The organism is Agrobacterium sp. 5Ca39, assembly GCF_055382365.1.
In genome coordinates this window covers 286,912-343,469 of record NZ_AP026437.1, presented here as the reverse complement: position 1 = coordinate 343,469, position 56,558 = coordinate 286,912, and the positions used below count along the sequence as shown (strand labels likewise).

Annotated in this window: 50 protein-coding genes and 2 pseudogenes (2 of these 52 only partly in view); 22 read left to right on the top strand and 30 right to left on the bottom strand. The window is 59.6% G+C overall.

Annotation, left to right across the window (positions count from 1 at the left end):
• Positions 1 to 440 carry the 5' portion of an aspartate kinase gene (locus ACZ47E_RS15370; protein WP_006698035.1) on the bottom strand. Its footprint begins 838 nt before the window's first position, so 440 of the gene's 1,278 nt are visible here — the first part of the coding sequence; it begins with the start codon at positions 438 to 440; its stop codon lies off the left edge, out of view.
• Between the two features lie 390 nt (positions 441 to 830).
• Here ACZ47E_RS15370 and ACZ47E_RS15365 point away from each other — a divergent pair, with 390 nt between their 5' ends.
• Positions 831 to 2,678, top strand: coding sequence for a DEAD/DEAH box helicase (locus tag ACZ47E_RS15365; protein WP_004437989.1), 1,848 nt, complete (start codon positions 831 to 833; stop codon positions 2,676 to 2,678).
• Between the two features lie 292 nt (positions 2,679 to 2,970).
• On the opposite strand, the gene ACZ47E_RS15360 is transcribed toward ACZ47E_RS15365, so the two are convergent.
• Both ACZ47E_RS15360 and nspC read right to left on the bottom strand, forming a co-directional pair.
• Entirely contained in the window at positions 2,971 to 4,209 is a 1,239-nt protein-coding gene (locus ACZ47E_RS15360) for a saccharopine dehydrogenase family protein (RefSeq protein WP_004437987.1), read from the bottom strand.
• Between the two features lie 59 nt (positions 4,210 to 4,268).
• Positions 4,269 to 5,366: a carboxynorspermidine decarboxylase gene (gene nspC, locus ACZ47E_RS15355; RefSeq protein ID WP_278067671.1), complete on the bottom strand. Its 1,098-nt coding sequence runs from the start codon at positions 5,364 to 5,366 to the stop codon at positions 4,269 to 4,271.
• A 277-nt stretch (positions 5,367 to 5,643) separates the two neighbouring features.
• On the opposite strand from nspC, the gene ACZ47E_RS15350 reads away from it, so the two are divergent.
• The 3 genes from ACZ47E_RS15350 to galE all read left to right on the top strand — a co-directional run bounded on the left by ACZ47E_RS15350 (position 5,644) and on the right by galE (position 7,585).
• The gene (locus ACZ47E_RS15350; protein WP_004437983.1) at positions 5,644 to 5,988 is read left to right on the top strand and encodes an ElaB/YgaM/YqjD family protein; all 345 of its coding nucleotides are present in this window, start codon (positions 5,644 to 5,646) and stop codon (positions 5,986 to 5,988) included.
• A 4-nt stretch (positions 5,989 to 5,992) separates the two neighbouring features.
• The gene (locus ACZ47E_RS15345) at positions 5,993 to 6,430 is read left to right on the top strand and encodes a hypothetical protein (RefSeq protein ID WP_004437980.1); all 438 of its coding nucleotides are present in this window, start codon (positions 5,993 to 5,995) and stop codon (positions 6,428 to 6,430) included.
• A gap of 171 nt (positions 6,431 to 6,601) precedes the next feature.
• Complete coding sequence (gene galE / locus ACZ47E_RS15340; RefSeq protein WP_004437978.1) at positions 6,602 to 7,585, top strand: UDP-glucose 4-epimerase GalE; 984 nt, start codon at positions 6,602 to 6,604, stop codon at positions 7,583 to 7,585.
• A 97-nt stretch (positions 7,586 to 7,682) separates the two neighbouring features.
• Here galE and ACZ47E_RS15335 read toward each other — a convergent pair whose 3' ends face one another.
• Positions 7,683 to 8,258, bottom strand: a complete 576-nt coding sequence (locus ACZ47E_RS15335) for a PRC-barrel domain-containing protein (protein WP_004437975.1) — start codon at positions 8,256 to 8,258, stop codon at positions 7,683 to 7,685.
• Between the two features lie 232 nt (positions 8,259 to 8,490).
• On the opposite strand from ACZ47E_RS15335, the gene ACZ47E_RS15330 reads away from it, so the two are divergent.
• Complete coding sequence (locus tag ACZ47E_RS15330; RefSeq protein WP_137069806.1) at positions 8,491 to 10,215, top strand: sensor histidine kinase; 1,725 nt, start codon at positions 8,491 to 8,493, stop codon at positions 10,213 to 10,215.
• A gap of 257 nt (positions 10,216 to 10,472) precedes the next feature.
• Here the strand turns inward: ACZ47E_RS15330 and ACZ47E_RS15325 are convergent, their stop codons facing one another.
• Together ACZ47E_RS15325 and ACZ47E_RS15320 are read right to left on the bottom strand one after the other, a co-directional pair.
• Complete coding sequence (locus tag ACZ47E_RS15325) at positions 10,473 to 11,462, bottom strand: sensor histidine kinase (protein WP_034500236.1); 990 nt, start codon at positions 11,460 to 11,462, stop codon at positions 10,473 to 10,475.
• A gap of 96 nt (positions 11,463 to 11,558) precedes the next feature.
• The gene (locus ACZ47E_RS15320) at positions 11,559 to 12,353 is read right to left on the bottom strand and encodes a response regulator (protein WP_004437964.1); all 795 of its coding nucleotides are present in this window, start codon (positions 12,351 to 12,353) and stop codon (positions 11,559 to 11,561) included.
• 138 nt (positions 12,354 to 12,491) lie between these two features.
• Here ACZ47E_RS15320 and ACZ47E_RS15315 point away from each other — a divergent pair, with 138 nt between their 5' ends.
• Both ACZ47E_RS15315 and ACZ47E_RS15310 read left to right on the top strand, forming a co-directional pair.
• Positions 12,492 to 12,698 carry a NepR family anti-sigma factor gene (locus ACZ47E_RS15315; protein WP_004437962.1) on the top strand — a complete coding sequence of 69 codons (207 nt, stop codon included), beginning with the start codon at positions 12,492 to 12,494 and terminating at the stop codon, positions 12,696 to 12,698.
• A complete protein-coding gene (locus tag ACZ47E_RS15310) occupies positions 12,698 to 13,264 on the top strand; it encodes a sigma-70 family RNA polymerase sigma factor (protein ID WP_004437960.1) in 567 nt (188 codons plus the stop codon). Before ACZ47E_RS15315 ends, ACZ47E_RS15310 begins: the two co-directional genes overlap by 1 nt.
• 64 nt (positions 13,265 to 13,328) lie before the next feature.
• On the opposite strand, the gene ACZ47E_RS15305 is transcribed toward ACZ47E_RS15310, so the two are convergent.
• A complete protein-coding gene (locus ACZ47E_RS15305) occupies positions 13,329 to 13,799 on the bottom strand; it encodes an Lrp/AsnC family transcriptional regulator (RefSeq protein WP_278067672.1) in 471 nt (156 codons plus the stop codon).
• A 175-nt stretch (positions 13,800 to 13,974) separates the two neighbouring features.
• On the opposite strand from ACZ47E_RS15305, the gene putA reads away from it, so the two are divergent.
• Positions 13,975 to 17,649, top strand: a complete 3,675-nt coding sequence (putA, locus tag ACZ47E_RS15300; protein WP_278067673.1) for a trifunctional transcriptional regulator/proline dehydrogenase/L-glutamate gamma-semialdehyde dehydrogenase — start codon at positions 13,975 to 13,977, stop codon at positions 17,647 to 17,649.
• A 43-nt stretch (positions 17,650 to 17,692) separates the two neighbouring features.
• On the opposite strand, the gene ACZ47E_RS15295 is transcribed toward putA, so the two are convergent.
• From ACZ47E_RS15295 to amaB, 4 genes are all read right to left on the bottom strand, one after another.
• Positions 17,693 to 18,520 (bottom strand): ABC transporter ATP-binding protein, encoded by an 828-nt coding sequence (locus ACZ47E_RS15295; protein WP_464017007.1) that lies wholly within the window; start codon positions 18,518 to 18,520, stop codon positions 17,693 to 17,695.
• A gap of 8 nt (positions 18,521 to 18,528) precedes the next feature.
• A complete protein-coding gene (locus ACZ47E_RS15290) occupies positions 18,529 to 19,308 on the bottom strand; it encodes an ABC transporter permease subunit (protein WP_004437949.1) in 780 nt (259 codons plus the stop codon).
• A gap of 16 nt (positions 19,309 to 19,324) precedes the next feature.
• The gene (locus tag ACZ47E_RS15285) at positions 19,325 to 20,278 is read right to left on the bottom strand and encodes an aliphatic sulfonate ABC transporter substrate-binding protein (RefSeq protein WP_035210700.1); all 954 of its coding nucleotides are present in this window, start codon (positions 20,276 to 20,278) and stop codon (positions 19,325 to 19,327) included.
• Positions 20,279 to 20,532: 254 nt separating this feature from the next.
• Entirely contained in the window at positions 20,533 to 22,062 is a 1,530-nt protein-coding gene (amaB, locus tag ACZ47E_RS15280) for an L-piperidine-6-carboxylate dehydrogenase (RefSeq protein ID WP_278067675.1), read from the bottom strand.
• Positions 22,063 to 22,275: 213 nt separating this feature from the next.
• Here amaB and ACZ47E_RS15275 point away from each other — a divergent pair, with 213 nt between their 5' ends.
• Positions 22,276 to 23,178 (top strand): LysR family transcriptional regulator, encoded by a 903-nt coding sequence (locus tag ACZ47E_RS15275; RefSeq protein WP_006698048.1) that lies wholly within the window; start codon positions 22,276 to 22,278, stop codon positions 23,176 to 23,178.
• Between the two features lie 9 nt (positions 23,179 to 23,187).
• On the opposite strand, the pseudogene ACZ47E_RS15270 reads toward ACZ47E_RS15275, so the two are convergent.
• Positions 23,188 to 24,074, bottom strand: a pseudogene (locus ACZ47E_RS15270) (DMT family transporter).
• A gap of 386 nt (positions 24,075 to 24,460) precedes the next feature.
• Here ACZ47E_RS15270 and ACZ47E_RS15265 point away from each other — a divergent pair.
• Positions 24,461 to 25,792 (top strand): UDP-glucose dehydrogenase family protein, encoded by a 1,332-nt coding sequence (locus ACZ47E_RS15265; RefSeq protein WP_278067677.1) that lies wholly within the window; start codon positions 24,461 to 24,463, stop codon positions 25,790 to 25,792.
• A gap of 83 nt (positions 25,793 to 25,875) precedes the next feature.
• Positions 25,876 to 26,898 carry an NAD-dependent epimerase gene (locus ACZ47E_RS15260; protein ID WP_278067678.1) on the top strand — a complete coding sequence of 341 codons (1,023 nt, stop codon included), beginning with the start codon at positions 25,876 to 25,878 and terminating at the stop codon, positions 26,896 to 26,898.
• Here ACZ47E_RS15260 and ACZ47E_RS15255 read toward each other — a convergent pair whose 3' ends face one another.
• The 3 genes from ACZ47E_RS15255 to ACZ47E_RS15245 are packed head-to-tail and all read right to left on the bottom strand — an operon-like array spanning position 26,899 to position 30,648.
• Positions 26,899 to 27,945: a glutathione synthase gene (locus tag ACZ47E_RS15255; protein WP_004437928.1), complete on the bottom strand. Its 1,047-nt coding sequence runs from the start codon at positions 27,943 to 27,945 to the stop codon at positions 26,899 to 26,901.
• A 10-nt stretch (positions 27,946 to 27,955) separates the two neighbouring features.
• Entirely contained in the window at positions 27,956 to 29,833 is a 1,878-nt protein-coding gene (locus tag ACZ47E_RS15250) for a flavohemoglobin expression-modulating QEGLA motif protein (protein WP_072495045.1), read from the bottom strand.
• Positions 29,830 to 30,648 carry an N-formylglutamate amidohydrolase gene (locus ACZ47E_RS15245; RefSeq protein ID WP_022563483.1) on the bottom strand — a complete coding sequence of 273 codons (819 nt, stop codon included), beginning with the start codon at positions 30,646 to 30,648 and terminating at the stop codon, positions 29,830 to 29,832. Before ACZ47E_RS15245 ends, ACZ47E_RS15250 begins: the two co-directional genes overlap by 4 nt.
• 289 nt (positions 30,649 to 30,937) lie before the next feature.
• Here ACZ47E_RS15245 and ACZ47E_RS15240 point away from each other — a divergent pair, with 289 nt between their 5' ends.
• From ACZ47E_RS15240 to ACZ47E_RS15215, 6 genes and pseudogenes are all read left to right on the top strand, one after another.
• Positions 30,938 to 31,159, top strand: coding sequence for a hypothetical protein (locus ACZ47E_RS15240; RefSeq protein ID WP_004437916.1), 222 nt, complete (start codon positions 30,938 to 30,940; stop codon positions 31,157 to 31,159).
• Positions 31,160 to 31,176: 17 nt separating this feature from the next.
• Complete coding sequence (locus tag ACZ47E_RS15235; protein ID WP_004437914.1) at positions 31,177 to 31,737, top strand: DJ-1/PfpI/YhbO family deglycase/protease; 561 nt, start codon at positions 31,177 to 31,179, stop codon at positions 31,735 to 31,737.
• Positions 31,738 to 31,795: 58 nt separating this feature from the next.
• Positions 31,796 to 32,231 (top strand): annotated as a pseudogene (locus ACZ47E_RS15230) (PPC domain-containing DNA-binding protein).
• 53 nt (positions 32,232 to 32,284) lie between these two features.
• Positions 32,285 to 33,145, top strand: a complete 861-nt coding sequence (locus ACZ47E_RS15225) for a TIGR02587 family membrane protein (RefSeq protein WP_278067679.1) — start codon at positions 32,285 to 32,287, stop codon at positions 33,143 to 33,145.
• Between the two features lie 7 nt (positions 33,146 to 33,152).
• Positions 33,153 to 33,563: a TIGR02588 family protein gene (locus ACZ47E_RS15220; RefSeq protein ID WP_006698055.1), complete on the top strand. Its 411-nt coding sequence runs from the start codon at positions 33,153 to 33,155 to the stop codon at positions 33,561 to 33,563.
• Positions 33,564 to 33,582: 19 nt separating this feature from the next.
• Positions 33,583 to 34,809, top strand: a complete 1,227-nt coding sequence (locus ACZ47E_RS15215; protein ID WP_464017006.1) for an NAD(P)/FAD-dependent oxidoreductase — start codon at positions 33,583 to 33,585, stop codon at positions 34,807 to 34,809.
• Between the two features lie 6 nt (positions 34,810 to 34,815).
• Here the strand turns inward: ACZ47E_RS15215 and ACZ47E_RS15210 are convergent, their stop codons facing one another.
• Entirely contained in the window at positions 34,816 to 35,301 is a 486-nt protein-coding gene (locus ACZ47E_RS15210; protein ID WP_004437902.1) for an MgtC/SapB family protein, read from the bottom strand.
• 174 nt (positions 35,302 to 35,475) lie between these two features.
• Between ACZ47E_RS15210 and ACZ47E_RS15205 the strand changes: the two genes are divergently transcribed.
• Complete coding sequence (locus ACZ47E_RS15205; RefSeq protein WP_004437899.1) at positions 35,476 to 35,976, top strand: YciE/YciF ferroxidase family protein; 501 nt, start codon at positions 35,476 to 35,478, stop codon at positions 35,974 to 35,976.
• Positions 35,977 to 36,051: 75 nt separating this feature from the next.
• On the opposite strand, the gene ACZ47E_RS15200 is transcribed toward ACZ47E_RS15205, so the two are convergent.
• From ACZ47E_RS15200 to ACZ47E_RS15150, 11 genes are all read right to left on the bottom strand, one after another.
• Positions 36,052 to 38,388, bottom strand: coding sequence for a glucose/quinate/shikimate family membrane-bound PQQ-dependent dehydrogenase (locus ACZ47E_RS15200; protein ID WP_044459434.1), 2,337 nt, complete (start codon positions 38,386 to 38,388; stop codon positions 36,052 to 36,054).
• A 93-nt stretch (positions 38,389 to 38,481) separates the two neighbouring features.
• Complete coding sequence (locus tag ACZ47E_RS15195) at positions 38,482 to 38,823, bottom strand: hypothetical protein (protein WP_022563475.1); 342 nt, start codon at positions 38,821 to 38,823, stop codon at positions 38,482 to 38,484.
• A gap of 124 nt (positions 38,824 to 38,947) precedes the next feature.
• Entirely contained in the window at positions 38,948 to 39,733 is a 786-nt protein-coding gene (locus tag ACZ47E_RS15190; RefSeq protein WP_004437889.1) for a 3-hydroxybutyrate dehydrogenase, read from the bottom strand.
• 4 nt (positions 39,734 to 39,737) lie between these two features.
• Positions 39,738 to 41,693, bottom strand: a complete 1,956-nt coding sequence (locus ACZ47E_RS15185; protein ID WP_278067681.1) for an acetoacetate--CoA ligase — start codon at positions 41,691 to 41,693, stop codon at positions 39,738 to 39,740.
• The gene (mmsB, locus tag ACZ47E_RS15180; protein WP_113380740.1) at positions 41,690 to 42,574 is read right to left on the bottom strand and encodes a 3-hydroxyisobutyrate dehydrogenase; all 885 of its coding nucleotides are present in this window, start codon (positions 42,572 to 42,574) and stop codon (positions 41,690 to 41,692) included. The genes ACZ47E_RS15185 and mmsB overlap by 4 nt, the downstream gene beginning before the upstream one ends.
• Positions 42,575 to 42,587: 13 nt before the next feature.
• Positions 42,588 to 44,183, bottom strand: coding sequence for a GMC family oxidoreductase (locus ACZ47E_RS15175; protein ID WP_006698061.1), 1,596 nt, complete (start codon positions 44,181 to 44,183; stop codon positions 42,588 to 42,590).
• Between the two features lie 72 nt (positions 44,184 to 44,255).
• Positions 44,256 to 45,263: a branched-chain amino acid ABC transporter permease gene (locus ACZ47E_RS15170; RefSeq protein WP_006698062.1), complete on the bottom strand. Its 1,008-nt coding sequence runs from the start codon at positions 45,261 to 45,263 to the stop codon at positions 44,256 to 44,258.
• A 1-nt stretch (position 45,264) separates the two neighbouring features.
• The gene (locus ACZ47E_RS15165) at positions 45,265 to 46,152 is read right to left on the bottom strand and encodes a branched-chain amino acid ABC transporter permease (protein WP_004437878.1); all 888 of its coding nucleotides are present in this window, start codon (positions 46,150 to 46,152) and stop codon (positions 45,265 to 45,267) included.
• Positions 46,153 to 46,154: 2 nt separating this feature from the next.
• Positions 46,155 to 46,856, bottom strand: a complete 702-nt coding sequence (locus ACZ47E_RS15160; protein WP_464017005.1) for an ABC transporter ATP-binding protein — start codon at positions 46,854 to 46,856, stop codon at positions 46,155 to 46,157.
• Position 46,857: 1 nt separating this feature from the next.
• Entirely contained in the window at positions 46,858 to 47,643 is a 786-nt protein-coding gene (locus ACZ47E_RS15155) for an ABC transporter ATP-binding protein (RefSeq protein ID WP_004437874.1), read from the bottom strand.
• A gap of 29 nt (positions 47,644 to 47,672) precedes the next feature.
• Positions 47,673 to 48,881, bottom strand: a complete 1,209-nt coding sequence (locus tag ACZ47E_RS15150; RefSeq protein ID WP_006698064.1) for an ABC transporter substrate-binding protein — start codon at positions 48,879 to 48,881, stop codon at positions 47,673 to 47,675.
• A gap of 212 nt (positions 48,882 to 49,093) precedes the next feature.
• On the opposite strand from ACZ47E_RS15150, the gene ACZ47E_RS15145 reads away from it, so the two are divergent.
• Both ACZ47E_RS15145 and ACZ47E_RS15140 read left to right on the top strand, forming a co-directional pair.
• Positions 49,094 to 50,011: a LysR family transcriptional regulator gene (locus tag ACZ47E_RS15145; RefSeq protein ID WP_006698065.1), complete on the top strand. Its 918-nt coding sequence runs from the start codon at positions 49,094 to 49,096 to the stop codon at positions 50,009 to 50,011.
• A gap of 133 nt (positions 50,012 to 50,144) precedes the next feature.
• Entirely contained in the window at positions 50,145 to 51,167 is a 1,023-nt protein-coding gene (locus ACZ47E_RS15140) for an LLM class flavin-dependent oxidoreductase (RefSeq protein ID WP_044459600.1), read from the top strand.
• Positions 51,168 to 51,354: 187 nt separating this feature from the next.
• Here the strand turns inward: ACZ47E_RS15140 and ACZ47E_RS15135 are convergent, their stop codons facing one another.
• Entirely contained in the window at positions 51,355 to 52,473 is a 1,119-nt protein-coding gene (locus ACZ47E_RS15135) for a mandelate racemase/muconate lactonizing enzyme family protein (protein ID WP_037090642.1), read from the bottom strand.
• Positions 52,474 to 52,753: 280 nt separating this feature from the next.
• On the opposite strand from ACZ47E_RS15135, the gene ACZ47E_RS15130 reads away from it, so the two are divergent.
• The gene (locus ACZ47E_RS15130; RefSeq protein ID WP_184288940.1) at positions 52,754 to 53,428 is read left to right on the top strand and encodes a GntR family transcriptional regulator; all 675 of its coding nucleotides are present in this window, start codon (positions 52,754 to 52,756) and stop codon (positions 53,426 to 53,428) included.
• Between the two features lie 104 nt (positions 53,429 to 53,532).
• Positions 53,533 to 55,002, top strand: coding sequence for a mannitol dehydrogenase family protein (locus ACZ47E_RS15125; protein WP_278067682.1), 1,470 nt, complete (start codon positions 53,533 to 53,535; stop codon positions 55,000 to 55,002).
• Between the two features lie 51 nt (positions 55,003 to 55,053).
• Here ACZ47E_RS15125 and ACZ47E_RS15120 read toward each other — a convergent pair whose 3' ends face one another.
• Together ACZ47E_RS15120 and ACZ47E_RS15115 are read right to left on the bottom strand one after the other, a co-directional pair.
• Positions 55,054 to 55,899 carry an ATP-binding cassette domain-containing protein gene (locus tag ACZ47E_RS15120; protein ID WP_004437861.1) on the bottom strand — a complete coding sequence of 282 codons (846 nt, stop codon included), beginning with the start codon at positions 55,897 to 55,899 and terminating at the stop codon, positions 55,054 to 55,056.
• Positions 55,896 to 56,558, bottom strand: partial view of an ABC transporter ATP-binding protein gene (locus ACZ47E_RS15115; protein ID WP_278067683.1) — the 3' portion only. It continues 177 nt past the right edge of the window; the window shows 663 of its 840 coding nt (coding positions 178-840); the start codon falls outside the window, past its right edge; it ends in the stop codon at positions 55,896 to 55,898. Before ACZ47E_RS15115 ends, ACZ47E_RS15120 begins: the two co-directional genes overlap by 4 nt.

Sequence of the window (56,558 nt, the reverse complement as noted above, 5' to 3'; positions counted from 1 at the left end):
ATGCCCTGGAAGCCGGCAACAACGGCAACCTGGCCCTCGCCCATGCGTTTCACGATATCCGAGCCGTCAATCTCGAGAATGCGGGCGGCGCCATGCGCATTATCGGTGCGGATCGGGATCTGCCAGCCCTGCCAGGAGCGCGCATTGATGCCCATGGATTGCAGCGTGATCGCCAGAAGACCTGACGTCACCTGCTCGCCGGATGCGACAACCGCGTCATATTCGCGCGCATCATAAAAGGAGGCGGCATTGCTCCCCGTAATCTTTGCTGCGTTCTGCACCCAGTCAACCAATTCGTTGGTTTTACCGGACATGGCGGAAACGACCACGGCCACTTCATGGCCGGCATCCACTTCGCGTTTCACATGCCGGGCGACATTGTGAATGCGTTCGAGGTTCGCGACGGACGTGCCGCCGAATTTCATGACAATGCGAGCCATAGCCTTGACCAGTACCATCCCATTTTCCCGCCGGCTCTTTCACAAGACGGACGGACAAGAACAAACCCAGTCGGCTCTTCCTGACAAAGAGCCTCAAGTTGCGGGTCTCTTAGCGAAAAGGCGGGGGCCACGCAATGCCGTTTATGAACCATGCGGTACGCCTTTTTCGGGAGCCTGAACATGCAACAATGGCGCACTGACGCGCCGGCGGGATAAAGCACCCGCAAAAGAGCGTACCGCGGTGCACTGTACAAATCGGCCCATTCGCAGTATGAGCGCGGCAATGCAACCGGCCAGATGGCCGAAATGGCCTGTATCGGCTGCCCCGGAGACTTTAGGATCTATTGGTTTCGGGCGGATGCGGGCAGCTTCATATCCGAAAGACGGTAGATGACAGACACCCAGGGTATCGCCCCGGCGATCGCGCAGGCGTTGGAAAAACGCGGCTATAAAGATTTGACCCCCGTGCAGCAGGCCATGCTTGCGCCGGAACTTGCCGACAAGGACGCGCTGGTTTCCGCGCAGACCGGTTCCGGCAAGACCGTTGCCTTCGGCATCGCGCTTGCGACCACGCTGCTGCGTGACAACACCCGTTTCGGCCAGGCCGCCGCACCCCTGGCGCTTGCCATCGCCCCCACACGCGAACTGGCCATGCAGGTCAAGCGCGAGCTGGAATGGCTTTACGAATTTGCCGGTGTCTCCATCGCCTCCTGCGTCGGCGGCATGGATATCCGCAATGAGCGCCGGGCGCTGGAGCGCGGTGCTCATATCGTCGTCGGCACGCCCGGCCGTCTCTGCGACCACATCAAGCGCAATGCACTCGATCTCTCATCGATCCGCGCTGTCGTGCTCGACGAAGCCGACGAAATGCTCGACCTCGGCTTCCGTGAAGATCTTGAATTCATTCTGGAGGAATCGCCCGAAGATCGCCGCACGCTGATGTTCTCGGCCACCGTGCCGCGCAGCATCGCCAAGCTGGCCGAAAGCTACCAGAAGAACGCCGTGCGCATCGCCACCGCTTCCGAACAGAAGCAGCATGTGGATATCGAATATCGCGCGCTTCTGGTTTCGCCTTCCGATCGCGAGAACGCCATCATCAATGCGCTGCGCTTTTACGAAGCCCGCAACGCCATCGTGTTCTGCTCCACCCGCGCCGCGGTGAACCACCTGACGGCCCGCCTGAACAATCGTGGCTTCTCCGTCGTGGCTCTCTCCGGCGAACTGACGCAGAACGAGCGTACACATGCCCTGCAGGCCATGCGTGACGGCCGCGCCCGCGTTTGCGTGGCGACAGACGTTGCCGCCCGCGGCATCGACCTGCCCGGCCTCGAACTCGTCATCCATGCCGACCTGCCGACCAATTCCGAAACACTTCTGCACCGCTCGGGCCGCACCGGCCGCGCCGGTCAGAAGGGCGTCAGCGCCATCGTGGTGCCGGTCAGCCAGCGCCGCAAGGCCGAGCGCCTGCTCGAAGGCGCCAAGGTCAGCGCCGCATGGGTACACCCACCCTCCGTTGAAGAGATCGTCGAGCGCGACGGCGCCCGGCTTCTGGCCGATCCTACGCTGAGCGAAGCAGTGGCGGATGACGAACGCGATTTCGTGACCAAGCTGCTGGAACAGCATGGCGCGGAAAAAGTCGCCGCTGCCTTCGTGCGCCTTTATCATGCAGGACGTTCGGCACCGGAGGACATTTTTGAAGTCGCGCTTGATAACACCCGCAAGCCGCGCCGCGACAGTTTCGAAACGGTCGAAAACAACGCTCCGCGCCGTGACAGGTCCGATTTCTCCGACAGTGCCTGGTTCTCCCTGTCTGTCGGTCGCAAGCAGAGTGCGGAACCGCGCTGGCTTATCCCGATGCTCTGCCGTTTCGGCAAGATCACCCGCCAGGATATCGGCGCGATCCGCATGCAACAGACCGAAACCTTCGTGGAACTGGCAGCCGACGCCGTCGACCGCTTCACCTCCGCCATCGGCAAGGACATGACGCTCGAAAAGGGCATTCGCCTGAAGGCGCTTGAGGGCAAACCCGAGATGACCGGCGGCTTCCGCGAAGACACGCGGCCGGCCAAGGCCCAGCGGAAGTTCAGCAAGTCCGACAACGCGAGCGCCCCCCGCGATGATCGCAAGGGCGAAGACAAGCCCTGGAAAAAGAAAAAGCCCTTTGGCGACAAGCCGAAATATGAGGGCAAGAAGGACAAGCCATTCGAAAAGCGTGGGCCAAAGCCGACAAAGGGCTGAGGACGCCCTTCGTTTTTAGCTCTTGCAAGAAAATGGGTCCCTTTTTGTGGGACCCAAGCCGGTCGACGACCTCCTCCGTCATGCCGGACCTGATCCGGCATCCAGCCACGACGCGTCTGCGTCGTGAGAAGACCCTTTTGCGATCAAAGACTTGATCGCGCTAGACCCCGGATCAAGTCCGGGGTGACGGAGTGGGGATGCGAAAATTTTGCAATCGATTCAGGTCGACAGATTCAGCAAAAAGCCCCGCTTTCGCGGGGCTTTCTATTTAACGCAATCACAACACCGACAATCAGAATTCGAGCGCGCGATCGCCGTTTTCGTCCTTGATGCGGTTCGGAAGACCGATCTTGTTCAGAAGGTTCAGGAACGGCTTCGGTGGCAGTTCTTCAACGTTTGCCATCTGCTTCACATCCCATTCGCCCGTCGCTATCAACATGGCGGCAGCAACCGGCGGAACGCCGGCTGTGTAGGAAATGCCCTGCGAGCCGACTTCTTCATAGGCTTCCTTATGGTCAGCCACATTGTAGATGAAAACTTCGCGTTCCTTGCCGTCCTTGATACCCTTGACGATATCACCAATGCAGGTTTTGCCGACATAATCGGGCGCCAGCGAAGACGGATCGGGCAGCACGGCCTTGACCACCTTCAGCGGCACGACTTCCAGACCTTCAGCCGTCTTGACCGGCTTTTCGGAGAGCAGCCCGAGGTTCTTCAGCACGGTGAAGACATTGATATAGTGATCGCCGAACCCCATCCAGAAGCGGACATCAGCGCCGTCCATGTTCTTGGACAGCGAATGCACTTCGTCATGGCCGGTCATATAGGCCTTCTGCTTGCCGACGACAGGCAGATCGAATTCCTGGCCGACTTCGAACATCTGGTTGGTCTGCCACTGGCCATTCTGCCAGGAATAAACGACCCCGGTGAACTCACGGAAGTTGATTTCCGGATCGAAGTTAGTGGAGAACCAGCGGCCATGGCTGCCGGCATTGATGTCGACGATATCGACCGAGGTGACCTTGTCGAAATACTCATCCTTGGCAAGACGCGCATAGGCGTTGACGACGCCCGGGTCAAAACCGACACCGAGAATGGCAGTAATGCCCTTCTCCTTGCATTCTTCAGCACGCTTCCACTCGTAGTTTCCATACCACGGCGGCGTCTCGCAAATCTTGGTGGGATCCTCGTGGATCGCCGTATCCATATAGGCAACACCCGTGTCCATGCAGGCACGAAGAACGGACATGTTGACGAAAGCCGAACCGACGTTGATGACGATCTGTACGCCGGTCTTGTTGATCAAGGCTTTCGTCGCCTCGATATCCATCGCGTCAAGCGCATGGGCCTCAAGTTTCACATCTGTCTTGAGGCTCTTCTTTTCGCGTACGGACTCGACAATCTTGCGGCACTTTTCCAAAGTCCGTGACGCAATATGAATGTCTCCCAATACATCGCTGTTCTGGGCGCATTTATGCGCCACGACCTGTGCTACGCCACCGGCGCCGATGATCAGAACGTTCTTCTTCATTTCAGGTGATGCCTCCTTTTCCCCGCAGGGATGAGCTTCGTTGGATGTTGAAACAGGGTTTAAGACAGGCTTTGCTCGAAATCGGCAAAGTCGAATTCACGGACGGCGCGAACCGAGCCGTCGAGTTCCTTGATGGCGATCGTCGGCATCTTCACGCCGTTGAACCAGTTTTTCTTGACCATGGTGTAACCGGCTGCGTCCTGGAAGGAGATGCGGTCACCCACTTTCAGCTCCTTGTCGAAGCGGAAATCGCCGAAAATATCGCCAGCGAGGCAGGACTTGCCGCAAACCATATAGGGATGTTCGCCCTCGTTCGGCGATACCTTGGCGCTCTCACGATAGATCAGAAGATCGAGCATGTGCGCTTCGATGGAGCTGTCGACGATAGCGAGGTTCTTGCCGTTGAACAGCGTGTCGAGAACCGTCACTTCGAGCGTCGTGCTCTTCGTGATCGAGGCTTCGCCCGGCTCGAGATACACCTGCACACCGTATTTTTCTGAGAAGGCACGCAGACGGTCGCAGAACTGGTCGAGCGGGTAATCGTCGCCAGTGAAATGAATGCCGCCGCCGAGGCTGACCCATTCGGCACGCGACAGCAGCGATCCGAATTTTTCCTCGATCTGCGTCAGCATGCGGTCGAACAGGGCAAAATCGCTGTTTTCGCAGTTATTGTGGATCATGAAACCGGAAATGCGATCCATGACCTTGTCGACCTTGGCAACATCCCATTCGCCAAGGCGGCTGAACGGACGTGCGGGATCGGCGAGATCGAAGCTCGAGGAGCTGACCTGCGGATTGAGGCGCAGACCGCGCGTGATGCCGGACGCCTTGTCGGCAAAGCGCTCCAGCTGGCCGACGGAATTGAAGATAATCTTGTCGGCATTCGCAATCACCTCGTCGATCTCGTAATCGGCATAGGCAACGGAGTAGGCGTGGGTTTCACCGCCGAATTTCTCGCGGCCAAGACGGACTTCATAAAGCGAGGAGGAAGTGGTGCCATCCATATATTGCGACATGAAGTCGAACACCGACCAGGTGGCGAAGCATTTCAACGCCAACAGCGCCTTGGCACCGGATTTTTCCCGCACATAGGCAATCTTCTCCATGTTGCGAAGAAGTTTTGTCTTGTCGATGAGGTAATATGGCGTCTGCAGCATCTCGTTTCACATATTGATTGAAGTCAAGGTCGGTCTTGGATGATGGGCCTTATATGATGCTTGTTACAGGAAAACAAATGTCCGGGGGCTAATTCCTTAAAAATGAGGCGCGTCGAGCGGGACGAAGAAAACACATGACGTTGCGGAACCAAGTCGGTGTCGCTGCGTTTCAATCACGGACAGGCGGGTAATTTCTACCGCCGTAATGAAAGTCAAGCGGCGTCAGTCATGGACATGTCGCCATCTCCATCAACGATGTTCAAGAAGGACTTCACTCATGGCAAGCGTGCGTAGCAGCGTTAATGACAAGATCCAGCAATCCCTCGAAAGCGGTGATGCAGCCGATGTGGCCGCGCAGCTCGCCCAGCTTCGCGAAGATCTGGCAAATCTTGCCAAGAGCGTGAAGGCGCTTGGCGTCGGTGCTTCGCATGAACTGAAAGCTCAGGCCGCCCGTGTTGCGGACGATGCCATCTCCGCATCGAGCGACATGGCGGATACCGTGCGCAACGAGATTTCAACGCTGAATGACAATCTGACGGACCAGGTCCAGCGAAACCCGCTCCAGTCGCTCGGCATCGCGGTCGGCGTCGGTTTCGTTCTTGCCCTCCTGACACGTCGATAAGCTCATGCTTGAGGCATTGCTGGTCTATCTGGGGGAGACCCAGCGTGAAGGGCGTGTCGTCACGAGACGACTGCGCTCTGTCATCATATTATCGGTGCTGGCGGGAATATTTTTCCTGATAGCCTTCGTGGCGGCCGTTGTAGCCGGATCGATTTACCTCGCCCGGCACGTCGGCGCAGGCCCTGCAGCGCTGGTCGTCGCCGGATCCGCGTTTCTGCTTGGAGTCATCATGCTTGTGGCGCTCGCCATCCTGAAGCGTCCAAGGGTCTATGCAACAAGGCCGGTCACGCCACTCGCCGCCGCAGCGCCGCTGACGGCGGCGCCGCTTGCTCTTCAGTCGTTGCTTTCACTCGCGATACAGGCGCGCCCCTATGCGACACTTGCCGTCGCCGTCGCAGCCGGGTTTCTCGCCACGAGAGCAGGTACAAAAAAGACCAAGTAACTTCTTGGCTCGCCAGCGACACCAACCGCGCATCCGGCCCATGGATGCGCGGTTTTTTTTATGTTACCCGCGAAGGATAGACTGGTTGATGGCGCACTGCGTCACGCCGCCCTTATTTAAACAAAGTAACATACAGTCTCGGCGCATCCGTAATTTTTTGAAAGGCAATTGATGAAGAAGAAAGTCCTTGTCGTCGGTGGTGCCGGCTATATCGGTTCGCACACGTGCCTTCTCCTCTCTGAAAGAGGGTATGAACCCGTCGTTTTTGACAATCTCTCCAACGGGCATGAGGAATTCGTCCGCTGGGGGCCTTTCGAACAGGGCGATATTCGCGACCGGGCGCGGCTGGACGAAGTCTTCGCCAAACACCGGCCGGAGGCGGTTCTGCATTTCGCGGCACTGATCGAGGTCGGTGAATCGGTCAAGCAGCCCGTGGCTTTCTATGACAACAACGTCATCGGCTCGCTCAACCTGCTTTCGTCCGCCATCGATGCCGGTGTCAATGCCTTCGTATTCTCCTCCACCTGCGCCACCTATGGTCTGCCGGAACAGGTCCCGATCGACGAAACGCACCGGCAGGCGCCGATCAACCCCTATGGCCGCACCAAATGGGTGGTCGAGCAGGCGCTGAAGGATTACAGCGCCTATAAGGGGCTACGCTCGGTAATGCTGCGCTACTTCAATGCCGCAGGAGCTGATTTCGAAGGCCGCATCGGCGAATGGCACAAACCGGAAACCCATGCGATCCCGCTGGCCATCGAGGCCGCACTCGGCCGGCGTCAGGGTTTCAAGGTATTTGGCACGGATTACGACACGCGCGATGGAACCTGCGTGCGCGACTACATCCACATTCTCGATCTCGCCGACGCCCATGTGCGTGCAGTGGATTATCTGCTGGCGGGCGGGGAAACCGTGGAACTCAACCTCGGCACCGGCACGGGCACAACGGTCAAAGAATTGCTGGCAGCGATTTCGGAAGTCTCCGGTCGGCCCTTCCCCGTCGAATATACCGGGCGTCGGGATGGCGATTCGACAACACTGGTGGCAAATAACGAAAAGGCGAAAGAGGTTCTGGGCTGGGAACCGCGCTATTCTCTTTCCGATATCATCAAATCCGCCTGGGCATGGCATTCGTCGCGGAACGCGGGTGAATAAACCAGTCAGTTGATAAAAAGACACCGGCCGACGGCCGGTGTCTCCCGCGGGACGGCGGATGGCGCCTGTTCCCGCTCCTGCCTCCCAGGTATGGGATTTACGGCTTTGTCGCCGAAGTGGTGGTGCTGTCGGGTGCCGCCGGGGTTGCCGCGTTCTGCTCGCTGGTCTTCTGCTCCAGCGTCTTGAATTCCGGCGCTGCCTTCAGCGTTTCCGCGGTTTCGGTCGTCGTCAGGCGAATGGTGCCGTCCTGCGCGTTGCGCGTCATCGTCACCTTGTCCATGGGAACGGCCACGTCCTTGGCGCCGATACCCAGGAAGCCGCCAACACCGATCACCGCTGCAACCAGACCGCCGTCCTGTTCCATGATGAGGTTCGTCACATTGCCGATGCTCTCATCGGCCGCTGTGTAGACAGACTTGCCGATATAGTCATTGGCGCTGATTTGCGTTTCGCCCTGCTCCGTCAGATAGGCTCCGCCGGTGGTCGTGGCTGCGCTGTCATTGGCCGAGGGTGCTGCAGGAGCCATGGGCGTCGCTGGCGGCGTCGCCGGTTCAGTCTGTGCGCTCGGATTTGCCGGCGCGGGCTGCGTCGTGCCCTGAGCGATGGCAAGCGGCGCGAAAGCCGTCGTGCCCATGAGGGCGGCGGTGACGAGGATCGTAAGTTTCTTTGCCATTTCGTACCTTCCTTTCATCGTTCTCAACTGGCCGGCGGAAACATTTTTCCGCTCTTCGACCGGTTCGACTGGCAAACGGCATGGTTGTCCAAATAGTTCCGATTTTTTCAATCACGGCTTTGGGAGATGTCGTGAACCACAACAACCAAAGGTAAGAAATCAGCCATTGCCAATGGGGTATGGCGCGGTATTATCCATGTCGTAACAAAGGGATAAATGCCGGAGTTTTTATATGCCTCGACCCGGCAACAGACTGAAGAACATGATCTCGGCTTTGCGTCGGCGTAGCGCGAATTTTTTCCCGACCGCCTCCATCGGCACCTATCTGGTGGTGATGGCGACCGTCATCACTTTGCCGCTGATCCTTTTCGTCGGCTACTTGATGCTCCGCCTGGAAGCGGAAAAACGCGACGACCTGCAGCGCGAGACGATCGAGGATGTACGGGTCGTCAGTCGCAACATCGATCGCCGTCTGCAGGAAATCGCCACCTCGCTTAATCTGCTGTCGCAATTTCCCGAACTCGAAAGCGGCAATCTCGCCGCCTTTCAGGGACGCGTAGCAGACAGCCTGAAACGGGAGGGTCTTTATGCCATTCTTGCCACCAAGGATGGCCAGCAGCATCTCAACACCCGTGTGCCCTTCGGCAAGCCTCTCGGCAAGGTGCCGGTCGAGGCCGATCTCGCCAAAGCGATAGAATCCCGCCGTATAACGGTATCGAACATTTTTTTCGGCTCAACCAGCAAGGAATGGGTGTTCAACGTTACCATGCCGCTCGATCCGGAACTCGGGTCTGCCGGAGACGCCCTCATCCTGACGCAGAACGCCAGTGACCTGAGCCGGCTCATCTCCACCGAGAACCTGCCGCGAAACTGGGCGGTCGCTATCATCGACGGCACCAATCGTGTCGTTGTATCCACCGCTCCTGACGAGGCGGCGATTGGCAAACCGTTCGTCACCCCGGCCATACTCTCCGAAATGCAGGCCTTCAGCGGCAATTTTTTCGACGGCAAGGGCAATCTTTACGCCTATGCGCAATTGCCTGGCTGGCAGTGGAAAACCGTCATGTGGGGGCCGCTTGCCGCAAGTCAGGCTGCGCTGGTCGATACCTGGCGGCAGATGATGATCGGCAGCCTGGTACTCGTTTTGATTGCTATAGGCGGCGCCTATCTGGTGGGGCGGCAATTGCGCAGCTCGATCCGCGACCTGACCCTCATGGCCGAGCGCATTGGTGAAGGTGAGATCGTCGCGCCGGTGGACACCAAGATAAAAGAGGCCAATCAGGTGGCCATCGCGCTTTCAAACGCCTCCTTCGACAGAAGCCAGTCAGAAGAAAGGCTGCAATTGCTGCTGCATGAGCTGGTGCACCGCTCCAAGAACATTCTCACGCTTGTTCAGGCGATGATACGGCAACTGGGCCGCGAGAATAAAAGCATTCCGGAATTCCAGAAAGAGGTGGACCATCGCCTGCGCGGCCTCGGCATGTCGATCCGGGCCTTGGCGGAAGTTCAGTGGCAGGGCTTGCCAATCCGGAAACTGATCGAGACCCACCTCGATGTTTTTGGCACGGTGGCAGAGCGTTTTGTTCTGGCGGGAGACGATTTCATGCTCTCGCCCGAGGCCGCGCAGAATTTTGGCCTCGTCGTGCATGAGCTTACCACAAATTCCATAAAATACGGCGCTTTGTCCGCGCCCTCAGGCAAAATTACTGTCCGTTGGAAATCGGTTGAAAAAGACGGGCGGCAGATGCTTCATCTTGTATGGACCGAAACGGGTGGCCCCCCGGCGCAGGAGCCCAGCCGCAAGGGTTTCGGGACTACGGTCATCAAGAGGCATGCGGAAGGCGCTTTCGGAGGGAATGTGACAACGGAATATCGTGAAAGCGGTTTCGAATGGGCGCTGGAGGCGCCGATGCGTTACTTCACGCCCAAACGATCCGATCAGGCGGGCTCCCACTAACTAATCGGACCCGCAAAAGTGACGATAAATCGTGAACCGCAAAAAATATACATTTTGCTGGAACCGAATCTCGCCAGGTGTGTTTTTAATGCAGGCCAAGCAATTCCCCCGTCCCCGCCTGAAGCTTGGCCCAGTATAAACGGGTTTCGCCCCTGAAAACCCGTCATTGAAATAGCACGGCTCTCTCTGAGCCGTGCTTTTTTAATGTCTTCTGTAGTGAAAGGCGGCCGAGACGTCCGTCCGGCCGCGTGCGTCGCTTACATATCTGCGACGTCGCCCGAGGGGAATTTCAGCCGATAAACAATGCGCTCCGGAGTAAGCTCATATTCGGCACTTCCTCCCAGAGCGGAGGGAACCACCTTTTCCAGCACGACGCTGCCAAAACTGCCGCGCCTTGCCTCCACCGGTTCCTTCGACGGCGTCATCGGCTCGTTCCATTCGACTATATAGAACTCCCCCTCCTGCCGGCATTGCAGAGATATTGGCGGGTGATAGGCGAGATTGCCGCTGTGGCTGACAGTGTTGACAACAAGTTCGTGAAAGGCGAGCCCGATATAGAGCGCGCCGTTCGGATTGAGCAGCAGGTTTTCGCCCTCCATATGGATGAGGTTCGGATATTCAGGCACATAGAGATCGAATTGCTGGCGCAGCAGCTCGAATATACGTGCCCCCCGCCAATCGGAATCGGTGATGAGATCCTGGCTTTGGGCAAGCGCATGCAGGCGCCCCCGGAATTTGCGCAGGAAATCATCCTTGGTGAGACTGAAACGGGCCGTCTGGCCCGCAAGGCTCTGGATGATCGCCAGCAAATTCTTGGAACGGTGACTGACTTCGCGCAGCAACGAACGCAGAAGTTGCTCGCGTCGCCGTTCCGCCGTCACTTCCCGGATGGTGGTTTTCATCACCATCTGGTTCATCTGATTCAAAGTTGAGTGCACGTGGAACTGGAAGACTCGATCATTGCCCGCGCCCACTTCCAGCATGCCGCGACTGCCAGCCGCGCCCATGTCTTTCTTGAGCTCGGCCAACCGCCCGGACAAATCCTTTCCGAACAGATTTTCATCAGTTGGAGGGGATTCAGCCGGCAGCTTCCAGACATCCGGAAGATTGGCCACGAATATGTAGTCACGGTTGCGGTCCTGGAGCATGACTGTCTCACCCGAATCGAGCAAGGCAAGGACGAGCGAATCGTGAAGTTCGCTTTCGTCCCTCTCCGCGTTATGCCACGCCAGCCGATGCAAATTCATCTCCTTGCAGAAAGTCGCGGGGCAGCCCCACGACCGTAACCGCCAACGCCCGGGCACCAGAGAGGTTCCCGGTCAGCGTGCGGTTTCGGCAAAATCTCACGCCGCGACGCGCGAGCTTTCGTTGAAAAACAGGGCCTGGCTGATGAGCGCTTTCACCATGTCCGGGTTGAAGGGCTTCGTTACGAGGAATGTCGGCTCGGGCCGTTCACCCGTCAAAAGACGCTCCGGGAAAGCCGTGATGAAGATTACCGGGAGGGTGGTCATCTGAAGGATGTCCTTCATCGCATCGAGACCGGAGCTGCCGTCGGCGAGCTGGATGTCGGCCAGGATCATCTTCGGCTGGGTACGATGGAAGAGATCGAGCGCTTCCGTGTGCGTGCGGGCGATGCCCGTCACACGATGGCCGAGATCGGTGACCATCTGTTCGATATCCATGGCGATCAGCGGTTCATCCTCGATGATCATGATATCGGTCGCCACCTGCCGGGCGATTTCAGACGCTGCCTCGTCGATGAGCTTACCGACCTGGTCTTCGGATACCCGCAGAACCTCCGCCGTCTCCGAAGGCGAGAACTCCTCGACGGTTGTCAGGAGGAAAGCCTGGCGGGCAAGTGGCGGCACGGCGGACAAATTGGCGGAAGCGCGTTTTTCCCATCCAGACAGGTTTTCGTCGGCCTTAATATTGATCGTGACGGAACTAAAGATCGATACGAACAATTGATAGAGCGAAACACGATCGCTGCTTGTCTGCGGAAAGATGCTGATATCGGCGATCAGCGCTTCGAGTGTAGCCGCAACATAGGCATCGCCCGTTGATTGTGAGCCGCAAACGGCACGCGCGAACCTGCGCAGATATGGCAGGTGCGGTGCGATGCGTGTAGAAACTGACATGGAATTCTCCCCTTTCATGCGGTCTGCAACGCAAACCCAAGATAGCAACGTGCACATCGCAAAAAAAGTTCCGAACCACCGGAACTATTTTTTTCGCCGCGCATTCTTTGCCATGACAAAAAAGGAATACCGGACGTTATGAGCATATTTCAATCGGACCAAGATCAGCCGGATAATCCGGCCGCCCCCCAGGTCCCGCACTCAGGGCGGGCGGTGATTTCCCGTAAGCTCAGGGAGCTTTATGATGCCGTTCAGGACGAAGGCATCCCTGACAAATTCCTCGACCTTCTCGAAAAACTCGATGAAGCGGAAAGCAGAGCCAAAATCAAGGCTTTGGAGGAATGATGGCGAAAGAGCCGGAGCAGACAGAATACAACTTCAAGCGCGAGATGCTGGCAGCACTGCCCAACCTTCGCGCCTTCGCAATTTCGCTGATCCGTTCGAGGGACCGGGCCGACGACCTCGTGCAGGACACGATCATGAAAGCCTGGGCGAAACAGGACAGTTATCAACCCGGCACCAATATGCGCGCCTGGCTGGTAACGATCCTGCGCAACGAGTTTTATAGCCAGATCCGCAAATCCGGCCGCGAGGTGCAGGACACGGATGGTGTCTATACGTCCCGCATGTCGGTCCCGCCGGAACAGCATGGCTCGGTGGACCTTCAGGATTTCCGCGCAGCGCTCGCGAAATTGCCCGACGACCAGCGTGAAGCCATACTGCTGATCGGAGCTTCCGGCTTCGCCTATGAAGAGGCGGCGGAAATCTGCGGATGCCCTGTGGGCACGATCAAGAGCCGCGTCAGCCGTGCAAGGTTGCGCCTGCAGGAACTGCTGGGCATCGAGAATGAAAACGAGTTCGGTCCCGACGCGCAGATGACAGCCGTCACCGCCGCTGCAACGGCGCGCTGAGAGGACTGGACGCAGAAGGTAACGAACGGGCAGACGCGAGTCTGCCCGTTTTTTCGTCTTCTTTTTAGATGCCGGTTTCCTTGACGGACTGCATGACCACAAAGGTCGACGTGTTAGCGACAGACGGCAGGCTCGAGATTTTTTCGCCCAATACTCTTCTGTATTTGCGTATGTCGCCGGTGCGGACCTTCAGGAGATAATCGAAGGCGCCGGCGATCATGTGGCATTCTTCTACTTCCTTGATCTTGCGTACCGCAGTGTTGAACTCCTCCAGTGCCTTTTCCCGAGTATCGGACAGCTTGACCTCGGCAAAGGCGATATGGTCGACGCCGAGTTTCTGCGGATTGAGCATGGCGCGGAAGCCGAGAATATAGCCCTCATCCACCAGTCGCTTCAGCCGCGTCTGGCAGGGTGTCTTGGAAAGACCTACCTTTTTCGACAGCTGCAGCACGGACATGCGCCCATCCTCGCTGAGCGCCTCGAGAATCTTGAGGTCGAAGTCATCCAAACCGTCTGTTTTCTGACTATTTGCCATTCATTTTCACGCCGAATTGGGACAATAAAAGTTCGTATTGCCTGTTTTATGCTAAAAATAAGGCCATAGCAATTTTCGCGGCAATGATATTGTGAGCGTAGGGATGACGAGCGGCGGGCTGAGGACACGCTGCCGCCGGCAGTCTGTCTTCAACAGCGTTTTCAGGATTTTCAGAATGGCCGATGGTGCAAGCAACGCCGGTGTAGTGACGAGTGGTATTTTCCAGAATTTTGCGCCGCCGGTGCGTGAGCAGACCCTGCTGCGCAAGGCGATCACTGCCGCCTATCGCCGTACCGAAGAAGAATGCATGGCGCCGTTGATCGAGGCGGCGACGGTGACGGCAGAACAGGCGAAAGCCATTCGCGAGACCGCTCGCAAACTGATCGAAGCATTGCGCGCCAAGACCAAGGGCACCGGCGTCGAAGGGCTGGTCCAGGAATATTCGCTTTCCAGCCACGAGGGTGTTGCGTTGATGTGCCTCGCCGAGGCCCTGCTGCGCATCCCCGACACCGCCACCCGCGATGCGCTGATCCGCGACAAGATCGCTCGCGGCGACTGGAAATCCCATATTGGCGGCGGCCGCTCGCTCTTCGTCAATGCCGCCACCTGGGGTCTCGTCATCACCGGCAAGCTTACCTCGACGGTGAACGATAGCGGCCTCTCGGCGGCGCTGACCAAGTTGATCGCCCGGGCTGGCGAACCCGTCATCCGCCGCGGCGTCGATATGGCGATGCGCATGATGGGCGAGCAGTTCGTGACCGGCGAGACGATTGGGGAAGCGATCAAGCGTTCCAGGCCGCTGGAAGAACAGGGCTTTCAGTACTCCTACGACATGCTGGGCGAAGCCGCGACCACCGCAAAGGATGCGGAGCGTTATTACAAGGATTATGAAAACGCCATCCACGCCATCGGCAAGGCCTCTGCCGGGCGCGGTATCTATGGCGGTCCGGGCATTTCCATCAAGCTTTCAGCGCTGCACCCACGTTATGCGCGCGCGCAGGCCGAACGCGTCATGGCAGAGCTTCTGCCCCGCGTGAGATCACTGATGCTGCTTAGCAAAAAATACGATATCGGCCTGAATATCGACGCTGAAGAAGCGGACCGGCTGGAATTGTCGCTTGATCTTCTGGAAGAACTGGCGCTGGACAAGGACCTTGCCGGATGGAACGGCCTCGGTTTCGTGGTGCAGGCCTATGGCCGCCGCTGCCCGTTCGTTCTGGATTACATTATCGACCTTGCCCGCCGTTCGAACCGCCGCATCATGGTGCGTCTTGTCAAGGGCGCCTACTGGGACGCCGAAATCAAGCGCGCGCAGGTGGAGGGGCTGGAAGACTTCCCGGTCTTTACCCGCAAGGTGCACACCGATGTCTCCTACATTGCCTGCGCCCGCAAGCTGCTCGCCGCGCGCGATGTGATATTCCCGCAATTTGCGACCCATAATGCGCAGTCCATGGCGACGATCTATCATCTTGCCGGTCCAGACTTCAAACTTGGCGACTACGAGTTCCAGTGCCTGCATGGCATGGGCGAACCGCTTTACAGCGAGGTTGTCGGCAAGAGGAAGCTCGACCGGCCGTGCCGCTTCTACGCCCCGGTCGGCACCCATGAAACGTTGCTGGCCTACCTCGTCCGCCGCTTGCTGGAGAACGGTGCCAACTCCTCTTTCGTCAACCGCATTGCCGATCCCGCGGTGCCGGTGGATTCCCTGCTGGAAGACCCGGTCGCCATCGTCAAGGCCCATAACGTTCCCGGCGCACGTCACGACCGCATCGCCGCCCCTGCCGACCTGTTCGGGCCGCAACGTAAAAATTCCGCCGGCCTCGATCTCTCCAGCGAAACGACACTCGCTGCTCTCGACAAGGTCCTGAAGGCGGGGGCATCGGCCGAGTGGAAAGCGGCCGCGCCGCAAGCGGGCGGCGCAACGCGGCCGGTTCTCAACCCGGGCGACCACAATGATATCGTCGGATACGTCACCGAACCGACTGAAGCTGATGTGGAAGCGGCCATGCAGCGCGCGGCGTCCTCGAACTGGCCGTCCACCCCTGTGGAAGAGCGCGCCGCCTGCCTGGAGCGCGCCGCCGACGCCATGCAGGCCGAAATGCCCGATCTGCTCGGCCTTGTCATGCGCGAGGCGGGAAAATCCATGCCGAACGCCATTGCCGAGGTGCGCGAGGCCATCGACTTCCTGCGTTATTACGCAGCGGAAGCGCGCAGGAATTTCGCGGCCGGCGAAAAGCCGCTCGGCCCGGTCGTCTGCATCAGCCCATGGAACTTCCCGCTCGCCATCTTCATCGGTCAGGTGACGGCGGCGCTGGTGGCCGGTAATCCGGTTCTGGCAAAGCCTGCTGAAGAGACCCCGCTCATCGCCGCCCAGGGCGTGCGCCTGCTGCATGAGGCGGGCGTTCCGCAAGACGCTGTGCAGCTTCTGCCGGGCGACGGCAAGACGGGTGCAGCACTCGTCGGCTCGCCGCTGACGGCAGGCGTCATGTTCACCGGCTCCACGGAAGTGGCGCGGCTCATTCAGGGGCAGCTTGCCGGCCGGGTTCTGGCGAATGGCCAGCCGGTACCGCTGATTGCCGAAACCGGCGGCCAGAATGCCATGATCGTCGATTCCTCTGCTCTTGCCGAACAGGTCGTCGCCGATGTCATTGCTTCCGCCTTCGACAGTGCCGGTCAGCGCTGCTCGGCGCTGCGCATTCTCTGCCTGCAGGAAGATGTTGCGGACCGCACACTGACCATGCTGAAAGGCGCGCTGCATGAGCTGCGCATCGGCCGCACCGATCGACTCTCGGTTGATGTCGGCCCGGTCATCACCGCCGAGGCCAAGGGCATCATCGAAAAACACATCGAGGACATGCGTTCGCTCGGTCACCGCATCGAGCAGATCACACTTGCGGGAGAAACCGGCAAGGGCACGTTCGTGCCGCCGACCATCATCGAGATGAAGTCCCTTGCGGATCTGAAACGCGAAGTTTTCGGTCCGGTGCTGCATGTCATCCGCTTCAAGCGCGACAATCTCGACCGGCTGATCGATGAGATCAACGCCACCGGTTACGGCCTGACCTTCGGTCTGCACACACGTCTCGATGATACCATCCAGCACGTGCTCTCCCGTGTCGCGGCCGGCAATCTTTATGTGAACCGCAACATCATCGGCGCAGTCGTCGGCGTACAGCCGTTTGGCGGACGCGGTCTTTCCGGCACGGGCCCCAAGGCGGGCGGCCCGCTCTATCTCGGGCGCATGACGCAAAAGGCACCGAAGATCGACCGCATCGCCAGCCAGCAGGATCAGGCCGCCGTCGATCTCGCTCGCTGGCTTGACGAAAACGGCGAGACGGTCGCGGCGGAAGCCGCAAGGCAGGCCGCGGCGCTTTCCGGCCTTGGCTTCGAGACCGAACTGGCAGGCCCTGTCGGTGAGAGAAATGTCTATGCGCTGCATCCGCGCGGAAAGGTTTTGCTGGTCCCGGCAACAGAACAGGGGCTTTACCGCCAGCTCGCGGCAGCGCTTGCGGCCGGAAATGCGGTTGTCATTGACAACGCGTCGGGGCTTGAAAAGTCGATCTATGGCTTGCCGGCAACCGTCACCTCGCGCATCGTCTGGGCGGATGACTGGGCAAAGTCAGGGCCCTTTGCCGGTGCGCTGGTTGAAGGCGATGCGGAGCGTGTGGTTGAGATCAACAGGAAAATCTCGGCTCTTTCCGGTCCGCTGGTTCTCGTTCAGGCCGCTACCACGGAAGCGCTTTCCGGGGAAAGCCAGCCCTATGCGCTGGACTGGCTGGTGGAAGAGGTCTCCGTCAGCGTCAACACCACCGCCGCTGGCGGCAATGCCAGCCTGATGAGCATTGGCTAAAACATGGGGCGGCAGGGTCTTGGCCCTGCCGCGACACCCATTATTACCCTGGAACCTCTCCCCGGCCGAAGAGCTGGTTCAGAACCTGCTCTTCCAGTCTCGCAAACTCCGCCGTGCCATGGCGGCGCGGACGCGGCAGCTTCACATCGAGGTCGAGTGCGATGCGGCCCTCATCGATGACGACGATGCGATCGGCGAGCGCCACGGCCTCGGAAACATCATGCGTGACGAGCACGGCGGTAAATTTCTGCTTGCGCCAGATGCGCTCCAGCAAAAGCTGCATTTCGATGCGCGTGAGCGCGTCGAGCGCGCCGAGCGGCTCATCCAGCGCCAGGATCTGCGGATGGGCGACAAGCGCCCGCGCCAGCGCAACACGCTGCTTCTGGCCGCCGGAAAGCACATAGTGCCATTCCCCTGCCCGGTCTTTCAGTCCCACCTCTTCAAGAATGGCAAGCGCCTGCTCCTGCGCCGCTTCGCCCTTGGCGATACCGGTCAATCCCACTGAAACGTTATTTGCGATACGCTCCCACGGCAGAAGACGCGGCTCCTGAAACATCATGCGGGTGCGGCTTGAGGCATCCTTAGAGACGGTTCCGGTCGTCGGCGTGTCGAGGCCGGCCAGAATACGCAAAAGCGTACTCTTGCCACAGCCGCTCTTGCCGATGATGGCCAGAAACTCGCCTTGCCGCACATCGAGATCGATGCCGCGCAGAACCGGCTTGTCGCCGAAGCTCTTCGTGACGTTGCGGAAGCTGAAGGCAACCTTGCCTTCGGTCGATTTCGGGCCGGGTTCGATCTTTGCCTCCGCTCCTGGCGGCGGGGATGGCTGGGCATCAGGGCGTCTCAACGTCGTCACATTACCGGTCGACATGGGTTACCTCAGACTTTCTTGAAGGCTGGATGCCATTGCAGGAAGATGCTTTCGAGGAAGCGGGCAAAACTGTCGGCCAGCTTGCCGAGAAGCGCATAGATAAGGATCGAAAGAACGACGACGTCGATCAGCAGGAACTCGCGCGCCTGCATGGCCATGTAGCCGAGGCCCGACGAGGAGGAAATGGTTTCCGCCACGATCAGTGTCAGCCACATGATGCCGAGCGCATAACGCAGGCCGGTGAAAATCGAGGGCAGCGCGCCGGGCAGGATCACCCGCCGGAACAGCGTGAAGGGCGACATCCCGTAGGTACGGCCCATTTCCACCAGTTGCGGATCGACGCCCTGGATGCCGAGCAGCGTGTTGATATAGATCGGGAAAAACACGCCGAGCGCGACCAGAAAGAGCTTCGCTTCTTCATCAATGCCGAACCACAGGATGACGAGCGGAATGAGCGCCAGATGCGGAATGTTGCGGATCATCTGCAGCGTCGTATCGGTGAAACTGCGGGAGAACTTCGACAGACCGTTCGCCAGCCCGAAGATGAAGCCGATGGAGCCGCCGATGGCGAAACCGGCGAGTGCACGGGCGGAACTGACACCGATATTGGCGAGGAGTTCTCCCGAGAGCAGAAGCCGCCAGAAGGCTTCGGCGACTGCGGAAGGGGCGGGCAGCACATTGGCGGAAATCACCCCCGCGCGCGCCGCCACCTCCCATCCTGCAAGGATGAGTGCGGGAAGCAGCCAGCCGATGATGCCGCCGAACTCGATGCGCTTACTGCTGCTCACGGCATGTCCCTCCGGCTCAGTTGGTGGCGCCCGACCATACGGCATCCTTGATGCTGATCTGTTTCGGGATCAGGCCGAGACGATAAAAGCGATCCGCCGTTTCCTGCTGGCTGGCGATGATCTTGTCATCGATCTTGGTAATGCCGAATTCCGAACGGTTCGCGGCAAGCGTCTGTGCCTCCAGCGGCACGCCCGTCACCTCATGCAGCGCCGCAGCGACCTTGTCGCGATTGGCGGCGGACCATTTCGCGGCCTCACCGAGCGCATCGATCGTCGTGTTGATGGTGTCGCCATGCGATTTGGCGTAGTCGCGATTGGCGAGGAAATAGGTGCTGACAGCAAGCACATCGCTGGTGCGGGCCAGCGTCACCGGCTTGTATCGGGTTTCGGCAATCGCATAGAAAGGATCCCAGACGGCCCAGGCGTCGATCTTGTCGCTGGCGAAAGCTGCCGCGGCATCGGCAGGACTGAGATAGGTCACCTCGATATCGCTGAATTTCAGGCCGTTCTTTTCCAGAGCCGCGACGAGCAGGTTATGTGCACTGGTGCCTTTGCCAACGCCAACCTTCTTGCCCTTCAGATCGGCAACCGACTTGATGCCGCTTTCGGGTTTGGTGAAGATCGCCTCGCCCTTACCGTTCGAGGGAAGCGCCGCCACATAAACGATGGCCGAACCCGCTGCCTGGCCGAAGATCGGCGGCGCATCACCCGTCCAGCCGACATTGATGGAGCCGACATTCAGGGCTTCCACCAGCGGCGGGCCTGCGGTGAATTCGACCCATGAAACCTTCACGCCCTTGGCTTCGAGCGCCTTTTCGATGACGCCCTGCTGGCGGGCGATAACAGGCAGGCCGGTTTTCTGATAACCGATCTTCAACTCTTCCGCCGCCCCTGCCTGCAGCGGCAGGACGGAGAATGCGGCGGCGGCAAAAAGGCTGGCGGAAAGCGCGCGTCGGGTGATGGCTGGCATTTCATCTCCTTATCACCAGCCCCTCTGGCCGGATCACGATATGGAGCAATGCTATGGTTTTCCATTAAAACGATAGAGAGACGATAATTCAATATCGGCAATGTTGCGGGAATAAAATTTCGCGCAACCACATGTTTTCCGCAAATCATCGCGGAGGCCCTTGTCAGACCCATCAAATAGAAATGCCGGCGCGGAGGAAGCCGCACCGGCATGATGGATCAATTTCTCTTTCGACAACGCGATCGAAAAGTCGATTACTCGATATCGAAGGAAACCCCCTGCGCCAGCGGTAGCGCCTTGGAGTAGTTGATCGTGTTGGTGGCGCGGCGCATATACGCCTTCCACGCATCCGAACCGGATTCACGGCCCCCGCCGGTTTCCTTCTCACCGCCGAAGGCACCGCCGATTTCCGCACCCGACGTGCCAATATTGACGTTGGCGATACCGCAATCGGAGCCTTCCGACGACAGGAAACGTTCCGATTCCTGTATGTCGCGGGTGAAAATGGACGACGAAAGACCGGCGGCAACGGCGTTGTGCGCTTCAATCGCCTGATCGAGATCGCTGTACTTCATGACGTAGAGGATCGGGGCGAAAGTCTCTTCCAGAACGGGGCCAACCTGCTTCGGCATTTCGACCAGCGCCGGTTTCACATAATAGGCATCTGCCGCACCGGTATCCACGCGCCCGCCCCCATTCACCACGCCGCCGGCCGCCTTGGCCGCTTCGAGGGCTTTCTGCATGGCCTCGAATGCCGCCTTGTCGACCAGCGGGCCTACGAGTGCGGAGGTTTCCAGCGGGTTGCCGACGGAGACGGAAGCATAGGCCTTTTTCAGGCGTGGCACGAGCTCGTCATAAACGCTGTCATGCACGAAAAGGCGGCGAAGGGTGGTGCAGCGCTGGCCGGCCGTGCCCATCGCACCGAAGGCGATGGCGCGCAATGCCATGTCGAGATCGGCAGAGGGGCAGACGATGCCTGCATTGTTGCCACCGAGTTCAAGAATGGCACGGGCGAAGCGTTTCGCCAGACGCGGCCCGACATCACGGCCCATGCGGGTGGAGCCGGTGGCCGAAACCAGCGGCACCTTGGGATTATCCACCAATGCCTCGCCGACCGCGCGGTCGCCGATCAGCAGTTGGGACAGACCTTCCGGCGCATCGCCGAAGCGGGCGGCAGCGCGTTCGAAAATGCCCTGCACGGCAAGCGCCGTCAGCGGCGTCTTTTCGGACGGCTTCCAGACGACCGCGTTACCACAGACGAGGGCAAGTGCGGCATTCCACGACCAGACGGCGACGGGGAAGTTGAAGGCGGAGATGACGCCGACGACGCCGAGCGGATGCCAGGTTTCCATCATCCGGTGGCCGGGGCGTTCGGTGGCGATGGTGAGGCCATAAAGCTGGCGGGAAAGACCGACCGCGAAATCGCAGATATCGATCATTTCCTGCACTTCGCCCAGACCTTCTGACGGGATTTTGCCCGCTTCCAGCGACACGAGACGGCCGAGATCGGCCTTGAAAGCGCGCAGTTCTTCACCAAGCAGCCGGATCAGCTCACCACGGCGCGGCGCGGGAACATTACGCCATGCCTTGAAGGCAGCATCCGCCCTGTCGATGACGGCCGCTACGCCCTCGACCGAAACGGTCTTCAGACTTGCAATCCGCTCGCCTGTCACCGGGCTGAAAGAGGCCATGTCGCCGCCAGTGTAGAGATCGCGGGCAACGCCCATCCTCTCGAGCAGGGCGGCGGCTTCCTGTTTCACGTCGAGCTTCGTGGTTGCATCCATATCAATCGTCCTTCTGGCTGAGAGGGAGGAAAGGCCGCCTTGATACGGCGCTTTCAACTCCCGTCGCTCTTCTTTCCCCGGAATTCGTTATATGTTCTGGGAACTCGCTCCGTCGAACTCGGCAAAACCCCGTTCCATTCTTTCCCGTAATCATATATGGGCATTATGACCCTTTTCCAATGAGGAAAGCGGGTAAGTTGATGCGAGAATGGAATGGATCCGCGTAGAAGACTGGTCCCTGACATCGTCACCCTGCAGGCGTTCGAATGCGCCGCACGGCATGGCAATTTTACCCGCGCTGCCGAAGAACTCAACCTCACGCAGAGCGCTGTCAGCCGACAGATCGGCGAACTCGAAGCGCAGACGGGGATGCAGCTTTTCGAGCGTATCCGCAGACGGGTGGTCCTTTCAGAGGCGGGGCGCAAATTCCTGCCCGATGTGCGGCGCCTGTTGCAGCAATCCGAGCAGCTGATGGTGCGTGCGGTTTCGGCGGGAACATCGCATGCATCGCTATCCGTCGCGACGCTGCCGACCTTCGGCAGCCGCTGGCTGATGCCGCGCCTGCACCGCTTCATCGACGCCAACCCGGATATGACGATCACAATCGGCTCGCGCTCGCATCCCTTCGATTTCGACGAGGAGGGCTTCGATCTGGCCATTCACTACGGCCAACCGGTCTGGGCACATGGCACCTGCACATTCCTGTGCGATGAGGTGATCGTACCCGTCGCCAGCCCTGCCCTGCTGCGCCATGCGGCGGTGACGCGGCCTGAAGACCTGACGCGGCAGCCATTGCTGCATGTCACCACGCGCCCGAAACTGTGGACGGAGTGGCTGGAAATGAACGGGGTAATGGCCGAAAATGCCTATCAGGGCAGCCGTTTCGACCAGTTTTCCATGATCATCGAAGCCGCCGCGAGCGGTATCGGTTTCGCCCTTCTGCCGAAATATCTCATCGAGGCAGAACTTTCCTCCGGCCGCCTCGAAATCGTTTTCGATATGCCTTTGCAGACCGACAAGAGCTATTATGTCGCCCTGCCGGAAGGGCGGCAGGACAATGCGCTCGCCCGTGCCTTTCAGGCCTGGCTGCTGGATCAGGTTGGCAAGCCGTTATAGCTGTGCGCATTAGAGGCGATTGCGGAAAAACGGGTTCCAGCGCACCGTGCCGAGCCTGACCTTTTCCCGGATCATTGTCAGCAGCCCGGATGCGGCGATGACGGCGAGCCCGAGTACCGCAATGGCGTCAGGATATTCGTGGAAGAAGGCCATGCCCATCGCGACTGCCCACAGGATTTGCGAATAATGAGAAGGGGCGATCTGGCTTGCCGGTGCAATGCGGGTTGCCACCAGAAGCGTGATCTGCCCTGTCGCCGTGCAAAGCCCGATAAAGGCAAAGGCCAGCAGCTGGTGCAGGTTGGGCATGACAAAATCGGGAATGGAGGCAATGCCGTTGAAGGTGAGGCCGTAGACCAGCAGCACACCCATGATCGAGGTGCGCTTTTCCTTGCCCGCAAGCGAGCGCAAAAGCACGATGGTCATGGCCGCCAGGAAGGCGACGCCTATAGCGGCGATATGCCCAAGTTCCAGCGTCTTGAAACCTGGCCGCACGACGAGGATGACGCCGACGATGCCGGCCAGAACCGCCGCCCAGCGCCAGGGCCCGATATTCTCCTTCAACACCACGGCGGAAAGCACGGTGACGAAGAGCGGTGACAGAAAGATCAGCGCATAGGCTTCCGCCAGCGGAATGGTGGTGAAGGCGTAGATACCAAAAATTCCCGCAAAAAGACCGGAAATGGCGCGCCCGTGCACCGCGAAGGGCCGGCTCATGCGCCAGAATTCGCGCCACCTTTCCTCACGCGGCTTGCTGAAGAAGATGAAGAAGCCGGAAAAGAGAATGCTGAAGAAGCCGATTTCGAAAACGCTGATCTGCGATCCAAGCGACTTGATGGTGGCATCGCCCATGGAAAGGTCGCGTAGGCGAACAGACCGAGCAGAAAACCCTTTTGCATTTAAACGTCCCCGAAAATCGACCGCAACGCAAAGCTTCTCCCAGCCGCGTGGAACGCGGCCCGGACGCCCCCACTCCGGGGGACAGACAGTCTGGCAGATTTTGATCCTCTCCCTATGGCTAGACCCGGCTACCTATGAGTGCAAGCCGGAAAAATCGTAAAATGGTCCGATTGAACGCGACCAGTGCAAATGGCTGCAAGGTGCGGCAAATTTGTCCCGTCACCGCCATCACATCCCCGTCATGGAAAGACGTTAGCCGGTGTTGATCGCGGCGCTTGGCGGCGGGCATGAAGGCGGCTAAATATTATCCTGCGATTTTCACCCGATGATTTCCCCGGCTGATATTGCTGCGTTACCATGGCCTCGCTAACCGAAAGGAAAAAGAATGCGGATTGTGATGATCGGTTCGGGTTATGTCGGCCTTGTGTCCGGTGCGTGTTTTGCAGATTTCGGCCATGACGTGGTTTGCGTCGACAAGATGCCGGAAAAGATCGAAGCCTTGAAAAATGGCCATATCCCGATCTTCGAGCCAGGTCTGGAGACCATCGTCGGCAACAATGCCAAAGCCGGGCGGTTGAGCTTCACCACCGATCTTTCCGCCGCCGTTGCCAAGGCCGACGTGGTCTTCATCGCGGTCGGCACGCCTTCGCGGCGCGGGGACGGCCATGCCGATCTCGGTTATGTCTATGCAGCGGCAAAGGAAATTGCCCATGCGCTGGATCGTTTTACCGTAATCGTCACCAAATCCACCGTTCCCGTCGGCACCGGCGACGAAGTGGAACGAATTATCCATGAGGAAAACCCCTCGGCCGATTTCGCCGTGGTTTCCAACCCGGAATTTCTGCGTGAAGGTGCGGCGATAGAGGATTTCAAGCGGCCGGACCGTATCGTCGTCGGCCTGTCGGATGAACGTGCCCGGCCGGTCATGACCGAGGTTTACCGCCCGCTTTATCTCAACCAGTCGCCGCTGCTCTTCACCACAAGACGCGCTTCCGAACTCATCAAATACGCCGCCAACGCCTTTCTGGCCATGAAGATCACCTTCATCAACGAAATGGCCGATCTGTGCGAAAAGGTTGGCGCCAATGTGCAGGATGTCTCGCGCGGTATTGGCCTCGATGGCCGTATCGGCCCGAAATTCCTGCATGCCGGCCCCGGTTATGGCGGCTCCTGTTTTCCGAAGGATACGCTGGCGCTCGCCAAGACCGCGCAGGATTATGATGCGCCGGTGCGGCTGATCGAAACCACCATCGCCATCAACGACAACCGCAAGCGCGCCATGGGCCGCAAGGTCATCAACGCGGTGGGTGGTGACGTGCGCGGCAAGAAGATCGCCGTGCTAGGCCTCACCTTCAAGCCGAATACCGACGACATGCGCGACAGCCCGGCGATCGCCATCATCCAGACCCTGCAGGATGGCGGCGCGAAGGTGGTGGGTTACGATCCGGAAGGCATGGCGAATGCCCGCCATCTGATCGAGGACATCGATTACGCAACCGGGCCTTATGAGGCTGCGGAAGGCGCCGACGCGGTGGTCATCGTGACGGAGTGGAACCAGTTCCGCGCCCTCGACCTGCCGCGCCTCAAGGCGATCATGAAAAGCCCGGTGCTGGTGGATTTACGCAATATTTACCGCACCGACGAAGTCGCCGCCCATGGCTTCATCTATGCCGCCGTCGGTCGCCCGCAGGAAGGCGGGTCGGATAACGACGCTTGAAGGCGCCGCCATCGCAGTTTCATCAAAAGGTTTTCTGCGTTTCGGTTTAACCGCAGACGCACCAATGGATTCGGGAAATCATCATGCGTTATCTGGTCACCGGCACAGCAGGCTTTATCGGCTTTTACGTCGCCAAGCGTCTGCTCGATGCTGGTCATTTCGTCACCGGCTTCGACGGCATGACGAAATATTACGATGTCAGCCTCAAGGACAAGCGTCACGCCATTCTTTCCCGTTCCAACGGCTTCCGGGCGGAGATCGGCATGCTCGAGGATAAGGATGCGCTGAAGCGCGCGGCCGACGCCGCCGAGCCTGAAATCATCATTCATCTCGCCGCCCAGGCGGGTGTGCGTTACAGCCTTGAAAATCCCCGCGCCTATGTCGATTCCAATCTCCTTGGCTCGTTCAACATGCTGGAGCTTGCCAGAAGCCTTGATGTCAAGCACCTGATGCTGGCATCGACCTCCTCCATCTACGGCGCCAATGAGAAAATCCCGTTTGCGGAAAGCGACAAGGCCGATGAGCCGATGACGCTTTACGCCGCCACCAAGAAGTCGATGGAACTGATGGCGCACAGTTATGCCCATCTGCACAAGCTGCCCACCACCGCCTTTCGTTTCTTTACAGTCTACGGTCCTTGGGGGCGGCCGGACATGGCGCCGATCAAATTCGTCGACGCCATCTCGAACGGCCGCCCGATCGATATCTACGGTCAAGGCAGAATGAGCCGCGACTTCACCTATATCGACGACCTGGTGGAGGGCATCGTCCGACTGAGCGCGGTCATCCCCTCCGAGGAAAACCGCGTCACACAGGAAGGCGTCACCGACACGCTCTCCCACCATGCACCGTTCCGCGTGGTCAATATTGGCGGCGGCCAGCCGGTGGAATTGATGCATTTCGTCGAGACGGTCGAAAAAGCGGTTGGGAAACCGGCGGTCCGCAACATGCTGCCGATGCAGCAGGGTGACGTTCCCCGCACTTTCGCCTCGCCCGATCTTTTGAAAGCTCTTACCGGCTACGTGCCGCAGACGTCGGTCGAAGAGGGCATCAAAGCCCTCGTCGCCTGGTATCGGCAGATGCAATCCTCCGCGCTGCAGGAATAACTACAGCGTTGCCAGCAGGCGATTGGAGATGGTGCCGCCGGACGCGCTCTGCATGGCGATCTTGGTTTCCACTGCCTCTATGATCGTGTCGCTGAAATCCATATCCGTGAGGTCGCGGATATTGGAAAGCCCGCCCGGTGAAAACACGTTCACCTCCAGTATCTTGTCACCGACGATATCAAGTCCGACAAGGAACATGCCGTCCTCCACCAGCTTCGGCCGCACCATTTCGGCAAGCGCCACGATGTCGTCTGTCACCTTCACGGCCTCCGCCGTACCGCGGGCGTGGATGTTGGAACGCAGATCGCCTTTTGCAGGCACACGGCGAAGGGCGGCATATTTGCCGTCGCGCATCAACGGCCGGCCGTTCATCATGAAGAAGCGGATATCGCCGTCCTTAGCAGCCGGCAGATAGGCCTGCGCGATCAGATAACCCTCGAGGCTGACGGCTTCGAAAATCTGGTTGAGATTGGTTTCCTTGCTGGAGCCGATCTTGAAGACGTTCTTGCCGCCGGAGCCCTGCAGCGGCTTGACGATGACGCCTTTTGGATGGGCATCGGCGAAGGCTCGGATTTCATCCACATTGCGCGAAATAATCGTGGTCGGCCGGACGATTTCGGGAAAGCTCTGGAAATAGAGCTTGTTCTGCGCCAGCGCCAGACCTTCGGGATCGTTCAGTACGACGACACCGCGCTGTTCGGCGAGCCGACCGAACAGGATGCCGGCATGGACCGCCCAGGGCCGTGTGGTCTGGTCGAGCGAGGGATCGTTGCGCAGCATCAGAGCATCGACCTCCTCGACATCCATGGTCCGCCGTTCCAGCGTCTTGTCCTGAAGAGCAGCATGAAACGCTTCGGATTTCTTGTATTTCGCCTTCGGCAGCACCGTGGCATGGATCGTCAGGCTGTCATCCGAACGCAGGGTAAAGTCACCCGGCGTCAGATAGATAACCTCATGGCCGCGATTGAGCGCCGCCATGGCCAGCAGGCCGGTTGCAAAATTCGGCCCCTCGGTTTCAATCGAATTGACGAAAAATGCGATACGCATGAAGCCCCTCCTATAATGTCGCGAGTTCGGCAATGGATATTCCCGCCCGGATTTTTTCCAGACGCTCGTTGGCCCTGGCCGGCAGCAGGAATGCGGGCCTGACGCCTGGCGGGCGCAAAAGGCCGCGCAGGGCAAGCTCCTGCATGACCGGGAAATGCTGGGCGGCTATCTTGCCCATCCAGAACGGATCGAGCGCACCGCCCTTGCGCAGATGGTCCAGCACCTCGGCCAGCCCGCGCAGATAGATCGCGTCCTTCGAGAGGCCGCCGCCGCGATAGATGCGCAACGTCATGTTGAAGGCGCCAGCCTCATCAAAACCATGGTCGCGGGTCATGAGCCGGAACGTCTCCACAAAGCTGGCGCCATCCAGCATGGCGGCACAGCCGACGACGCGGGCCGCAATCAGCCGCAGGCGCTCGCGCGTCATTCCGCCAGCCAGATGCTCCGCGAGCACCGCCAGCCCTTCCTGCACGCCCTCATAGCCGGAGAGGCCGGTACGAAAGAGCCTGAGCCCCTGAAACGACCCATTGAAATAGGTGAGGAGATGCACGCCGATCTCATGCGACAGGAGCGCTTCGACACGGCGCTGTTCCATAACGGTGTGCCGGGAAATAAGAAGTTTCTCGCCCGTCACCATCAGACCCGGCGGCAGGTCGTCGCGGATTTCTACCCGTGCCTTGAAGCCCGGCTCCTCGGCCAAGTAGGACTCGACCATCTCGCGCGACTTCCGTGCGACGGCGTAACAATCTACCATCGCGATTTCGCCGCCCTCCTCCCGGCGGGGACAATCCTCCAGCACCCGCAGCGCCAGCGTCAGCAGCGCAGGTTCGACGGCGCCATAGAGGGCGCGGGAAAAATCCGTGAAAGTGCGCCGGTGCAGATTGGCCAGCATCGTCAGTTGCAGATCGATCTCCTGCTGTTTCTCCCGATAGAGATGGTAAAGCACCGGATCTTCCAGATGATCGAAAACAACCGAATACAGCTTTCGCTTCTGCTCCTCGACATCGACGCCCAACGGCCGGTAGAGAAGACGCGGCGCGAACTGGAAGCTGCCGTCCCGAAACTCCTCGAAGGCCCGGCGGGCATTGATTGGCGTGACGGAGAGAAGGAAATCGAAGGACGATACGATATCGTCGATGGACCTGTCTGCGCGCCTGACCGCATCGACGAAGGCCTTGCGGCCGAGCGCCCTGTGGCTGGTCACCTTGAGCGCGTCCATCCCTGCAGAGAATGACGAGAAGGCTTGCAGGCCCGCGTCGAAAAGATCGGCGATCATAGTCTCGCGCAGGCCCGGATAATCGGCACCGGATTCCGGCTGTCTATAGATCGGCGCGAAACGGACACTGATACAGGGAAAGTCCAGTCCTGCATTCTGAAACCGGAGGATCGGGTCGCCTTCCGGCTCGGGCCGGGTGATGCGCGGTGTACGAAACCGCACCTCGGCGTCACACACAGCCTTGATGAATACCCGACGGGCCTTTTGTGTTTCCGGTTCGGCTGTCGCCGAGACGGAGACCTCATAATGCGGTAAGAAGGGTGAATCGTCGGCAAGCAGGATGTCGTGCTCCAACTCACCGATATCGAGCACGATGAAGGCTCCGAAACGCTCCCGCATGGCCGTACCCACGGCCTCGATCAACGGCGCGGCCTCCTGAACGGTCGAAGCAATGAGATAGGAAGCGTGAGCGGCGGCAATGTCGCGCGCGGCAAGATCTTTCGTGCCGCCGGTCAGATGCAGGCACAGGAAAGGTAGTGGCCGGTCGATATGAAGCCGGCCGTCTTTGCCGATATCGCGACGTATCGCCTTGCCTGCCTGGAGGCAGGATGTCACGTCATCCACCAGCTCGGCAGTGGGAGAAGGGACATCACGGGCGGCAGAAACATTCATCGCCGCGACCTCAGACATTCCTCGACAACGGGCTGAAGTGCCGTGATCATGTCCCGTATTTCCGACACTACGCGCCTGTCCGGCTTTCCGGTCCATTCGTCCATAAAGAATTTCTTGAACTCGATAGCGATGGCACAGCCGTTTTCCGCGAAACGCTCGTGGATGAAACGGGTCTGTTCCCCCTTGCCCTGAAACGCCACGTTCTCGCGGACATCAAGACGGCGTCCGGCAATGGTCGCTGAAGCGAAATGATGACCGACGGCGCTGACGATATCGTTCCAGCGGCTGCGGTCCATGGAAAAGGTGCCGATATTGATATCGGGTGCTTCCGCAGGCGTGGTCGGCGGCGCAGCCGGACCCTGCCGGCGATGGTTGTAGGTGTGCACGTCTAGCACGACAAAAGCGCCGTGCCGCCGTTCGAGCGCGGCCAGCGTATTTTCCAGCATCGCGTAATAATCCGCGTGGAAATCCAGAGATTGCCGGACCGCTGCCGGCGCAGGCTCCTGTTTCCATACCTCAAGCCCCCAGGATTGTTCCGGCTTCAGATAGATGGCCTGATCGGCGGCGCGGTTGAGGTCGATTTCGAAACGTGAATGATGCACAATGACGCGGTTGGTCAATCCCGCAATCATGTCGCCGGTGAACGGATCTTCCTCTCTCAGGCGTTGTTCGCCCGATAGGGCCATCAGCCCGGCTATATCAGGCCGTATGCGGTGACCGTCATGGATAGCCGTGCCGATAACCGGCGAATTGCCAAACCCGATCGTCCAGAAGCCCGTATTTTCATCCTTGCCGTCGCTGTGTCTGGCTACCATGCTGCCTCCCCTGCATCAGGGGTAGAACAGCACAAGCGACCCGTTTGTTCCGGCAAAAATTGCGCGCGATTTATTGGGCTGCAGCACGCATGCGCCGTCAAAAAATGCGGAACCATACCGGAAAGCTCACGTTGTTCTGGCAGGAGGGCCGCCGTGTCAAACGGACATGATGGCGCTGAAGAACATCGGGGTTTTTCCGTTTTCTCCCGGTGGCCAACGAAACGGCAGTCGAGCTTCTTACCCATCCGGCGTCCCTCCGTTCCCGATTCCACACACAAGGAGCCGCGACATGGAAAAAACCGAAACGCGCAAACTTGCGGAAGAATATCTGCGGCTCGGCGGCACGCGTCAGGTGATGATCGACGACAACAAGACATTTGTGCGCCAATGGGAGCACGAACCAGCTGCAGCCGAGACATTCTGGCAGACGCACATCGAACCGCTCGACGCGGAACGCCGCAAGGACGTGGAATTTTTCCTCCCCTCCGTGAATTCGGACAAGGAAGATTGAACCCAAAGGAGACAGATATGACTGCTATTAACGCCGCAAAAATCCTGATCCTGGCAACCGACGGCTATGAACGCTCGGAGCTCAGGGTGCCCTACGATCAGCTCAAGGCCAAAGGCGCGGATGTAAAGATCGCCTCTATCAAGGAAGGAGAGATCAAAAGCTGGGATGAAAAGGACTGGGGCGACAGTATTGCCGTCGATCTCCTCGCGAAAAGCGTTCGCCCGGATGATTTCGATGCGCTGGTGCTTCCCGGCGGCCAGATCAATCCGGACGTGCTGCGCCATGACGAAGACGCCATGCGGGTGGTCCGCGATTTTCTGAAATCCGGCAAGGTGGTAGCGGCCATCTGCCACGCGCCCTGGCTTCTGGTCGAAGCCGACGCCCTTCGTGGCCGTGACGCCACATCCTATTGGTCGATCAAGACCGACCTGAAAAACGCCGGCGCCAACTGGAAGGATGAAAAGGTGGTCACCGACAAGGGGATCATCACCTCCCGCAGCCCCGATGATCTTGACGCTTTTGTGGCCAAGATCGTCGAAGAGGTGGAGGAAGGTCGCCACGAGCGCCGTGCCGCCTGATAAGCTCCGCAATTCCTTGTGCCGCCGGCTTCCGGCGGCACTGTTTTGGGAGGAAGTCATGAAAAGCAGATTGCTGGCGAGCGCCGCCGAACGTACCTTCATTCTCGTGATCGAGCCGGATGAAGAGGCATTCGACGCGATCCGCCGCTTTGCACGGACCGAAAACATCAACGCGGCCTCGGTGACGGCGATCGGTGCCTTCTCCACCGCGACGCTTGCGTTTTTCGACCTTTCATCGCGAGAATACAAAGAAATACCCGTGACGGAACAGAGCGAGGTCCTGAGCCTGCGATATTACCCTTGACGAAAAAGATACGCCGAACCCGCACCTGCATGTCGTTCTGGGCTTTGCCGATGGCTCGACCAAGGGCGGGCATTTTCTGAAAGGCGTGGTACGACCGACACTGGAGGTGGTTATCCGCGAAACACCCGCAGAACTGCGACGCAGCTATATCAGTGACTTCGGCATAGCCCTCATCGACCCCGCGAAATAATCCCGCGGAACCGGAAAAACGCCATTGCGTTATCTCTTCACACGGGGGATGGCATGGCGGCGACAATCGATCGGGACGGTGAAGGCGACCACGAGGTCAGACAGTTTCTGACAGGTCTGGCGCGAGGAACGGCGGGCGCATTGCTGTTTGCCCTGCCCATGCTGATGACCATGGAGATGTGGTTTCTGGGCCTTTACATCAGCCCATGGCGGCTCCTGCTGCTTTGCGTCCTCAACCTGCCGCTGCTTCTACTTCTCGCCCGTCGGATCGGATTCGAGAATATTCACTCCTGGAGCCAGGCGGCGCGAGACGCAATAACCGCCTACGGGCTGGGCGTCGCGGTGAGCGCGGCCGCACTTCTGCTGTTCGGTGTCCTCAACGACCAGATTACCGCCTCCAACATCGTCACAAAGGTTGCGTTACAATCCGTTCCCGCGAGCATAGGCGCCCTGCTTGGCCGCAGCCAGCTTGGACAGCATTCCGATGAGCAGGATGAAGAGAAAGGCGAATATTCGGGCGAGACCGGATATCTGCACGAGCTTTTCATGATGGTGGTGGGTGCGCTCTTTCTGAATCTCAACGTCGCGCCGACGGAAGAAATGATCCTCATCGCCTATAAGGTGACCCCCTATCACATTCTCGCCCTGTGCCTGCTGTCGATCGCCATCATGCATGGTTTCGTCTACGCGCTTCATTTCAAGGGCTCGCATCGGCTCCACGAGGGACAGAAATGGTGGCAATCCTTCATCCGCTTCACCCTGCCGGGCTACGTCATCGCCATCGGCATCAGCATCTACACGCTCTGGACTTTCGAACGCCTCGACCACACCTCCCTGTCGCAGATATTGAATGCCGCCGTCATTCTCGGCGTTCCCGCCTCGATCGGCGCCGCCTCGGCCCGGCTGATCCTGTGAGGACATCATGACAATCTCCAAGGATGGAAAACACACGGAAAGTTCCGATCCGCACTGGATCGAATGGGTCACGGGCGCCATCTGCACCCTGCTCGTCGCCGCCATGCTCGGCTGGATCCTCTACGACATCTATCGCTACGAACCGGACGACGCCCGCTTCGAGATCGCCGTGACAGACGTTAACGGTGAGCCGGGGCAATATCGGGTGAAATTCGATATCCGCAATCTCTCAATGACGACGGCGGCGCAGGTGCAGGTGCGCGGAGATCTGCAGCAGGACGGCGGCACGCAGGAAAGCGCGGACGTGACATTCGATTACGTTGCCTCGGAATCGCGCGACAGCGGAACGCTTTTCTTCCGCAACGATCCCGCAGGCGGGAGGCTTGTCATCAACGTCGCCGGCTATACCGAACCGTGACAGTTTTCAGGACCATTTCATGACCGCATCAGACCTGACGAAGGAACGCGACCTCAGGGAGTCAACCCCGCTCTGGGCCGATACGCCGCGGATCAGTGTCAGAAGCGGCAAGACGCCGAAAGACAACCACTACGACACAATCGTTGTCGGGACCGGCATCAGCGGCGCGCTGGTGGCCCACTCGCTGCATCGCCCGGGACGATCCATGCTGATCGTTGACCGACGCGAACCCGTCAAAGGCAGCAGCATGGCAAGCACCGCAATGATACAGCACGAGATCGACACGCCGCTGACGAAACTCCGGACGATGATCGGCAGGGAGGCCGCAGACAGGGCTTGGCAGCGCTCGGCGCGCGCGGTTCTTCGTCTGGAGGAAATCGTCACCTCGCTCAATATTTCCTGCGGCATGAGACGAAAACAGGCACTGTACCTCGCCGGTGACGACATGGGTTCGCGCGCTCTGAAGGCAGAGGCGGATGCCCGCGCAGAAGCCGGCATCGGGGCTGAGTTTCTCGGCGCCGCGCAACTGAGAGAGCATTATGGCTTGGAGCGGACCGCCGCCATCGTCAGCGACATATCGGCCTCCGCCAATCCCGCCCAGTTGACAGCGGGTCTGCTGCGCCATGCCGCGAGCGCTGGAGCGGAAATCGTCGCTCCTCTGGAAATCACCGATCTCAGAAACGTTGGCGACGAAGTAATCGTCGCCACTGCCAACGGGAAAATCCTCTCCGCCGGCAACATCGTATTTTGCACCGGGTATGAGTTCTTGAAAGCGCTTGAAAGCCCGACACACCGGATCATTTCCACCTGGGCGCTGGCCAGCAGAAAAGGACTGGATCTGCCGGACTGGCTGCAAAGCCACATCGTATGGGAGGCGGCAGACCCCTATCTCTATCTGCGAACCGACCGTGAGGGACGAGTGATTGCCGGCGGCGAGGACGAAGAAAATCCTGTCTCCTATCAGTCGAAGAGAAAGCTGGCAGGCAAGACACGAACGATCCACCGCAAGATTGAAAAACTGCTGGGCGTGGATATCGGCGAACCCGATTATCGCTGGGCGGGAGCCTTTGGTACGACCACCACGGGCCTGCCGCTGATCGGCCTCGTTCCGGGCATGAAGAATGTCTATGCGGTGATGGGGTTCGGCGGCAACGGCATCACTTTCAGCCAGATCGCCGCCGAAATCGTGGCCGCCGCCATCAATGGCGGTACCGACCCCGACGCCGATCTTTTTAACTTCCGCTGATGCCGTTCATTCATCCTTGATACCGGTTACCACCTGGATACGGCGAAGCGTCCACAATACGACGATGCCCATTGCTGCGGCGAGCAGAGCGAGCGGCCACATGCCGAGACCGGCCGAGAGGCCGATCGCCGCCGAAAGCCACATGCTTGCGCCCGTCGTCAGCCCCTTGACGTCGCCCTTGGTGTAAACGACCACACCTGCGGCGAGAAAGGCGATACCGGCGGTTACGGCTTCCACCAGTCGGATGGGATCGAGCCGGGCTGCCTCATGCCCTTCCGCCATCGTTTCCATCATATGGATGGTGATGACGCAGAAAGTGACGGCGGCAAGGCCGATGAGCATATTGGTGCGCAGACCAGCGGTGTTTTTGTGAAATTCGCGCTCCAGACCGATCAGGCCGCACAGGATGACCGCGCCGAACACGCGCACCAGCAGCACCTCGAACGGAATGGAAATATTCATGGAAAATTCTTCTGCAAGGCTTTGGGGCACTGTCGCGTCTCCTCCCGGAAATTTCTCCACACTAAGTTCGAAAAGGCGCGATGGTTCCGCACAGCAATATAAACGTTGCGTACAACCGAACCGGAACCATAGGAGCAGCTGAAAGTTTGTTTCCCGTGCGCATGAGCGCACATCGTGCATTTCCACTTCATGGGAGAAGGACCAATGGCCGAGAAGAAACTCGACGACCTGTTTTACGACACGCTGAAGGACATCTACTACGCCGAAAGGCAGATCCTGAAAGCCCTGCCGAAAATGGCGCGGGCGGCGACCGACCCGAAGCTGAAGCAGGCTTTCGAAAAGCACAAGGAAGAAACGCAGGGCCACGTAGAGCGCCTGCAGGAAGTATTCGAGATCATTGGCAAGCGCGCCCAGGGCAAGACCTGCGAAGCCATCCAGGGCATCATCGCCGAGGGCGAGGAAATCATGGAGGATTTCAAGGGCACCGCCGCCCTCGACGCCGGTCTCGTCTCATCCGCCCAGGCGGTCGAACACTATGAAATCGCCCGCTACGGCACGCTGAAGGCCTGGGCGGAAAAGCTCGGCCATACCAAGGCGGTATCGCTGCTCGATGCCACTCTTAAGGAAGAGTCGAAGACCGACGACGCGCTGACCGCGCTTGCCAAGACTTCGGTGAACGCCGCGGCCGAGAAGAAGGCCGCCTGACGCCATCCGCATCGGCTCAAAGAAAAACCGGAATGGTCACCCATTCCGGTTTTTTATTGTCGTCGTAGCCTGAAGTTACGGCAGGGTGTAGGCGATGACGTAGTCGCCCGGTTTGGTCCCGACGGAACCGTGACCGCCCGCAACCATCACCACATATTGCTTGCCGTTTTCCAGTGCATAGGTCATCGGCGTTGCCTGACCGCCAGCGGGCAGGCGCGCTTCCCAGAGCTGCTTGCCGGTGGTGAGGTCATAGGCCCGCAGATAATTATCCACTGCGGCACCCAGGAAGGCTACGCCGCCCTTGGTGATCATCGGTCCGCCAATTCCCGGCACGCCCACCTTGAAGGGGAGCGGCAGCGGGGTCATGTCATAGACCGTCCCGTTCTTGTGCTTGTAGGCCACATCCCCGGTGCGCAGGTCCGCGCCGGCGACATAACCCCACGGCGGCGCCTGGCAGGGAATCTGCAGCGGGCCGAGGAACGGTCCCATGAAAACGCCATAGGGCGCACCGTCATTACGGTTCAGACCCTGCTCGCTGCCCTTTTCGTCCTGACCCTTGGGCGGAATCTGATCGCGCGGGACGAGCTGGGAGGTGAAAGCGAGATAGGTCGGCATACCGAACATGACCTGCCTTTCAGGATCCACAGCCACACTGCCCCAGTTGAAGGTGCCGAAATTGCCGGGATAGATGATCGAGCCGGTCAGTGACGGCGGGGTGTAGCGGCCTTTGTAGTTCAGCTGGTGGAAGCGGATGCGGCAGGCGAGCTGGTCGAACATGGAGACGCCCCACATGTCCTTTTCCTGCAATGGCTCCGGCTTGAACGAGAGGGCCGTTGTCGGCTGCGTCGGCGAGGTGAAGTCCTCGGGGATCGCACCGCCCGGGGCTGGCTCCTCCGTGATCGGCAGAAGCGGCTCGCCGGTGCGCCGGTCAAGAACGTAGATATCCCCCTGCTTCGTTGGCCCGACGAGCGCAGGAACGGTCTGACCATCCTTGGTTATGTCGAGCAACACCGGCTGGGCCGGCACATCCATGTCCCAGAGATCGTGATGAACCGTCTGGCGCACCCAGCGATCCTTGCCCGTATTGATATCGAGCGCGACGATGGAGGAAGAATATTTCTCCACATTCTCGCTGCGGCCCATGCCGAGCTGGTCCGGAACCTGATTACCGAGCGGGACATAAACGAGCCCGAGGCCTTCGTCATAACTGAAGACGGACCAGCTGTTCGGCGAGTTGGTCGTGTAGGTCTCACCGGCCGCAATCGGCTCGGTCTTTTGCGGGTTCCCGGAATCCCAGTTCCAGATGAGCGCACCGCTGTTCACATCGAAAGCGCGGATCACGCCGGACTGTTCCTGCGTGGAGTAATTGTCATTCACCGCGCCGCCGATGATGATCTTGCCCGCAGCAATCACGGGCGGCGATGTCGAATAATAATAGCCGGCGGGATTATATTTCATGCCCTGCTCGAGATGCAGCACACCCTGATCGGCAAAGGAGGTGCAAACCTGGCCGGTGGCGGCATCGAGCGCGATCAACCGTGCATCCGACGTGGGCAGATAGACCCGCTCGGCGCAGGCCGTTCCCGGCGCGGCACCCGGTTCGGCATAATAGGACACGCCGCGGCACGTCTGGTGCTGGCGATCCGGATTGAGGCCGACATTCGGATCGTATTTCCATTTTTCCTTGCCTGTCGCGGCATCGATGGCGATGGCCCAATTATGCGGCGTGCAGATGAAAAGCGTATTGCCGATCTTGAGCGGCGTCACCTGATAGGTGGTTTCGCCCACATCGTCCGGCAGCTTCACGTCGCCGGTCTGGTAACGCCACGCCTCCTTCAATTGCGAAACATTGTCGACATTGACCTGGGTCAGTGGCGAATAACGCTGCCCATAGGGCGTGCGGCCATATTGATGCCAGTCACCATCAGGCACGTTGCCGCCATAGGCCGGCGTCGCGGACGCCGTTTCCTGCGGCAAGGACCCTGGCTGATCATGCGGGTCCTGTGCCATCGAATATCCGGCAACGGCGATGGAAGCGAGAACGGAAAGCGCCAGCGGCCATGCATTCGGCCCATAGCTTAGCCCCGTCGGGCTTGCAAAACCGAGTGGCTTCCTCACCCAGGGCACCAGGAGCCAGAGGCCTATCACAATAATAAAACCGCCGCGCGGGCCAAGCTGCCACCAGTCAAAACCGACTTCCCAGACGGCCCACGCAAGTGTTGCGACAATGAACACGGCATAGACGTGAAGTGCTGCGCGATTGCGCTTGAAGAGCAGAACGGCCGTCAACAGAAAGGCCAGTCCGGAAAGCACATAATAAAAACTGCCCCCAAGCATCACAAGCTGGGAGCCGAAACCGAACAGCGCAAGGCCGATGAGCGTGAGAAAAACTGCAGTGACGGTGACTGCCATGAATGAAACCCCCGATTCCTGTCACTTTGTGTGAAATGAAATCGGGAGCAATATGGTTCCATTCAAACGCCACGAAAAATCATGGCATCTGCGTCACGGGTTCTGCGGCGCCCCCGTGGAGTCCTGCGGGGAGGGGTTTCGCTCCGTTGAAGCCGGCGGCGAAGCACGGCCGTTCGCGGGATTGTTGTCGAAGCTTTCCGAACCCGAGGGCTGCTGCGGGACGGGGGCGTTCTCCGTCTGCGGATTTTGCGGCAGGTTCTCGTCCGGTTCGAAAACCGCGTATTCCACGACAGCCCAGACCACCAGCGCTAACAACACGCTGACGATCAGAATGACAAGAACCGGACGTCCTGTCGATCCTTGCCGTGCCCGTGTGGCCGTCTCCTTTTTCGGAGCATCCCGACCGTCGAGATAGCTGGTATTTTCTCTGGCCATGTCTTTCACTCCCTAAACTCTGTCAATCTAATCCACAGGGAGAGGTTTTGTTCCCGCGAGGGGCCGGCGCATTCGACATGGTGCAATCTGGCCCTTACCGGAAGAGGGCGTCCGGGCCTCTCGGTTATTTCGCGGTCCAGCCGCCATCGATGGAAATGGTGGTGCCGGTGATGGAACGGGCCATATCGCCAGCGAGATAAAGTGCCATTTCGGCGATTTCCTCCGGCTGGATGAAGCGTCTTGTCGGCTGCGGCGCAAGCATCACCTTTTTCACCACATCTTCCTCACTCATGCCGTGTACCCTCGCCTGATCCGCGACCTGCGCGGCCACAAGCGGGGTCCAGACATAGCCGGGGCAGATGGCGTTACAGGTGATGCCGAGTTCGGCAACCTCCAGCGCAACGCTTTTCGTCAGTCCCACCACCGCATGTTTGGTTGCCACATAGGGCGCCTTGAAGGGAGACGCGCGCAAACCATGCGCGGAAGCGATGTTGACGATGCGGCCCCAGCCTCTTTCCTTCATGCCCGGCAAAGCAGCGCGGATGGTGTGAAAGGCGCTGTCGAGAGAAATGGCAACGATGCGGGAAAAATCCGCGAAGTCGAACTCATCGATCGGCGCGACCTTCTGAATGCCGGCGTTGTTGACGAGGACATCGACATGGCCGAATTCCGCAATGACCTTTTCAGGCAGATGCGCGCTTTCTTCATAGTTCGCGAGGTTGGCGGAGAAATAGGCCGGCCTTTGCCGCGCCACTTTCCCTACAGCCTCCAGCGCCTGCGTCGCCTCCTCCACCGTTTCTATGCCATGCACAGCGACCAGATAGCCCGCCTCGGCGAAACGCCTGGCGATGGCAAGTCCGATGCCGCTGGTGGAACCGGTGACAAGCACGGTTTTCGGTTGATCCTCCATGGGCCTAGTCCTTCAGCTGCGGCAGGTTGCGGAAAAGTTCGAGCGCTTCGGGATTGGCGAGCGCATCGGCATTCTTCACCGGCCGACCATGGATGGTGTCGCGCACCGCGATTTCGGAAATCTTGCCGGAGCGTGTGCGTGGGATAGCGCTGACAGCAATGATCCTTGCCGGCACATGCCGCGGCGTCGCCCCCGAACGGATGCGGCTGCGGATGGTCTTTTCCAGCTCTTCCGTCAAGGCAGCACCACCCTTCATGCGCAGGAAGAGGATGACCCGCTGGTCCCCGTCGATATCCTGCCCAACGGCAATGGCCTCCTCTACTTCGGGCACGGTTTCCACCTGCCGGTAGATTTCCGCAGTCCCGATGCGCACCCCACCTGGATTAAGCGTCGTGTCCGAGCGTCCATGGATCACATAACCGCCGGAGGGCCGCAGTTCGGCGAAATCGCCATGCGCCCAGACGCCGGGGAAACGATCGAAGTAGGCGGCCTGATAGCGCGAACCATCCTCATCGCCCCAGAATTTCACCGGCATGGACAGATGCGCATTCCGGCAGACGAGTTCACCGGGGACGCCGCGAACGGAACGGCCCTCATCGTCAAGCGTATCGATATCCATGCCGAGCATCGCGCCCTGCAATTCACCGCGATGAACCGGCTGTAGGGGATTGCCGCCGAGGAAACAGGCGCAGATGTCAGTGCCGCCGGAAATGGAGGCGAGATGCACATCCGCCTTCCAGTCGCGATAGATATAATCGAAGGATTGCGGGATGAGCGGCGAACCAGTGGAGAGAATTGTTCGCAGCGATGAAAGATCATGGCTTTCCCGCGGTTTCAGTCCCGCCTTCAGGCATGCATCGATAAATTTCGCAGACGTGCCGAACGTGGCGATCCCTTCGGCGTCGATGAGATCGATCAGCCGGCCGGGCGTCGGATAGCCGGGATTGCCATCATAGGTGACGAGGGTGGTACCGAGCGCGAGACCGGAGACCTGCCAGTTCCACATCATCCAGCCGCAGGTGGTGAAATAGAAAAAGCGCTCACCCTCCTTGATATCGCATTGCAGTTTCAGCTCCTTCATGTGCTGAAGAAGCAGGCCGCCGCCGGAATGGGTGATGCATTTCGGCTTGCCTGTCGTGCCGGAGGAATAAAGGATCACCAGCGGCGCCTTGACGGGCAGACGGTTGAAGACAATCTCGCCCGCCGCATAAGGCGCAACGAAAGCCGCAAGCGTGACGCAGCCGAGATCAGTAAGGCTTTCGGGAACGGTTTCACCGATCAGAACGATCTTTTCAGGGGCCGCACTTTCCGCCACGGCGCGGATGGTCGGGCCGACGTCGATGCGTTTGCCGGCATAACCATATTCCGGCACGGCGATGATGATTTTCGGGCCGATCTGAGACAGGCGGTCAGAGGCGCCTGCCGGGCCGAAATCCGGAGAGCAGGACGACCAGATGGCACCGATGGCGCTCACGGCCAGATATCCCACAATCGCCTCTATATCATGGGTGACGATCGCCCCGACGCGATCACCTTCCTGCACCCCGGCATGCACGAGCGCCTGCACCATGCGGGACACTGCGTTGTAAAGCCCCTTGCGGCTTATCTCGCGCCTTGTACCATCGTCACGATGGGCGATGATGGCCAACCGCTCATCGGCATCGCGCAGCAGGTTTTCGGCGTAATTCAACCTCGCGCCCGGATAGAACTCAGCCTCCCGGATCGTCGCGCCCGGCTTGAACGCAACGTCGCCGCGCGTGCCGATAATGCCGAGCTCGTCCCACAGCGCATCGTAAAACTCTTCCGGCGCGTCGATGGACCAGCGCAGCAGGCCGGCATAATCATCGGCGGCCTGCCCGTGTATCTTTGCGGTTCTTGTCGCGAAGGCGAAGAGCGCCGAGCGCTTCACCCTCTCTTCCGGCGACACCCACAGAATGTCCGATGGCGCGGCGGCTGTCATGCTCTGCTCCCGCGCAGCATCTCAACGATGGCGGAAAAATCACGCCCGCCCTGCCCGTCGTCAACGAAGCTCTCATAAAGCGCTGCCGCAGCAGCACCGAGCGGTGTGGAGGCGTCAGCACCATTGGCCGCCTCCTGAGAAAGCTTCAGGTCCTTGAGCATCAAGGCTGCGGCGAATCCGGGCTGGTAATCCTTGTTGGCGGGTGATGTCGGCACCGGACCCGGCACCGGGCAATAGGTGGTGAGCGACCAGCATTGCCCGGAAGATGTGGAGGCGACATCGAACAGCGCCTGATGCGAAAGCCCGAGTTTTTCGCCGAGCACAAAAGCCTCGGAAACCGCGATCATGGAAATGCCGAGGATCATGTTGTTGCAGATCTTGGCCGCCTGCCCGTTGCCGCCCCTGCCGCAATGCACGATCTTTTTGCCCATGGCTTCCAGCAGCGGCTTCGCCGCCGAAAAAGCCTCCGCCTCACCACCGCACATGAAGGTCAGGGTGCCGGCGGCCGCACCGCCCGTGCCGCCGGAAACGGGGGCGTCGACCGAAGGGCAGCCGGCGGAAGCGGCCAGTTCATGCGCCTTCAATGCGCTTGCCATATCCACGGTCGAGCAGTCGATAAGGAGCGTTCCGGCAGAGATTTTACCAATCAGATCGCCATAGGCCGAAACGACATGTTCGCCCTTGGGCAGCATGGTGATGACCACATCAACCGCGTTGACTGCTTCGGCAGAATTCGCGGCAACCGGAATGCCCGCCTCCTTTGCCGCTGCACGGCAGGCTTCGGCAAGATCGTATCCCCTGACGGCATATCCCGCCTTGACGAGATTGGCGGCCATCGGCAGGCCCATATGTCCCAGCCCCAGAAAAGCGATGGTCTTCATCGGTAGGTTCCTTTCAGCGATTATCCGCAAGGATCATGTCGGCGGCCTTTTCGGCAATCATGATCGTCGGCGAATTGGTATTTCCGGATGTAATGCGCGGCATCACCGAGGCATCGGCGACGCGCAGCCCGGCGAGCCGGCGGAACTTCAGGCGCGCATCAACGACACTTTCCATATCCGACCCCATGCGCAGCGTGCCGACAGGGTGGAAGATGGTTGTGCCGATATCACCTGCCGCCTTGGCAAGATCATTGTCGTTTTCGAAGGAGGGGCCGGGCCGGTATTCCTCCGGCCTGAAGCGGGAAAAGGCCGGCTGGGCGACGATGCGGCGCGTCAGCCGCATGGCATCTATGGCCACCTTCCGGTCGCCTTCGGTGGAAAGATAGTTCGGGCGGATTTCCGGTTGCATGGCGAAATCCGGTCCTTTCACATGCACTGAGCCACGGCTTTCCGGCCGCAGATTGCAGACGCTTGCCGTTATGGCGGGAAAAGTGTGAACCGGATCCCCGAACTTGTCGAGCGAAACCGGCTGCACATGATATTCCAGATCAGCGGTTTCCTTTTCCGGAGAAGAGCGGGTGAAGACACCGAGCTGGCTCGGCGCCATGGACATCGGCCCGGAGCGCGTCAGCGCATATTCCAGGCCGATCCGCGCCTTGCCGAAGAGCGTCGAGGCCCGCTCATTGAGCGTCAGAACACCGGAGACCTTGTAGACCATCCGCAGCTGCAGATGGTCCTGCAGGTTCTCGCCCACACCCTGAACCTCCGCCACCGTATCGATACCCGCAGCCTGCAACACATCCCCACGGCCGACCCCGGAAAGCTCCAGAACATGCGGCGAGCCGATTGCGCCGGCGGACAGCACGGTTTCGCGCCGCGCCCGCATTTTTTTCAGGACGCCGTCATGATGGAATTCGACACCCGTCACCCGGTCTTCTTCGATGATGAGCCGTTTGACATGGGCCTTGGTCAAAACGGTGAGGTTCTTGCGGCCAAGCACCGGTTTCAGGAATGCTTTCGCCGTGTTCCAGCGCCAGCCCGCCCGCTGGTTGACATCGAAATAACCGGCCCCTTCATTGTCTCCGCGGTTGAAATCGTCAGTCGCGGGAATACCCGCTTCTCCTGCCGCCTTCTGGAAGGCATCAAGCACATCCCAGCGCACGCGGGCCTTTTCCACACGCCACTCGCCCCCGCTGGAATGCAGGTCACTCTTGCCGCGATAAAAATCCTCCGACTTCAGGAAATAGGGCAGGATGTCGTTCCAGCCCCAGCCTTCGCAGCCAAGCTGCCGCCAGACGTCATAGTCCCGCGCCTGCCCGCGCATATAGATCATGCCGTTGATGGAGGAGCAGCCGCCCAGCACCTTGCCGCGCGGATAAATCAGCGCGCGTCCATTCAGGCCAGGCTCTTCCGCCGTCTTGAAACACCAGTCCGTGCGTGGATTGTTGATGCAATAGAGATAACCGACCGGAATATGGATCCAGTGGTAGTTATCGTTGCCGCCCGCTTCCAGAAGCAGCACGCGGTTGTTCGGGTCTTTCGAAAGGCGGTTGGCGAGAACGCATCCGGCGCTTCCCGCTCCGATGACGATATAGTCATATTCGCCCATTCTCTTCTCCACACGCCATCCTTGCCGCGTCGTCCCGAACGCGGGGAGGCTTTTCAGGTTTTTTCAAATTGGCTAGCTGCGGTGCTGAAAGCCGAGTTTCCGCCCCAGCCGGGAAGCATAAAATTCACCGATCAGACCGCGACGGAACACCAGAACGCAGGCCATGAAGACGAGGCCGGTGATGATGGTGACCGGGAAGTCCGAGGTCGCGAGATAGTTCTGCAGGGTCACGACAAGGCCCGCGCCGAAAATCGGGCCGATCATGGTGCCGATGCCGCCGAGCAGCGTCATCAGGATCACTTCACCGGACATCTGCCATGTCACGTCTGTCAGCGTCGCGAATTGGAACACCAGCGCCTTCAGCCCGCCAGCAAGCCCGGCGAGCGCCGCCGACATGACGAAGGCGCCGAGCTTGTAGCGCTGCACGCTATAGCCGAGCGAAATGGCGCGTTGCTCGTTTTCACGGATCGACTTCAGGATCATGCCGAACGGCGAATTGACGAAACGCCAGATGACCAGCAGCGCCAACACGAAGGCGGCAAGCACCGTGTAATAGATATTGAGCGGACCATTGAGATCGAGAATACCGAAGAGATGGCCGCGCGGCACGCCCTGCAGGCCGTCCTCTCCATGAGTGAACGGCGCTTGCAGGCAGAAGAAATAGAACATCTGCGACAAGGCGAGCGTGATCATGGCGAAATAGATGCCCTGGCGGCGAATGGCGAAAAAGCCGATGACGAGGCCGAGAAGAGCTGCCCCCGCCATGCCGATGACGAGGCCGATTTCCGGTGTGACACCCCATTCCTTCACCGAATAGGCGGTGAAATAGGCGGCGCCGCCAAAGAATGCCGCATGGCCGAAGGAAAGCAGCCCGGTATAACCGATCAGCAGATTGAAGGCGCAGGCAAAGAGCGCAAAGCAGAGAAGCTTCATCAGGAAGATCGGATAAACGAACATCGGCGCGGCGATGAGAATGGCAAGCCCGGCCAGAATGAGCACCGTCTTGATGGTTGCTGCCGTCGTCGATACTTCCGTCCGCGGCATTGCGCCGGCTGTCGGGCTATGGGTGGCTTTGGACATATCAGGCGTCCTTTCCGAAAAGTCCGGCGGGGCGGATGAGCAGCACAAAGGCCATGATGACGAAGATGACGATATTGGAGGCCTCAGGGTAGAACACCTTGGTGAGGCCCTCGGCGATACCGAGCATGTAGCCGGTGACGATGGCGCCCATGATCGAGCCCATGCCGCCAACGACCACCACCGCAAAGACGACGATGATGAGGTTTGTGCCCATCAGCGGCGAGACCTGATAGATGGGGGCGGCGAGAACGCCGGTGAAACCCGCAAGGCCGGCGCCGAGCGCGTAGGTGAGCGTCAACAGAACAGGCACATTGATGCCGAAAGCCTGCACAAGGGTCGGGTTTTCCGTCGCGGCGCGCAGATAGGAGCCGAGACGCGTCTTTTCGATCAAGGCCCAGGTGGCGATGCACACGATCAGCGAGATCACGACGACGAAGGCGCGGTAGTTCGGCAGGAACATGAAGCCGAGATTGGTGCCGCCTGCGAGTTCGCGCGGCACCGAATAGGGTTGGCCCGCCGCGCCGTAAAGCCACCGGAACGTGCCTTCCACCACCAGCGCCAGGCCGAAGGTGAAGAGCAGACCATAGAGTGGATCGAGATCATAAAGCCGCGACAGAAGGAAACGTTCGATGATCGCCCCAAACAGCGCGACGACGAGCGGCGTGACGATGAGCGCCACCCAGAAATTGATGCCGAAATATTGCAGGCCGAGAAAGGCGACGAAAGCGCCGAGCATATATTGCGCGCCATGGGCAAAATTGATGACGCGCAGCAGCCCGAAGATGACAGCAAGCCCAAGTGACAGCAGCGCATAGAATGAGCCGTTGATAAGGCCGACCAGCAATTGCCCGAGGAGCGCCTGAATTGGAACGCCGAAGATCATCGTCATGGTTAAACCCCCAGCACCTTGTTAAGCTCGCCCATGCGGGCGGAAAGCTCCCCCACCGGAAAATCGCTGACCATCTGGCCGTGGTCCATGAGGTAGAAGCGATCGGCGATACGGCTCGCAAACCGGAAATTCTGCTCCACCAGAACCACGGTCATGCCGCGGCTCTTCAGCTTCTGCAAAACCTCTCCAATGCGCTGTACGATGACGGGCGCAAGCCCTTCGGTCGGCTCATCCAGCAGCAGCACCTTGACGCCGGTGCGCAGGATGCGCGCCATGGCCAGCATCTGCTGCTCGCCACCGGAGAGCTTCGTGCCGGGGCTGGTGCGGCGTTCGTAAAGATTGGGAAACAGCTCGTAGATTTCATCGAGCGTCATGCCGCCGGACGCGACGACGGGCGGCAGCTTCAGGTTTTCCTCAACACTCAGCGTCGCGAAGATGCCGCGCTCCTCCGGCACGAAACCGAGGCCGTATTTCGCCGTACGATGCAGCGGCACCGGCATAAGATCCTTGCCGCCGAGCTTGATGACGCCCTTGCGGTTGCGGATGATGCCCATGATGGTTCGCAACGTCGTGGTCTTGCCCACGCCATTGCGGCCGAGAATGGTGATGGTTTCGCCCTCGCCGACCGTCAGATCGACGCCGTGCAGCGCCTGGCTTTCGCCATACCAGGATTTCAGGTTGGAGACTTCGAGCATCGCCGCCATATCAAGCCTCCTCCGTGCCCATATAGGCCGTGCGCACGCGCGGATCGGCAGAAACCGTGGCATAATCGCCCTCAGCCAGAATTTCTCCACGCTGCAGAACAGTAACGTGATGGCAGATATCGGCCACGACCTTCAGATTATGTTCGACCATCAGCACCGCGCGGGTCTTTGCCACCTCACGAATAAGCTCGGCCACATGCGAGACATCTTCTCCACCCATGCCCGCCATCGGCTCGTCCAGCAGCAGAACTTTGGGATCAAGCGCCAGCGTAGTCGCGATTTCGAGAACCCGCTTGCGGCCGTAAGACAGATCGGCCGCAAGCGCGTGTTTTTCCCGCGTGAGGCCCACCATGGAGATCAGCTCCTCGGCGCGGGCATTCAGCCTGTCCAACGAAGATAGCGGCAGCCAGAACTGCGTTGCAAGGCTGTTGGGCCGCTGCAATGCCACCCGCACGTTTTCCAGAACCGTCAGATGCGGAAACACCGCCGATATCTGGAAAGACCTGACGAGGCCGAGACGCGCCACCTTGTCCGGTGGCGTCTTTGTTATATCCGTTCCCATGAAGGTGATCGCCCCGCCTGTCGGCTGGAGAAACTTGGTCAACAGGTTGAAAACCGTTGTCTTGCCGGCGCCGTTTGGGCCGATCAGCGCATGGACGCGGGCGTGATGCACGTCGAGATCGACGTTTTTCACGGCTGCGAATGCGCCGAAGGTCTTGGTGAGACCACGCGCCGAAAGAACGACGCGAGGTTCTGCCTGCCCGGCGGGGGCGGGAGCGATCGTCATGAAACTTTCCCCTTTATTCCGTCAGTCTTTTATTGCGTCACCAGCGGGCAACCGCTCTTTGCGGGGTCCATGAAGGCTTCCTTGCCGGGGATGGTGGCGAGAACCTTGTAATAATCCCAGGGCTGCTTGCTTTCGTCAGGCTTCTTCACTTCCATGAGGTACATGTCGTGGATCATCCGACCATTGGCGGCCACATGGCCGTCCTTGGCAAAGACGTCGTTGACAGGCATTTCCTTCATGGCCTTGGCGACGGCGTCTGCATCGTCGGTGCCGGCCTTCTCGATCGCCTTCAGATAATGCAAGACAGCGGAATAGGTGCCGGTGTGAACCATGTTCGGCATGGCGCCGGTTCGTTCCTTGAAGCGCTCACCAAACTTGCGCGATTCATCGTCGCGGTCCCAATAAAAACCTTCCGTCAGTGTCAACCCTTGAGCCGCCTCAAGGCCGAGGCCATGGACTTCTGCAAGCGTGAAGAGAAGCGCTGCAAGGCGCTGGCCACCTGCAACGATACCGAATTCCGCAGCCTGCTTGATGGCGTTGGAGGTGTCGAGACCGGCATTGGCAAGGCCGATAACCTTCGCGCCCGAAGACTGAGCCTGCAGCAGGAAGGACGAATAGTCGGTGGTGGCGAGCGGATGGCGCACGGAGCCCAGCACCTTGCCGCCATTGGCCTTGACGAAATTGGACGTATTTTCTTCCAGCGAATAACCGAAGGCATAGTCGGCTGTCAGGAAGAACCAGCTGTCGCCGCCCTGTTTGACGAGTGCGCCACCGGTGCCGACAGCCAGCGAATAGGTGTCATAGGCCCAATGAAAACCATAGGGGCTGCACTGCTTGCCGGTCAGCTCGGTGGTGGCAGCACCGGTGTTGACGGTGATCTTCTTTTTGTCCTTCGAAAGTGCCTGCACGGCAAGGCCCACCGATGACGAGGTCAGTTCCATGATGGAATCGACCTGTTCGGTGTCGTACCACTGCCGGGCAATATTGGAGGCAACGTCAGCCTTGTTCTGATGGTCGGCGGTCACCACTTCCACCGGCGCACCGAGCACCTTGCCGCCAAAATCCTCAACCGCCATCTTCGCGGCTTCATAGGAGTATTTGCCGCCGAAATTGGCGTAAACGCCGGACTGGTCGTTCAGGATACCGATCTTGACCTTGCCGTCCGAAATCTCGGCGGCATAAGCGGCGGTGCCGGCGGCCAGTGCCATGGCCGTGGATAAAACGATACTCTTGCGCATGACTTCTCCTCCCAGAGATGATTGCGAGCCTCAGATTGTCTGTGCAGCGGTGAACCGAAACCCTGCACATGAATGGCCGCACCGCCCTCCTCAAAGCGGCGCATCCTGAGCGTAGACTTCTCGAATTCGGCCGTTGACACAAGAGCGTGTCATCATCAAATTGCGAACAGGAACTGTTCATTTTTGAACAGAACTCTTGATGGGAGACAATTATGGCCACCCCTTTCACCTGGGACGACCTTCAATATTTCCTGGCCGTGGCCCGCACCGGGCAGCTCTCATCCGCCGCCAGAAGCCTGCGCACCAGCCACGCCACCGTCTCCCGACATATCGACCGGCTGGAATTTTCGCTTAAAACCAAGCTCTTCGAGCGGAACCCGCGCGGGTATGAGCTGACGACGGTGGGGCGGCGACTTGTCGATACCGTCGAGCGCATAGAGGCAGAGGCTGAACGGCTGCAATCGGATATTTCCGAAAGCGGCAGCCTACTGCGCGGCGTTGTGCGCCTCAGCGCTCCTGAAGGTTTTTCCAATTTTTTCTTCGTCGAGAGGCTGAAGGACTTCGCCGCCACCCATCCCCACATCATGGTGGAAATGGTGACGATCCAGCAGATCATGGCGCTTTCCCGAAAGGAGGCGGATGTGGCTGTCACGCTCGATCCGCCGAAGGCCGGTCCCTATATCAATGAACAGATCATCGATTACACGCTGCATATTTACGCCTCACGGTCCTATCTCGCCGGACAGCCGAAAATCACGAAGCGGGAAGACCTGCTCGACCACTTCTTCATCGGCTACGTGCAGGATCTGATCTTTTCACCCGGCCTCGATTACATGCGCGATGTGCTTCCGGGCCTGCGGCCAAATTTCCAGTCTTCGAGCATTTTTGCGCAACTGACCGCCACGCTTGGTGGCCGAGGGCTTTGCATCCTGCCGAATTTCATCGCCGCGCGCTTTCCGGATTTGCAGATGGTGCTTCCGGGTGAGGTCGAGCTGCGGCGAGGTTACTGGCTCACCAGCCATCAGGACTTTGCCAATGTGCCACGGGTGCGCTCCTTGATGGATTTCATCCTCACCACCGCGCGCGCCCACGAAAAGCTCTTTATTCTCAAGCGCGGCCTCATGGTCTGAAGTCGCGATCGTTCACATTTCGGCGACACCCTGTCTTCGTCTCGCAGGTTGGAGGATCTGCGCCGTTGCTTATATGAGGGACAACAACGATGTCGCTGCACTAGCGGACATCCTCCAAATCTGGAAGGTCATTATGAAAAAGATCGGATTCCTATCCTTCGGCCACTGGACGCCCTCCCCCCAGTCGCAGACCCGCTCGGCGGCCGATACGCTGCTGCAGTCGATAGACCTCGCCGTGGCCGCAGAAGAACTGGGGGCTGACGGCGCCTATTTCCGTGTGCACCATTTCGCCCGTCAGCTGGCCTCACCCTTCCCGCTTCTGGCCGCCGTCGGCGCCCGCACGAAAAAGATAGAGATCGGCACCGGCGTCATCGATATGCGTTACGAAAACCCGTTCTACATGGTGGAGGACGCCGGTTCGGCCGACCTCATCGCCGGTGGACGCCTGCAGCTCGGCATCAGCCGGGGCTCGCCGGAGCAGGTCATCGATGGCTGGCGTTATTTCGGTTATCGCCCGGCCGAGGGCCAGAGCGAAGAAGATATGGCGCGTCAGCACACCGAGGTCTTCCTCGAGCTTTTGAAGGGCGAAGGCTTTGCCGAGCCGAACCCGCGGCCGATGTTCCCCAACCCGCCGGGTCTTCTGCGGCTGGAGCCGCATTCCGAAGGCTTGCGCGAGCGCATCTGGTGGGGCTCGAGCTCCAATGCAACGGCAGTGTGGGCGGCAAAGCTTGGCATGAACCTGCAAAGCTCCACGCTGAAGACGGACGAAACCGGTGAGCCTTTCCACGTCCAGCAGGCGCAGCAGATCCGCACGTTCCGGGAAGCCTGGAAGGAGGCCGGACATGCGCGTGAGCCACGCGTCTCCGTCAGCCGCAGCATCTTCGCCCTCGTCAATGATCGCGACCGCGCCTATTTCGGTTACGGTAACGAAGGCGACGACAAGATCGGCTATATCGACGATAAGACGCGTGCGATCTTCGGACGCAGCTATGCCGCCGAACCGGAAAAGCTGATCGAACAGCTGAAGGCCGATGAAGCCATCGCCGAAGCTGACACGCTGCTGCTGACCGTGCCGAACCAGTTGGGCGTCGATTACAACGCCCATGTGATCGAAACCATCCTGAAGCAGGTAGCGCCGGCACTTGGCTGGCGCTAAATCTGGAAAAATCGTATCACCCACACGCCGTCACCCCGGACTTGATCCGGGGTCCAGCGCGATCAAGTCTTTGATCGCGAAAGAGTCTTGTCACGGCGTAGACGCGCCGTGGCTGTATGCCGGATCTAGTCCGGCATGACGGAGGACGTGCTTCCCTCCGTTAAAATCCGGGCTGTATACCGCTGCTCTAGTTCAGCGCCTTGCCGTAACGCGCGAAGCTCTCCGCCAGCGGCGTGGTGCTCGCACCCGGCTGCTCAGGCCGTTTGTAGACACCATCCCGCACCTGGATCGGTTCTTCGAAATGATCCTTGATCCACGGAATATATTCGAGAATGGTCGACGCCGGATGCCAGTAGCTCAGATGCACATGCACCTGGCTCATCTCGCCGGCATGCGGCACGACAGGCAGGCGATGGGCGAGCGCCAGATCGGCAACCTGGATATATTCGGTGACGCCGCCAAGCCGTGTTACATCCGGCTGGACATAAGCGACGGCGCCGGCATCGATGAAGGAACGGAACGCATCCACCGTATAAAGCTGCTCGCCGAGCGCAATCGGGATAGTGGTATTGCGCGCCAGTCGGGCATGGCTTGTCACATCGTCATACCACAGCGGCTCCTCGAACCAGTAGATGTCCAGATCCCTCGCTGCCGCACAGAAGCGCTGGCATGTGGGCAAATCCCATTTGCCGTTGCCATCGATGGCGATGCGGATGGATGAGCCGACGCGTTTGCGGGCGGCAGCAAGCCGGGCGATATCGATATTCGGGTCGTCATGCCCGACCTTGATCTTCAGCCGGGTGAAACCGTCTTCCTCCACCGCCCTTGAGCTGCCCGCAAGCAAATCGTCCAGCGAGAAGGAAAGCCAGCCGATATCGGTATTATAAGCTTCCACTGCCTCCGTGCGTGCGCCGCCGAGATAGTGCCACAGCGGCACGCCTGCCTTTTTCGCTTTCAGGTCCCAGAGAGCCACATCGATCGCAGCTAACGCCAGATGGGTGATGCCGGCCCTGCCGACCCATTGGAGCGAGGGATAACGGGCGAGCTTCATCCAAAGCCGTGAATGCTCCGACGCATCCTCGCCGACGAGCAAGGGCGCGTAACAATCGCTGATGCAGGATGTGATCAGCCTGTCCGACGCCAGATGCGCATGGGTACCGGTGAAACCATAGCCCTCGAGGCCGTCACAGGTGGTGATCTTTGCGCCGACAACACCCCAATGGGTGATGCTGTGGGTGGAATCGGAAATGGAGTCCGATGTCAGCGGCAGGTGCAGGATGAAGGGTTCGACGGCGGTAATTTTCATGATCGGTCATTCCTCGATGCTTGAACGCTTCTGGGGAGGAAAGGCGGAAGTCCCATTCTGAGACACGCTTTGCCGGCTGGGCGGGTGAAATCGCGTCATCTCCCGCGTCCAATGGTTGCAGGAGTCAAACCGTCAGGGGATTGCCGGACCGCCCTCCTCCGGCAGCCGGCTTCCGATGGCAGATAGAGCTAACGGAAAAACGGATTTTGTAAAATAAAAAATTTTTTATTTTTAATATTCGCTCATTGCCTGCTTCGCAAAGCTGGGCGATGATGTGGTCATGAACACACTCGTCAAAGTCACGCTCGCCGAACAGGCGCACCGGGAACTGCGCGCACGCATCGTCAGCGGCAAATTGCGCGGCGGCGAACGTCTGCTGCCAAATGAACTTGCCGCCGATCTCGGCATCAGCCCGACGCCGGTCAAGGAAGCCTGCCTGAAACTCGAGGCGGATGGGCTGGTGGTCAATTCGTCCCGGCGCGGAATGGTGGTGCGCGACTTCACGGTCGAGGATGTGGAGGAACTATACGCGGCCAGGATGCTGCTTGAAAAAGGTGCGGTGGAAGTGGCCTTCGATGCTGGCCAGCTGGACGAAACGCTGCACGCGGCACTGCTGGAAAGCCTCGACAAACACCGCGCCTTCGCCAAAGGTTCGACGCTGGATGAATTGTCGAAAGCGCTTTTTTACGACCGCAGTTTCCACACGACCCTGGTCGCAGCGGCGCGCATTCCGGTCATTTCCGGTTCGCATGAGCGCATTCTAGACCAGACCCACACGGTCTTCGTCTCGATCCTCGGTGATTACGCCCGCTCGGTCGAGGAGCACCAGAATATTGCCGATGCCATTGCCGCCGGCAGCAAGGCCCAGATCATCGATGCGCTGTGGCGGCACCTGGAGCGCAGCCGCCAGAACACGCTGCGTCAGGTCCGATTGCTCAAAGAGGCCGGCGCCTGATCATTTAAAAGACAAGTGGAGGACTGCATGCACGAAAACCCCGGGGTCGCAATTCCATCAGCGCGAGCCGAGACCATCTCATTCCACAGGGGGATTTTGTGCTGATGATGGACCGGCTTTCCGCTAGAACCCTGCCCCGCCTGCCGCACACGGTCACGACCCCTGCCTATGAGCGCATGAAAATCACGCCCGGCATCGTGCATCTCGGCGTCGGCGCCTTTCACCGGGCGCATCAGGCGGTTTTCATCGACGATTGCCTCAATCGCGGCGAAACAGGATGGGGCATCGTCGCCGCATCGCTGCGCAGCCCGGACACCCGCGACGCCATCGAACCGCAGGATAATCTCTACACCTTCTGCCTTCGCGATGGCCAAAGCGAGCGCCTGCGCATCGTCGGCTCGATTCTTGAGACCGTCGTCGCCCCGGAAAACCCGGAACGACTGGTGGAGCGGATGGCCGACCCGCGCGTTCTCATCGTGACCCTGACCGTGACGGAAAAGGGTTACCTGACCAATCTCGCCTCCCGCAGCCTGCTGCGTGACCATCCCGATATCGTCCACGATCTCGAAAACCCGGAGCGGCCGCGCTCGATCTACGGCTTCATCCTTGCAGCGACCCGGCGCAGACGTGCCGAAGGTTCCCTGCCGCTGACGCTGCTGTCCTGCGACAACCTGCCCGCCAACGGCCACGTGCTGCGAAAGCTGCTGCTGGAATTCGCGAGCCTTGCTGATCAGGAACTGGCCTCCTTCATCGAAGCCAATATTGCCTGCCCCTGCTCGATGGTGGACCGTATCGTTCCCGCCACCACGGATGCGGACCGGGATGCGATTTCGGCCACACTCGGCCTCAGCGACGCATGGCCGGTTGTTGCGGAACCTTATTTCCGTTTCGTCATCGAAGACCGTTTTCCCCATGGCAGGCCGGCGCTTGAGAAATCAGGCGTGGAATTCGTCGATGATGTCGAACCTTACGAGCATATGAAGCTGAGGATGCTGAACGGCTCCCACAGCGCCATCGCCGCCATCGGCCAGATTGCCAGCCTTGCGACGGTGGCCGATGCCTGGGCTGAAAAGACCGTGCGCGACTTCATCGACGTCTATTGGCGTGAGGTCGGACGGACGCTGGACCCTGCCGTCGATGGTTCTGAATTCGCAGCCGGCCTGCGGCAGCGTTTCGCCAATCCCTCATTGCAGCACAAGACCATGCAGATCGCCTCCGATGCGTCGCAGAAAGTGCCGCTGCGGATACTTTCACCACTACGAGAATTGCTGGCGGAAAAGGCTGAGTGCGGAGCGGTCATTTTTGCCGTCGCGCTGTGGATCAGGTCCTGCGCAGAGGAAGATGAAAAGGGGCAGCCGATCACCATTCTCGACCCCGCCTTCAGGGAGTGGGATTCGCCGGATCAACTGGCGATGGCTCCGGATGCGGTGGTCGACCGCTTCCTCAGTTTCGAACGCACCTTTGGCAGCGACCTGCCCGCCAGCGAAACCTTTGTCCTGGGCCTGAAAGCCGCCTATCGCAACATTCGCGAGCAGGGCGCTCTGGCGGCAATTGGGCGTTTCCTGAAGTCCTGAAAAAAGAACAGGCCGGAAATCCGACCTGCTCCCAACCCCTTTCGTCAACCGTCAGGCTGTCGCCGCCTGTCTCGCCGCCTTGCGGCGCTCCACGCGGGCGCGAATGGCATCGACATCCGTGATCGGGGTCGCGGCGAAGAGCTGACGGGTATAGGGGTGCTTCGGATCGGCGAAAAGTTCCTCGCGCGTGCCCTGCTCCACCGCCTCGCCCTTGGAGATGACCATCACGTCATCAGCAATGTAACGCACCACGGAAAGATCGTGGCTGACGAAGACGTAGGTCAGTTCGAATTCCTCCTGCAGATCGCGCAGCAGGTTCAAGACCTGTGCCTGCACCGAAAGATCGAGTGCCGAGACCGGCTCGTCCAGCACCAGCAGCGCCGGGTTCAGCATCAGTGCACGCGCAATGGCGATGCGCTGGCGCTGGCCGCCGGAGAACATGTGCGGATAACGGTTGAAATGCTCAGGACCAAGGCCGACCTTGACGAGCATGGCTTCAGCCCGCTCGCGGCGCTCGGAAGCAGGAATTTTCGTGTTGATGATGAGTGGTTCCATCAGCACGTCACCCACCTTCTGGCGCGGATTGAGGCTGCCATAGGGGTTCTGGAACACCATCTGCACCTTGGAGCGCATTTCCGTGCCGGGACGGCGCCTGGCGATATCGACCGGCTGGCCATCGATCTTCAATTCACCGCCGGAAGCCGGATCGATGAGGGCAATGATGCGAGCCAGCGTCGACTTGCCCGAGCCGGATTCACCGACAATAGCGAGCGTCTTGCCGCGCTCGACGGCGAAATCGATGCCCTTCAGGGCCTGCACCATCCTCGCACCGCCGAACAGGCCGCCGGGAACGTGATAGTCGCGGGTAATGCCCTTGCCTTCAACCACGATACTCATCGAACGCCCTCCTTGCCGAAGAAATCGGAGACGGTGGGCAGACGGTCGCCGGTGGCATTTTCCGGCAGGGCCGAAAGCAATGCCTTGGTGTAGGGATGCTGCGGGGCTTCGAAGAGGCTCAGCACATCCGCCTCCTCCATCTTGCGGCCCTTATATTGCACGACGACACGATCGGCGGTCTCGGCAACCACGCCCATATCGTGGGTGATGAGGATCAGCGCCATGCCATATTCTTCCTGCAGCTTCATCAGCAGGTCGAGAATCTGCTTCTGTATCGTCACGTCGAGCGCAGTCGTCGGCTCGTCGGCGATCAGGAGACGCGGCTTGGAGGCGATCGCAATCGCGATCATCACGCGCTGGCACTGCCCGCCCGACATCTGGTGCGGATAGGCTTTGAGCTTGGATTCCGGATCGGGAATACCGACAGCACGGAATAGCTCCAGCGCGCGGGCGCGGGCGGCAGCGCCGCTCATGCCGAGATTGAGGCGAAGCACTTCCTCGATCTGGAAGCCGACCGTGAAGGACGGATTAAGCGAGGCGACCGGCTCCTGGAAGATCATGGTGATCTCATGGCCGATCAGCTTGCGGCGCTCCTGCGGCGACATGGCCAGCAGATTGATGCCGTCAAAGACCATCTCATCGGCGGTAATCGTCGCCGT

What these genes read in the sequence shown, in the direction of transcription:
- ACZ47E_RS15365 (WP_004437989.1), top strand. Translation starts at nt 831, where the DNA reads ATGACAGACACCCAGGGTATCGCCCCGGCGATCGCGCAGGCGTTGGAA.
- ACZ47E_RS15360 (WP_004437987.1), bottom strand. Translation starts at nt 4,209, where the DNA reads ATGAAGAAGAACGTTCTGATCATCGGCGCCGGTGGCGTAGCACAGGTC.
- nspC (WP_278067671.1), bottom strand. Translation starts at nt 5,366, where the DNA reads ATGCTGCAGACGCCATATTACCTCATCGACAAGACAAAACTTCTTCGC.
- ACZ47E_RS15350 (WP_004437983.1), top strand. Translation starts at nt 5,644, where the DNA reads ATGGCAAGCGTGCGTAGCAGCGTTAATGACAAGATCCAGCAATCCCTC.
- ACZ47E_RS15345 (WP_004437980.1), top strand. Translation starts at nt 5,993, where the DNA reads ATGCTTGAGGCATTGCTGGTCTATCTGGGGGAGACCCAGCGTGAAGGG.
- galE (WP_004437978.1), top strand. Translation starts at nt 6,602, where the DNA reads ATGAAGAAGAAAGTCCTTGTCGTCGGTGGTGCCGGCTATATCGGTTCG.
- ACZ47E_RS15335 (WP_004437975.1), bottom strand. Translation starts at nt 8,258, where the DNA reads ATGGCAAAGAAACTTACGATCCTCGTCACCGCCGCCCTCATGGGCACG.
- ACZ47E_RS15330 (WP_137069806.1), top strand. Translation starts at nt 8,491, where the DNA reads ATGCCTCGACCCGGCAACAGACTGAAGAACATGATCTCGGCTTTGCGT.
- ACZ47E_RS15325 (WP_034500236.1), bottom strand. Translation starts at nt 11,462, where the DNA reads ATGAATTTGCATCGGCTGGCGTGGCATAACGCGGAGAGGGACGAAAGC.
- ACZ47E_RS15320 (WP_004437964.1), bottom strand. Translation starts at nt 12,353, where the DNA reads ATGTCAGTTTCTACACGCATCGCACCGCACCTGCCATATCTGCGCAGG.
- ACZ47E_RS15315 (WP_004437962.1), top strand. Translation starts at nt 12,492, where the DNA reads ATGAGCATATTTCAATCGGACCAAGATCAGCCGGATAATCCGGCCGCC.
- ACZ47E_RS15310 (WP_004437960.1), top strand. Translation starts at nt 12,698, where the DNA reads ATGGCGAAAGAGCCGGAGCAGACAGAATACAACTTCAAGCGCGAGATG.
- ACZ47E_RS15305 (WP_278067672.1), bottom strand. Translation starts at nt 13,799, where the DNA reads ATGGCAAATAGTCAGAAAACAGACGGTTTGGATGACTTCGACCTCAAG.
- putA (WP_278067673.1), top strand. Translation starts at nt 13,975, where the DNA reads ATGGCCGATGGTGCAAGCAACGCCGGTGTAGTGACGAGTGGTATTTTC.
- ACZ47E_RS15295 (WP_464017007.1), bottom strand. Translation starts at nt 18,520, where the DNA reads ATGTCGACCGGTAATGTGACGACGTTGAGACGCCCTGATGCCCAGCCA.
- ACZ47E_RS15285 (WP_035210700.1), bottom strand. Translation starts at nt 20,278, where the DNA reads ATGCCAGCCATCACCCGACGCGCGCTTTCCGCCAGCCTTTTTGCCGCC.
- amaB (WP_278067675.1), bottom strand. Translation starts at nt 22,062, where the DNA reads ATGGATGCAACCACGAAGCTCGACGTGAAACAGGAAGCCGCCGCCCTG.
- ACZ47E_RS15275 (WP_006698048.1), top strand. Translation starts at nt 22,276, where the DNA reads ATGGATCCGCGTAGAAGACTGGTCCCTGACATCGTCACCCTGCAGGCG.
- ACZ47E_RS15265 (WP_278067677.1), top strand. Translation starts at nt 24,461, where the DNA reads ATGCGGATTGTGATGATCGGTTCGGGTTATGTCGGCCTTGTGTCCGGT.
- ACZ47E_RS15260 (WP_278067678.1), top strand. Translation starts at nt 25,876, where the DNA reads ATGCGTTATCTGGTCACCGGCACAGCAGGCTTTATCGGCTTTTACGTC.
- ACZ47E_RS15255 (WP_004437928.1), bottom strand. Translation starts at nt 27,945, where the DNA reads ATGCGTATCGCATTTTTCGTCAATTCGATTGAAACCGAGGGGCCGAAT.
- ACZ47E_RS15250 (WP_072495045.1), bottom strand. Translation starts at nt 29,833, where the DNA reads ATGAATGTTTCTGCCGCCCGTGATGTCCCTTCTCCCACTGCCGAGCTG.
- ACZ47E_RS15245 (WP_022563483.1), bottom strand. Translation starts at nt 30,648, where the DNA reads ATGGTAGCCAGACACAGCGACGGCAAGGATGAAAATACGGGCTTCTGG.
- ACZ47E_RS15240 (WP_004437916.1), top strand. Translation starts at nt 30,938, where the DNA reads ATGGAAAAAACCGAAACGCGCAAACTTGCGGAAGAATATCTGCGGCTC.
- ACZ47E_RS15235 (WP_004437914.1), top strand. Translation starts at nt 31,177, where the DNA reads ATGACTGCTATTAACGCCGCAAAAATCCTGATCCTGGCAACCGACGGC.
- ACZ47E_RS15225 (WP_278067679.1), top strand. Translation starts at nt 32,285, where the DNA reads ATGGCGGCGACAATCGATCGGGACGGTGAAGGCGACCACGAGGTCAGA.
- ACZ47E_RS15220 (WP_006698055.1), top strand. Translation starts at nt 33,153, where the DNA reads ATGACAATCTCCAAGGATGGAAAACACACGGAAAGTTCCGATCCGCAC.
- ACZ47E_RS15215 (WP_464017006.1), top strand. Translation starts at nt 33,583, where the DNA reads ATGACCGCATCAGACCTGACGAAGGAACGCGACCTCAGGGAGTCAACC.
- ACZ47E_RS15205 (WP_004437899.1), top strand. Translation starts at nt 35,476, where the DNA reads ATGGCCGAGAAGAAACTCGACGACCTGTTTTACGACACGCTGAAGGAC.
- ACZ47E_RS15200 (WP_044459434.1), bottom strand. Translation starts at nt 38,388, where the DNA reads ATGGCAGTCACCGTCACTGCAGTTTTTCTCACGCTCATCGGCCTTGCG.
- ACZ47E_RS15195 (WP_022563475.1), bottom strand. Translation starts at nt 38,823, where the DNA reads ATGGCCAGAGAAAATACCAGCTATCTCGACGGTCGGGATGCTCCGAAA.
- ACZ47E_RS15190 (WP_004437889.1), bottom strand. Translation starts at nt 39,733, where the DNA reads ATGGAGGATCAACCGAAAACCGTGCTTGTCACCGGTTCCACCAGCGGC.
- ACZ47E_RS15185 (WP_278067681.1), bottom strand. Translation starts at nt 41,693, where the DNA reads ATGACAGCCGCCGCGCCATCGGACATTCTGTGGGTGTCGCCGGAAGAG.
- mmsB (WP_113380740.1), bottom strand. Translation starts at nt 42,574, where the DNA reads ATGAAGACCATCGCTTTTCTGGGGCTGGGACATATGGGCCTGCCGATG.
- ACZ47E_RS15175 (WP_006698061.1), bottom strand. Translation starts at nt 44,183, where the DNA reads ATGGGCGAATATGACTATATCGTCATCGGAGCGGGAAGCGCCGGATGC.
- ACZ47E_RS15170 (WP_006698062.1), bottom strand. Translation starts at nt 45,263, where the DNA reads ATGTCCAAAGCCACCCATAGCCCGACAGCCGGCGCAATGCCGCGGACG.
- ACZ47E_RS15165 (WP_004437878.1), bottom strand. Translation starts at nt 46,152, where the DNA reads ATGACGATGATCTTCGGCGTTCCAATTCAGGCGCTCCTCGGGCAATTG.
- ACZ47E_RS15160 (WP_464017005.1), bottom strand. Translation starts at nt 46,856, where the DNA reads ATGGCGGCGATGCTCGAAGTCTCCAACCTGAAATCCTGGTATGGCGAA.
- ACZ47E_RS15155 (WP_004437874.1), bottom strand. Translation starts at nt 47,643, where the DNA reads ATGACGATCGCTCCCGCCCCCGCCGGGCAGGCAGAACCTCGCGTCGTT.
- ACZ47E_RS15150 (WP_006698064.1), bottom strand. Translation starts at nt 48,881, where the DNA reads ATGCGCAAGAGTATCGTTTTATCCACGGCCATGGCACTGGCCGCCGGC.
- ACZ47E_RS15145 (WP_006698065.1), top strand. Translation starts at nt 49,094, where the DNA reads ATGGCCACCCCTTTCACCTGGGACGACCTTCAATATTTCCTGGCCGTG.
- ACZ47E_RS15140 (WP_044459600.1), top strand. Translation starts at nt 50,145, where the DNA reads ATGAAAAAGATCGGATTCCTATCCTTCGGCCACTGGACGCCCTCCCCC.
- ACZ47E_RS15135 (WP_037090642.1), bottom strand. Translation starts at nt 52,473, where the DNA reads ATGAAAATTACCGCCGTCGAACCCTTCATCCTGCACCTGCCGCTGACA.
- ACZ47E_RS15130 (WP_184288940.1), top strand. Translation starts at nt 52,754, where the DNA reads ATGAACACACTCGTCAAAGTCACGCTCGCCGAACAGGCGCACCGGGAA.
- ACZ47E_RS15125 (WP_278067682.1), top strand. Translation starts at nt 53,533, where the DNA reads ATGATGGACCGGCTTTCCGCTAGAACCCTGCCCCGCCTGCCGCACACG.
- ACZ47E_RS15120 (WP_004437861.1), bottom strand. Translation starts at nt 55,899, where the DNA reads ATGAGTATCGTGGTTGAAGGCAAGGGCATTACCCGCGACTATCACGTT.